The following is a 57671-nucleotide window of genomic DNA, read 5'->3' as shown; positions in this document are numbered from 1 at the left end:
TATGGCCGACACCCGGAATATAGGACGTAACCACGATCCCATTGGTCAGACGCACACGCGCAACCTTACGGAGCGCGGAGTTGGGCTTTTTAGGGGTGGTGGTATAAACCCTCGTGCACACCCCGCGCTTCTGGGGATTACCTTTGAGCGCCGGCGCAGTGGACTTGCGGATCTTCTTTTCGCGTCCCTTGCGAATCAACTGATTGATGGTCGGCATCTACTTAACTCCCGAAATCACAATACCTTAAGTTAAAAAAGAACCACTAGGATTTAGCGGGCGAAAAACCCGCTCACATTATCAATCCGCGTAGACAATGTCAAGCTTTATTTCCGGCGCACACGCCGGCTTGTTTCTGGCATTATTCCTGGTTGTCCGCCTCGCTTTCCAGCAGCAGTTCGTCACCTTCCAGCTCTTCCTCTTCGTCGCCCTCCAAGGGGAACACCTCTTCCGGTTCGACGGGATCCTCGATGAGCAACTTGGCACTGCGATACTTTGAAATGCCGGTACCCGCCGGAATCAGGCGGCCCATGATGACGTTTTCCTTGAGGCCGCGCAGATAGTCGACCTTGCCCTCAATGGCGGCCTGGGTCAGGACCTTGGTGGTTTCCTGGAAAGAAGCCGCCGAAATGAAGGACTCCGTCGACAGCGAGGCCTTGGTGATCCCCAACATCAACGGTTCACCCACGGCAGGCATGCCGCCTTCGGCCAGCACTCGCTGGTTTTCGGTTTCGAACTCCCAGCGTTCCACCTGATCGTCCACCAGGAACCGGGTATTGCCCGGCTCCTTGATGCGCACCCGGCGCAGCATCTGGCGCACGATCACCTCGATATGTTTGTCGTTGATCTTGACGCCCTGCAGACGGTAGACCTCCTGCACTTCGTCGACCAGGTATTTGGCCAGGTCCTTTTCACCCAGTACCCGGAGGATATCATGGGGGTTGCTGGAACCGTCCATCAATGCTTCACCGGCTTTCACATGATCGCCCTCATGGACGCTGATGTGTTTGCCCTTGGGAATCAGGTATTCCTTCGGTTCACCGATATCAGGGGTCACGATGACCTTGCGCTTGCCCTTGGAGTCCTTGCCAAAGGCGACGATCCCGTCGATTTCGGCGATAATGGCATACTCCTTGGGCTTGCGGGCTTCGAAAAGCTCGGCAACGCGCGGCAGACCACCGGTAATGTCCTTGGTTTTGGTGGTCTCGCGGGGAATCTTGGCGAGAATGGCACCGGCACTGGCCATCTCGTCCTCGATGGCGACGATGTTCGCTCCCACCGGCAGCATGTAGCGCGCCGGAGCACCATTGGGAAGTTTGACGGTGCGTCCCTCCTCGTCCTTGAGGGTGATGCGCGGCCGCTTGTCGGCCCCCTTGGACTCGATGATGACCTTCCGGGACAAGCCCGTTACATCATCGAGTTGCTCCTCCATGGTGACGCCTTCGATGATGTCACCATAACGAATCCGGCCGGCGATTTCCGTCAGGATCGGCATGGTGTACGGGTCCCACTCGGCCAGCAGGGCCCCGCTACGGACCGCGCCATCCGGGCCGATGCGCAAACGCGCACCGTACACGACCCCGTAGCGCTCCCGCTCGCGGCCGGTCTCGTCGACCACGGCGATTTCGGCGTTCCGGTTCATGACCACGTGGTGCCCGTCGTTGTCCACAACCCAGTTCAGATTCAGGTACTTGAGTTGGCCGTCGAAGCGGGCTTCAAGGCTGGTCTGTTCGGCTCGCCGCGAAGCGGTACCGCCGATGTGGAAGGTCCGCATGGTCAACTGGGTGCCCGGTTCGCCGATGGATTGGGCGGCGATGACGCCGACCGCCTCGCCGAGGTTGACCAGGTGTCCGCGGGCCAGGTCGCGACCGTAGCAGGTCGCGCAGATGCCCCGCGGACTCTGGCAGGTCAGTACCGATCTGATTTTAAGCTTTTCGATGCCGGCGTCCTCAATCCGCTGCACCAGGTTTTCATCGAGGTCTTGGTTGGCTTCCACCAGGACTTCGCCGGTAACCGGATCCAGCACGTCTTCGAGGGCGGCACGACCGAGAATGCGATCGCCCAGGCGTTCGATGACTTCCCCGCCTTCAGTCAGAGCGGACATGAGAATCCCGTCCAGGGTACCGCAATCCTGCTCCGTAATAATGGCATCCTGCGCCACGTCGACCAGACGCCGGGTCAAGTAACCGGAGTTGGCGGTCTTCAGAGCCGTATCGGCAAGACCCTTGCGGGCACCGTGGGTGGAAATGAAGTACTGCAGAACCGTCAACCCCTCACGGAAGTTGGCCGTAATCGGGGTTTCGATGATTTCCCCCGACGGTTTGGCCATCAGACCGCGCATCCCCGCCAACTGACGGATCTGCTGGGCGCTGCCGCGGGCTCCGGAGTCCGCCATCATATGGATGGAGTTGAAGGAAGGCACCTTCACCGTTTCACCGGAAGGGCTGACGACTTCATCCTTGGAAAGGGTTTCGAGCATGGTCTGGGCGATATCCTCGGTGCACTTGGCCCAGATATCGATGACCTTGTTGTAGCGTTCCCCGTCGGTGATCAGACCTTCAGTGTACTGCCGCTGGATCTCCGTCACCTCGGAAACCGCCTTGGTCATGAAGGTGTCCTTGGTTTCGGGGATGACCATGTCGTCCAGGCAAATGGAGATGCCGGCCAGGGTCGAGAAGCGGTAGCCGGTCTCCTTGAGGCGATCCGCCAGGATGACCGTTTCCTTGTTGCCGGCCAGGCGGAAGCAGACATCGATAAGATTCGCCACCTGTTTTTTCCCCAGCACCTGATTGATATGCTCGAAGGGAATGACCTCGGTCACGATATCGCGCAGCAATACCCGCCCCACGGTCGTTTCAATGAGCTGCGGGGCTTCGCCGAGCACCCGCGACATGCGCACTTTAAGGCGCGCCTGCAAATCGACCTCACCGGCGTCATAGGCCATGCGCACTTCGTCCCGCGAGGCCATGACCTTGCCTTCTCCCCGGGCAAACGAACGTTCGCGGGTCATATAGTACAGACCCAGGATCATGTCCTGAGAGGGCACGATGATCGGCTTGCCGTGGGCCGGCGACAGGATGTTGTTGGTGGACATCATCAACACCCGGGTCTCGATCTGGCTTTCGATGGACAGCGGCAGATGCACCGCCATCTGGTCACCGTCGAAGTCGGCGTTGAAGGCGGTGCAGACCAGGGGATGCAACTGGATGGCCTTGCCTTCGATGAGCACCGGCTCGAAAGCCTGAATGCCCAGGCGATGCAGGGTCGGTGCGCGGTTGAGCATGACCGGATGTTCCTTGATCACCTCTTCAAGCACATCCCAGACCTCGGCCTTCTCCTTTTCCACCATCTTCTTGGCGCTCTTGATGGTGGTGCAGTACCCGCGCTCCTCAAGCTTGTTGTAAATGAACGGCTTGAAGAGTTCCAGAGCCATCTTTTTCGGCAGACCGCATTGATGCAGTTTCAGTTCCGGACCGACGACAATAACCGAACGTCCGGAGTAGTCGACGCGTTTTCCCAGCAGGTTCTGGCGGAAACGGCCACCCTTGCCCTTGAGCATGTCGGACAGGGATTTCAAGGGACGCTTGTTCGGACCGGTGATGGCCCGACCACGCCGCCCGTTGTCGAACAGGGCATCGACCGCTTCCTGCAGCATCCGTTTCTCATTGCGGATGATGACTTCCGGCGCCCTCAGCTCCATGAGACGCTTCAGGCGGTTGTTGCGGTTGATGACCCGGCGATACAAATCGTTCAGATCCGAGGTCGCAAAACGGCCGCCATCCAGCGGCACCAGAGGCCGCAACTCGGGCGGCAGCACCGGGATGGTTTCGAGAATCATCCATTCGGGACGATTACCGCTGTATTTGAAGGCATCCACCACCTTGAGCCGCTTGGCGATCTTCTTGCGCTTAGCTTCGCTGGCGGCTTCGTTCATCTCCTGACGCAGGGACACGGACAGCTCATCGACATCGATGGCGAGGAGGTAATCCCGAATGGCTTCCGCACCCATGCTGGCCACGAACTGGCCGGCATATTCATCCATCATCTCGGCATATTTGTCGTCCGTCAGCAACTGCCCCTTGAACAGCGGCGTATCGCCCGGATCGACGACGATATATGCTTCGAAGTATAGAATCCGCTCCACTTCCTTGAGGGTCATGTCCAGCAAAGTGGAAATGCGCGACGGCAGGGACTTGAGGAACCAGATATGAGCCACCGGGCAGGCCAGATCGATATGCCCGAGCCGCTCGCGGCGCACCTTGCTGGGAATGACCTCGACACCGCATTTTTCGCAGACGATGCCGCGATGCTTCATGCGCTTGTATTTGCCGCAGTTGCACTCGTAATCCTTGGTCGGACCAAAAATCTTGGCGCAGAACAGCCCGTCGCGCTCCGGCTTGAACGTGCGGTAGTTGATGGTCTCGGGTTTTTTCACTTCACCAAAGGACCGTTCCCGGATCTTCTCCGGAGACACCAGGGACAACCGGATGGCGTTGAAACTCAAAGGATCTTTCGGTCGTTCAAAAAGGCTAAAGATATCTTCCAAAACACACCCTCCTAACGGGATGGATGATGCTGTTGAATGCTAATCCTGCTCTTCGAGAAGTTCCACGTCCAGGCAGAGGGACTGGAGTTCCTTGATCAGAACGTTGAAGGATTCCGGCAACCCGGCCTCCAGCGTGTGCTTGCCCTTGACGATGGCTTCGTACATGCGGGTCCGCCCGGTAACGTCGTCGGACTTGACGGTCAGGAATTCCTGCAGGGCATGAGCCGCCCCGTAAGCTTCCATGGCCCACACTTCCATTTCACCGAGGCGCTGGCCGCCGAATTGGGCCTTGCCCCCTAAAGGCTGCTGGGTGACCAGGCTGTAGGGACCGATGCTGCGGGCGTGAATCTTGTCATCGACCAAGTGATGCAGCTTCAGCATGTACATGATGCCGACGGTGACCTTCTCCTTGAAGGGTTCGCCGGTTTTGCCGTTGTAGAGGGTCATCTGGCCGGTGGTCGAGTACCCGGCCCGTTCCAGCTGACGCTTCATCTCGTCTTCGCCGACCCCTTCGAAAACCGGCGAAGCGATGGGAATGCCGAGGGCCAACTGACGCGCCAGGGACACCACTTCGTCATCGGACAGGGCCTTGAGCCAGGACGTGATATGGTCGTCTTCATAGGTTGCGGCGATTCTGTCACGCAGGGCATCGGGGCTGAACTGACGATCGATGACCTCCTGAATCTGCAGACCCAGGCCGCGGGCGGCCAAACCCAGATGGGTCTCCAGAATCTGCCCGACATTCATACGCGACGGCACACCCAGGGGATTAAGAACGATTTCCACCGGCGTACCGTCTGCCATGTAGGGCATGTCCTCTTCGGGCAGGATACGTGACAGGACCCCCTTGTTGCCGTGGCGGCCGGCCATCTTGTCGCCCACGGACAGCTTACGCTTGATGGCAATATACACCTTGACCATCTTGATCACGCCGGGCGGCAAGTCGTCGCCGCGCTTGATCTTCTCGATCTTGTCGGCGAAAACCCCTTTGATCATCTCTTCGCGGTCGCCCAGACGAGCAAACAGAGAAGCCACCTTCTGCTCGGCGTCGGCGGCGTCGGCCAGGCTGATTTCACCCCAGCGGATGAAAGGCACACGGGTCAGGGCTTCAGCCGTAATGGTAGTGCCCTGTGCCAACAGCACATCGCCGGACCCATCGGCCAGAGAAACGGCCGCCACCTGACCAATCAGCAGTCCCTCCAGCTTGCCGCGTGCCGAATCACGGATGATGCGGATTTCGTCGTGCTGGTCCTTAAGCAGTTTTTCAATCTCGGTCTTTTCAATGTACTCGGTCCGGGAATCCTTGTCGGCCCCCTTGCGGGAAAACACCCGGGCGCCGATGACAACCCCTTCGATACCCGGCGGCAGACGCAGGGAGGTGTCCCGAACATCGCCGGCCTTCTCGCCGAAAATGGCACGCAGCAGCTTCTCTTCCGGAGACAACTGCGTTTCGCCCTTGGGCGTAATCTTGCCGACCAGGATATCGCCCGGTTTGACTTCAGCGCCGATGCGGACAATCCCGCTCTCGTCCAGATCCTTCAGGGCATCTTCACCCAGGTTGGGGATGTCGCAGGTAATCTCCTCCTTGCCCAACTTGGTGTCGCGCGCCACGCACTCCATTTCCTCGATGTGGATGGACGTGTACCGGTCTTCCTTGACCAGCTTTTCGGAAATCAGGATCGAGTCCTCGAAGTTATAGCCTTCCCAGGGCATGAACGCCACCAGCACGTTCTGGCCCAAGGCCAGTTCGCCCCATTGGGTGGAGGGCCCGTCGGCGATGATACCACCCCGCTTGACGCGGTCCCCGACCTTGACGATGGGCTTCTGGTTCAGGCAGGTGTTCTGATTGGAGCGGGCGAATTTGGTCAGGGTATAAATATCCACCCCGGTGCCTTCTTCGTCAATCTCCCCTTCGTCAATCTTGACCACAATCCGGCTGGCATCGACGGACTCCACCACGCCGTCATGGCGAGCCACTACCGCCGCCCCCGAATCCTGGGCGACGATGCGTTCCATGCCGGTACCGACCAAAGGCGCATCGGAACGCAGCAGGGGCACCGCCTGACGCTGCATGTTGGACCCCATCAAAGCGCGGTTGGCGTCGTCGTTTTCCAGGAAGGGAATCAACGATGCGGCGACGGACACCAACTGCTTGGGGGAAACGTCCATCAATTCGATTTCTTCCCGCAGCACCAGAATGAATTCGCCATCCTTGCGGGCGTTGACCAATTCATTGACGAAGCGACCATTGTCATCGAGGGGCGCATTGGCCTGGGCAATGGCATGGCCTTCCTCCTCAAGGGCGGAAAAGTAACGGATTTCGTTGGTCACCATGCCATCCCGAACGATACGGTACGGCGTTTCGACAAAGCCGTGCTCATTGATCCGGGCATAGGTCGACAACGAGGCGATGAGGCCGATGTTGGGACCTTCAGGTGTCTCGATGGGGCAGACACGACCGTAATGGGTCGGATGCACGTCGCGCACTTCGAAGCCGGCCCGCTCCCGCGTCAAGCCGCCGGGTCCCAAGGCCGAGAGCCGGCGTTTGTGAGTGATTTCCGACAGCGGATTGGTCTGGTCCATGAACTGCGACAGCTGCGAGGAACCGAAAAATTCCTTGACCACGGCCGAGACCGGCTTGGAATTGATCAGGTCATGGGGCATCAAGCTGTCCACTTCCTGCAGGCTCATGCGCTCCTTGATGGCCCGTTCCATGCGCACCAGGCCCACGCGGTACTGGTTTTCCAGCAGCTCGCCCACGGCCCGGACCCGGCGATTGCCGAGATGATCGATATCGTCGATGGTACCCTGGCCATCCCGCAGGCCGATAAGGTAGCGCACCACCTCGAGGATGTCTTCCCTGGTGAGGGTGGTGCAATCCTCGGGCAGATCGACGCCCAACTTGTAGTTCAGCTTGATGCGGCCGACCACCGACAAGTCATAGCGTTCCGCGTTGAAGAACAGGCTCTCGAACAGCTGGTTGGCGCTTTTGATGGTCGGCGGATCGCCGGGCCGTAAACGCCGGTAGATTTCAATGCGGGCTTCATCGGGGCTGGTCATGCGATCCAGCAGCAACGTCTCGCGCAGGTAGGGCCCGACATGCAACTGGTCGATAAACAAAACCTTGAATTCGTTGATACCGCGGGTCCGCAATTCCTCGAGCTTGCCGGCCGTGATCTCTTCGTTGCACTCGACGACGACCTCACCGGTGGCCGCGTCAACGATATCCGTCGAGGCGACCTTGCCCAGCACCTCGTCCTCTCCGATGGGAATGATCTCGACGTTCTTTTCAGCCATCTTGCGAACCGCAGCCTTGGTAAACTTGCGATGCGCCTTGACCAGCACTTCACCGTCGGCGGCGACAATATCACTGGCGGCCCGCTGGCCGAGCAGAAGTTCAAGATTGACCTTCTTCTGATAACCTTCGGGGGCAATCAGGACCGTTTCGACATCATAATAATAGTTCAGCAGCTCCTCGGTGGACAACCCGAGGGCCTTCAGCAGAACCGTGGCCGGCAGCTTACGCCGACGGTCGATGCGGACATAGAGGATGTCCTTGTGGTCGAAGTCGAAATCAAGCCAGGACCCGCGATACGGAATGATCCGTGCGCTGTAAAGGATCTTGCCGCTGGAGTGGGTTTTGCCCTTGTCATGATCGAAAAAGACGCCGGGAGAGCGATGCAACTGACTGACGATGACCCGCTCGGTGCCATTTATGATAAAGGTACCGTTATCCGTCATCAGCGGAATTTCGCCGAAATAGACTTCCTGCTCCTTGATGTCCCGGATTGCCTGAGCGCCGGATTCCTTGTCGATGTCCCAGGTCACCAGGCGGACCCGGACCTTGACCGGCGCGGCAAAAGTCATGCCGCGCTGATGGCATTCGGCGACGTCGTACTTGGGAGTACCAAGGGAATAGGATACGTATTCCAGGGAGCAGGTGTCGCCAAAGTCGCGAATGGGAAACACCGACCGGAATACCGCTTCGAGCCCGATATTCTGCCGCGCGGAAGGAGGAAGACCAGCCTGAAGGAAACGTTTATAGGAATTTTTCTGTATATCGATCAGGTTTGGTATCTCGATGACACCTTTAACCGGAGTGAAGTGTTTCCTTAATAGCTGGTTATTCGCAATCGAATAAGCCATGTTTTCTCCTTTGGCTGAGATCGCTGACGAAAGCAGAATAGCCAAGGCCGCACAGAGCGGCCTTGGCTAAGGGCATCGCTGTAATTGGGGAACTACTTGAGCTCGACCGTCGCGCCGGCTTCTTCGAGCTGCTTTTTGAGTTCTTCGGCTTCAGCCTTGGCCACCGCTTCCTTGAGGGTCTGCGGAGCGCCATCGACCAGGTCCTTGGCCTCTTTCAGGCCCAGACCGGTAGCAGCACGAACAACCTTGATAACGTTGATTTTCTTTTCGCCGGCGCTGGCCAGGATGACGTCGAATTCATCCTTTTCCTCGACCGGGGCGGCAGCAGCGGCACCGGCCGCCGGCATAGCCATGGCGGCAACCGGAGCGGCGGCGGAAACGCCGAATTTATCTTCGAGTTCCTTGACCAATTCGGACAGTTCCAGAACGGTCATGCTTTCGATAAAGGCAACAACTTGCTCTTTGGTGATATCAGCCATGGGAATAAACCTCCGTAGAGTCATCCGCAGCAAAACGGATGGAAGCTTTTAAGTGAAAATGGATTTTCAGGCGGCCTTTTGGTCCTGAATTGCGGCCAGCACCTGAACCAGGGAACGAGGCACAGCTGCCAGAACGCCGACGAAATTGGTGACCGGCGCATTCATGGAGCCCAGCATCTTGGCGAGCAGCACTTCGCGACTCGGCAGTTCCGCCAGGGCTTGAATGTCCGTCACAGACAATACTTTGCCACCTAAGGCACCCGCCTTGAGTTCGAAGGCCTGGCATTTCTTGGCAAATTCGACCAGAACCTTGGCCGGAGCAACCGGATCGTTGCGGACCAGGGCCACGGCCGTCGGTCCGACCAATTGCCCGGACAGACACTCGATCCCGGTGCCCTTGGCGGCCAGACGCAACAGGGTGTTCTTGATGACGCGGTATTCCACGCCGGCCGCACGCAATTCCGCACGCAACTGTTCAACCTGCTCGACGCTCAAACCGCGGTAATCGGCCAGAAAGGCCGCCTTGCAGTCCGCCAATTTGGCAGCGATATCGGCCACCATTTGGACTTTGCCTTCTTTTTTCATCGTCTCTCCTCCTTTCTTAGAATTTCGGCCACTTGTGGCTCAATGTTCCAGTCACGGGCCCCAGAGGGAGACGAGGGATAGTCCATCGGTTCCATGGGCCTCGGCAGGCGGCGAAAGCCATTAAACGGGAGTGCCTGCTGTCTTTGACCTGGATTTATGATAAGGCGCAATGAGCCGACCTGCTCATTGTTGAGCAGGCCGGCTACGCGATGGTTATTCTCAATGCCATTACTTGACCAGGGCCTGCAGACTGGGAATGTCGACAACCACCCCTGGTCCCATGGTGCTGGTAATGCAAATCTTCTTCAAGTAGGTGCCCTTCGAGGTGGCCGGCTTGGCCTTGATCAGGGCATCCAGCAGAGAAACGACATTCTCCTGCAGTTTTTCCACCTCAAAAGAAGCCTTGCCGACGGGGGCATGCACAATCCCGGCTTTCTCCACCCGGTATTCAACCTTGCCCGACTTCGCTTCGGACACCGCCCGGCCGACTTCGAAAGTGACCGTACCGACCTTGGGGTTGGGCATCAAGCCGCGGGGCCCAAGCAACCGGCCGATCTTGCCGACGGTACCCATCATGTCCGGAGTGGCGATGGCGGTATCGAAATCGAACCACCCGCCCTGGATTTTTTCGACCAGATCATCCGCACCAACATAGTCGGCACCGGCATCGCGAGCTTCAAGAGCCTTCTCGCCCTTGGCGAAAACCAGAACGCGAACGGTTTTACCCAGACCGTTGGGAAGGACTACCGCGCCGCGAACCATCTGATCGGCTTTACGCGGATCGACCCCGAGGCGAATGGACACTTCAACGGTTTCATCGAATTTGGCGTAGGCCGCGTCCTTCACCAGCGCAACCGCCTCCTCGATGGGATAGGCGCGCGACCGGTCAATCTTGGCCTTTGCTTCTTTATGCTGCTTTCCTATGGACATTGGCGTTCTCCAGATCCTGCCAGAAAGTTAGACGATTTCAAGCCCCATGCTTCGAGCAGTACCTTCAACGGTACGCACCGCGGCTTCGATATCGAAGGCATTGAGGTCGGGCATTTTCAATTCGGCAATTTCCCGAACCTGGGCCTTGGTGACCTTGCCGACCTTGTTCTTGTTGGGAATCGCGGACCCTTTGTCGATCTTGGCCGCCTTCAACAACAGCACCGCAGCGGGCGGAGTTTTGGTGATAAAAGAAAATGACCGGTCCGCGTAGACGGTGATCACTACCGGCGTAATCATCCCTTCCTGATTCTGGGTCTTGGCATTGAACGCCTTGCAGAATTCCATGATGTTGACCCCGTGCTGTCCCAGCGCGGGGCCGACCGGCGGCGAAGGGTTGGCCTTGCCGGCAGGAATCTGCAATTTTATCATTCCAACAACCTTTTTGGCCATGAGCAGCTCCTTGACACAATTGCGTTATAAGCCAGCGTCAGCTGGTTTTTTCGACCTGTATAAACTCGAGTTCGACGGGAGTTACACGGCCGAAAATACTGACCATGACCTTCAACTTTCCCTTGTCGGGCTTCACATCTTCCACCACACCGGTGAAATTCAGAAAGGGCCCGTCGACCACGCGTACGGTTTCACCGACCTCGAAGGCAACCTTGGGTTTGGGACGTTCGACATCCTCTTCCATCCGAGCGGTGATTTTCGCCACATCTTCGTCGGGAATGGAGGGCGGCGTCACTCCGCCACCAACGAAACCGGTAACCTTCGGAGTATCTTTGACGACATGCCAGGTTTCGTTGTTCAATTCCATCTGTACGAGGATGTAGCCGGGGAAAAATTTCCGGGTGGAGGTTTTCTTCTCCCCCTTCTTCATCTCCACGACCGTCTCGGAGGGGATGAGGATTTCGCCGAACAACTCCTCTAGCCCCATCGCCCGGATGCGCTCTTCGAGATTCAGTTTGACCTTGTTCTCAAATCCCGAATAGGTATGTACCCCGTACCACTTCATTCCCATGCTCTGCTTTCTTTCACCGCTAGCCGCCAAGCAGCGTCTTGATCCCCGTCGACAACAGCAAATCGACAGCCCATAAAAAGACCGCCATGATCAGTACCAGCACAATGACCGCGCAGGTCGATCCGTAGGCGTCTTTCCGTGTCGGCCAGGTCACCTTGCCGAGCTCGGTTCTGACATGGCGGAGAAAATCAATGCATTTGCCGATCACGGGCACTCCAATGCGATATGAAAATGGCAGGCCAGGAGGGACTCGAACCCCCAACACCCGGTTTTGGAGACCGGTGCTCTAGCCATTAGAGCTACTGGCCTGCACGTCGAAACTGACTTGGCGCGCGAGCGCCCCCGTGTCAGTCGTATTGATGACTACTTCGTTTCCCGATGCGCAGTGTGCTTCTTGCAGAAACGGCAGTACTTGCTGAACTCGAGACGCTCAGGCTTGGTTTTTTTGTTTTTTGTCGTCGTGTAGTTACGCTGCTTGCACTCGGTGCATGCCAGAGTGATGATGTCCCGCATAGATCCGTTCCTTAACCGCTTCGCCCGCCGGCGGCGGGCGAAGCAAGTCCGTCCAGGCTATTACTCGATAATTTCGCTGACAACGCCGGCGCCGACGGTGCGACCGCCTTCGCGAATCGCGAAACGCAGTTCCTTGTCCATCGCGATGGGCGTAATCAGGGCCACGGTCATGCTGGCGTTGTCACCAGGCATTACCATCTCCGTCCCTTCGGCCAGTTCCACCACGCCGGTCACGTCCGTCGTCCGGAAGTAGAACTGCGGCCGGTAACCGTTGAAAAACGGCGTGTGGCGACCGCCTTCTTCCTTGGTCAGGATGTACGCTTCGGCCTTGAACTTGGTGTGCGGGGTGATGCTGCCCGGCTTCGAAAGAACCTGACCGCGCTCGATGTCCTCGCGCTTCACGCCGCGCAGCAGCACGCCGACGTTGTCGCCGGCCTGACCCTGATCCAGCAGCTTGCGGAACATCTCGACACCGGTCACGACCGTCTTCTGGGTCGCACGCATGCCGACGATCTCGACCTCTTCCTGCACCTTGATGACACCGCGCTCGATGCGACCGGTAGCCACGGTACCGCGGCCGGAAATGGAGAACACGTCTTCCACCGGCATCAGGAACGGCTTGTCGATGTCGCGCTCCGGCTGCGGAATGTAGGAGTCGACGGCTTCCATCAGCTTGAAAATGGCCTGCTCGCCCAACTCGCCGGGATCCCCCTCAAGGGCCTTCAGGGCGCTGCCGGAAATGATGGGAATCTCATCCCCGGGAAAGTCGTAGGTGCTCAGCAGTTCGCGCACTTCCAACTCCACCAGCTCCATCAACTCGGCGTCATCCACCATGTCGGCCTTGTTCAGAAACACCACCATGGCCGGCACGCCCACCTGACGGGCCAGCAGAATGTGCTCGCGGGTCTGGGGCATGGGGCCGTCGGCGGCCGACACCACCAGAATGGCGCCGTCCATCTGCGCCGCACCGGTGATCATGTTCTTGACGTAGTCGGCATGGCCGGGGCAGTCGACGTGGGCATAGTGACGATTCTCCGTCTCGTATTCCACGTGCGCGGTGGCGATGGTGATGCCGCGCTCCCGCTCTTCCGGCGCATTGTCGATCTGGTCGAAGGCCTTGAACTCGGCAAACCCCTTGCTCGCCATGACCTTGGTGATGGCTGCCGTCAGCGTGGTCTTACCATGGTCAACGTGACCGATCGTCCCGATATTGACGTGCGGCTTCTTTCTCTCGAATTTGGCTTTCGACATCTTGATCAACCTCCCTTTATGCGATTAAGTGCTTTTTCGTTGGCCGCCGCACAAGGTCGACGGTACCGGGGAATGTAAACGCAAAAATCGCCGTTGCCGTAAATGGAGCCCACAACCGGATTTGAACCGGTGACCTCATCCTTACCAAGGATGCGCTCTACCATCTGAGCTATGTGGGCTTAATTCACCTGCAACCGCGCGGAATCGGCCTATAATCTGGAGCGGGAAACGGGATTCGAACCCGCGACCCTCAGCTTGGAAGGCTGATGCTCTAGCCAACTGAGCTACTCCCGCCCTGACAGCACATTCCGTTCTGAAACATCTTTTGGACTCATCCGCGCCACAGGTCCAGTCCGTCTGGCTTTTGCCTCCTGGCATCCTGCAACCGCGACATCATCCGGCAAGTATTTAAATGGTGGAGGGGGGAGGATTCGAACCTCCGAAGTCTACGACGTCAGATTTACAGTCTGATCCCTTTGGCCGCTCGGGAACCCCTCCAGGAGATGCGCTTTTTATTGTCAAAGAGGATTGCTCCCCTTGCTTCTGGAGCTGGCGACAGGAATTGAACCCGCAACCTGCTGATTACAAGTCAGCTGCTCTACCTGTTGAGCTACGCCAGCCCAAGCACAGATGGGCTTTATAAACCCATCGACCGTAAAATGCAAGCACAAAATGCATGGCCCGGCGGCGTGACTTGCGCATGTATAGATCCGGAGGCCGGTGCTTGTCAACCTGTTTCTGCAACCACCTCCGGTCACGATGCGTTCGATGCAACGTGTCAGCCGGCGGCCATGGAACTTTGCTGCCGCACGCACTCGAACAGGGCGATTCCCGCAGCTACCGAGGCGTTGAGGGACGCCACGGACCCGCGCATGGGAATGGCGAGCAGGGCATCGCAGTGGCTGCGTACGTTGGGCCGCAACCCGCTGCCTTCACTGCCGACCACCAAGGCAACGTGCCCGGTCAGATCGGCGGCATGAAGGGGTTGCGCCCCCACTTCCCCGGCCAGGCCGTACACCCAGACCCCGGCCTGCTTGAGCTGGTCCAGACAGCGGGCCAGATTGGTCACCTGGCAAAGTCGGATATGGGCCAGCGCCCCGGCGGAGGTCTTGTCCACCACGGCCGTGACCGGGCAGGCCCGGTCCTTCGGCACGATGACACCGTGGCAGCCCGCCGCCTCGGCCGTACGCAACAGCGCTCCCAGGTTGTGCGGATCGGTAATGCCGTCCAGCACCAGGAACAGAGCCGGTCCACCCGAGTCGCGCCAGGCCTGCAGAGCGTCTTCGAGGTCCTGGTAGGCAAAGGGCTCAACCTTAAGCGCCACGCCCTGATGACGGCCGTGACCGGCGCAACGATCCAACTCGCGACGCTCCACGCGCCGCACCGTCACCCCGCCAACCTCGGCCGCTCGCAGCAACTCCTGCAGGCGCGGCGAAGGACCTTCCGCGACCAGCAGTTCCACGGGGCGGCGATGCCGCCCGGCGAGGGCTTCAACCACCGGATTGATGCCGTAGATGAGCTCCAGGGTGGCCATCAGCGCCCTTCAAGGGCGGCAGCCATTTCCGCCACGATGCGCTCCGCGGCTTCCAGCGGATCCGGGGCTTGGGAGATGGGTCGCCCCACCACCAGGTAATCGGCGCCGGCGGCGATGGCCCCGGCCGGCGTCATGGTGCGGCACTGATCGTTCCGGGCCGCAAAATCGGGGCGCACCCCGGGCGTTACGATGGCGAAATCCGGACCGCACAATTGCCGGATCAGCCCGACTTCAAGGGGCGAGGCCACCACCCCGTCGAGACCGGAGCGGCAGGCCAGGGAGGCCAGCAGCGGCACCATTTCGGAAACGGGTCGCTCGATGCCGACTTCGCGCAAAGTCATATCGCTGGAGGAAGTGAGAATCGTGACGCCAAGCAGCAGCGCCTTGGCCGAACCGCCGGCAGCCTGTTCCTTCACCGCAGCGGCCGCCTGTTCCATCATGGCGGCTCCGCCCAAGGCGTGAACATTGAACATCCTTACCCCCAACCGGCCGGCCTCCACCGCCGCGCAGGCCACGGTATTGGGGATATCGTGGAATTTGAGATCCAGAAAAACCTCACCGCCCTGCTCCCGGATCATGCGCACCACGTCCGGGCCGCAGCGGGTGAACAGTTGCTTGCCGACCTTGAAGATGCCGACCTGGTCGCGCAGCAAACGTACCCAGCGACCGGCTTCGTCAAGGCTGTCCACGTCCAGGGCAAAGATCAGACGTTCTCGAGCATCTTGAATCATTATTCTAGCCTTCGGAAAACTGTTTTTTAACCAGCAGTTTTTTCACCCGCCGGGGAACTTCCTGCACTTTCTGAATCAGCTTGGCCGCTTCCGCGCTATCCAGATCGCGCTGGGCCGCCATGCACTCCATATAGATCAACTCGCTCAAGGCTTCCGCGAGCAACCGTCGCTTATCCTGGTCCTGCATCCCGGCCAGGTTGCTCAGCACCCGGCGGCCGTCCACCGCCCCGTCCTCACGCAACTCCGCATCCTGGAAAACCAGGGAAAAGGGCGCCGGCATGGCCAGCAGGAAGTGGTTGACCTCCTCGTTGAAACGAGGATTCTTAACGATGATGCGACGATAGAGAGCCGTCAGGGCGCCATTGAAAACCAATAAAATTTCGCCCAAATCGCCGGCTACCGCCATGTTCGGCGGCGGTTCCATGCGCACCGCACCTCGGTTAAGCAACTCATAGAGCAGGCGCAACCCCTCGAACTCCGTCATGCCGCAGCGTCGCAGCACATTGCGCACATTGAGGTTGCCCGGTTCGATAATGGCCAGCAAACGGGCTTCCTCCTCCGTGGCGGCGCCTACGGCATTTTCCACCAGCCTGGGGATGGCATCGAAGGAGCGGATCAGACGCATGAAAAGGGCCCGTTCATCGACCCGTCGCAGGCCTTCCATGATCAGATTCTGGGCATTCATGGACAGGCGCACCATTTTTTCCTTTTCCGGTTCCTTCTCCAGGAAAAAGAAGGTGCCCTGATTCTGACCGAACAGGTTAAAAACGATGGTCTCCACTTGCAACCGGGTGGCCAGCCACAAATCCTTGGCGGCAATCAGGCCCTTTTCCACCAAAATCCGGCCGCAACCGCCCTGGTTCGCCACCAATTGCCGCAGCTTGGGCAACCGCTCCAACTCCAGCTTGCCTTGCTCAACGAGGATGGCGCAGATATCCTCGTCCGGAAAGGTGCTGTCGGCGCTGACGATCTCCCCCTGCTGGAAACCGACAATCTTACGGCCGCCCTGCAGGTTGAATACCAGTTGCCCGGTCTTTCGGAACATGTTCAGGAAGGAGAGAATATCGACTACGGCGATTTCCCCCAAAACCCCGGCCAGTTGAAAGCCGCTGTCGACATTGGAAAACAGCAGGTGGGCATTGGAGTGACACACCAGCTCCAGAGGCGTATTACCCAACTCTTTGAAAACGTAAAGGGGCAGTTCCAGGCGCCCGCTGCCGTCGATATTGATTTTATTCATAGCCTGTCCCGTATTCTGCCCAGCCCCAGGTTCCGGCCACCCATCCTGTCGCCGGCCCCCCCTCAGCCGAGGACGGCGCGCACCTGCTCGGCCAGCAACCGCGCCGCATCGGCCATCGGCAGCATGGTCCGCTGTCCGGAGGCCCGCTCCTGCAGTTCCACCGCGCCCTCCGCCAACCCCCGACTGCCGACGGTTACTCGCAGGGGAATGCCAATCAGGTCGGCATCCTTGAATTTGCTGCCCGGCCGTTCATCCCGATCGTCCAGGAGCACTTCGATTCCCGCCGCCTCGAGTTGCCGATACAGATCGTTGGCCGCCGCCAGCACCTCTTCCTCGCGGGGATTGACCACGGTGATCAACACCTGGAAAGGGGCGATGGGCAGCGGAAACACGATGCCGTTCCGGTCGTGGTTCTGTTCGATGGCCGCGGCGACGGTCCGGCCGACGCCGATGCCGTAACAGCCCATGAACAGTTCCCGCTCCTGGCCCTGATCGTCCAGCACCGTCGCCCCGAGGGCGGCGGAATACTTGGTACCGAGCTTGAAAACATGCCCTACCTCGATGCCACGCCACAACTCCAGGGACGCACCGCAACGCGGACAGGCATCGCCGGCCTTGGCCAATCGCAAATCGGCGAAGGTCGGCGCGGCACAATCACGACCCCAACTGACCCCGGTAAAATGCATGTCGTCCTGGTTGGCGCCGGTGATGAAATCGACCATTCCGGCCACCGCATGGTCCGCCAGCACCCGCAGTTTGAGGCCGATGGGCCCGGCAAATCCAACCGGCGCACCGGTGGTCCGGGATACGGTTTCGTCATCGGCCAACTGCACTTCATTGCATCCCAGCAGACGGCAAAGTTTGATGTCGTTCAACTCGTGATCGCCGCGCAACAGCACCGCCAGGATTTCGCCGCCATCGGTCTGGACGATGAGCGTTTTAACCAACCGGTCGACCCCGACCCGCAGAAAGGCCGCCACCTCTTCGATGGTGCGACGCCCCGGAGTGGGAACCTTGACCAATTCGGTCTGCGGTTCCGAAAAGGATGGTGTTCCGGCCGCCAATTCGGCTTTCTCCACATTGGCCGCGTATTCGCAACCGCTGCATGAAACAATAGCATCTTCCCCGGACTCCGCCAGCACCATGAACTCGTGGGAAGAACTGCCGCCGATATTGCCGGTGTCGGCCTCGACCGCCCTGAATTTCAGACCGCAGCGTTCGAAGATGCGCCGATAGGCCTGATACATCTTTTCATAGGCCAGATCGGCGCCGGCCTCGTCCAAGTCGAAGGAATAGGCATCCTTCATGATAAACTCGCGGCCGCGCATGAGACCGAACCGCGGCCGGATTTCATCCCGGAACTTGCTCTGTATCTGGTACAGATTGAGGGGCAGTTGGCGGTAGGAACGCACCGTGCCCCGCACCAGATCGGTAATCACTTCCTCATGGGTCGGGCCGAGACAGAAATCGGATTCCTTGCGATCGGTAAAACGCAACAACTCCTTGCCATACTGCTCCCAGCGCCCCGACTCCTGCCACAGCTCCGCCGGCACGACCATGGGCATCAGCAGTTCGATGGCCCCGGCACGGTTCATCTCCTCGCGAACGATCTGTTCGACCTTGCGGACGGCCCGCAAACCCATGGGCAGATAATTATAGATGCCTGCCGCCAGTTTGCGAATCATTCCCGCCCGCAGCATGAGCTGATGACTGATGACCTCGGCATCGGCCGGAGTTTCCTTGAGGGTGGGCAACAGATAGTCCGAATAGCGCATGGAATCCTCGAGTGGTGACAAGTGTGTGCAATGGGCAATGCCTCATGACCGAACCGCCTGCTGTCGACAGGGACCGATCCCGCCAACACCCCCGGCATGGGCGCCGGGCCTTGGTTGGCCGCCTGACAGGCGGATTCGGAACCGTGGGAGAAACCAATCGGATCGGCAAACAGCCCTTTTCGGGGCGAGACACGGAGGCCCCCGACCGGCCACCGCCAAACCGGGCTGCAGCACGGCACGACAGGCCTTTTCCGCACGGAAACTAGCGTATTTCAGCCGATAATGCAAGAAAACTCAGCAGCTCCGGCCAGCGGCTTAGCGGGGCTCGCATGGACATTTGCCGACCATTAGGTTATGGTGCGTTTTCCCACGCTTCCTCTCGCCTCTTGCCAGGAGAAAGTCCATGCAGGAACCCATCGATGCCGCCACCCTGGCGCGACAGATCGCCGCCGGCGCTCCGTTGCTTTTTCTGCGCACCGCCAACGAAGCCCGCAGCGAAGAACTGATTGCCCGCTGCATGCGCCAGGGGCTGCCGTCCCTGCCCGAGCCCGTGACCTGGACCTGCACCCGTGGTTTTCCCGAAGTGGCCGAAACCAAAGAGCCTCTGGCGGCTTTGAACTGGGCCTTGGCGCAAACCGGGCGGCGGGTGTTCGTCTTTAAGGACATGCACTGGTTCTGGCACGACCAGCCCTATCTGCAGCGTCTCCTCCTCGAGGCCGCCGACCAGCCCGGCGATGCCCCCAAAACCTTCATTTTCCTGGGCCACGAGGCCAACCTGCCCGGCGCTCTGGAGAAGTCTTTTCTGCTCTTCGAACATGCCCTGCCGGATCGGGCCGAACTCCGGAGTTTTTTTCAGGAACGCCGCGACAAGGATCCGCTGCTGCAGAAAATCGTGCAGAGCAGTGCGGATATCGATCGCCTGGTGCTGGCAACCCAGGGGCTGGATCTGTCCGATCTGCGCCATGCCATGCGCCTGACCCGCCTGCAGCGCGAAGCCCAATTGGACCAACTGGTCGCTTCCCTGTTCCGGACCAAAAAGCAGATCCTGCAGAAGACCGGCATCATGGAATTCGTCGACAACGATCCCGCCGCGGCGCAGGTGGGGGGCATGGAAAATCTCAAGGAGTGGTTGGCCAAACGGGAGCGGGCCTTCGGCGCCGATGATCTGGCCGCCGGTCGCAACCTGCCCAAAGGGGTCCTGATCATGGGCATCAGCGGCTGCGGCAAAAGCCTGTTCGTCAAGGCCATCGCCGCCCGCTGGCGCCTGCCGCTGGTAAGATTGGACATGGCGACCGTCTACGAGGGCACCTACGGATCGCCGGAAAGCAGCCTGCGGCAGGCGCTGCGAACCGCGGAGTCCCTGGCGCCCTGCGTATTGTGGATCGATGAGATTGAAGCCGGCATTTCCAATCAGGGGTTCAAGGCCGAAGGTGGAGCCGCATCGCGCGTCCTCGGCTATTTCCTCACCTGGATGCAGGAAAAGCGGGCCGCGGTGTTTGTCGCCGCCACCGCCAACGCCATCGAAATGCTGCCGGCGGAAATCCTCCGCAAAGGTCGGTTCGACGAGATCTTCTACGTGGCCCTGCCGGAGGTACCGGAGCGTGAGGCCATTTTCCGCATCCACCTGCAACGGCGCGGCTTTGCCGCCGACGACTTTTCCCTCTCCATGCTGGCGCACTCGGCCAAGGGCTTTTCCGGCGCGGAAATCGAACAGGCCGTAGCCAGCGCCGTCTTCGAGTGCCTGGCCCAAAACCGAACCCTGACCCAGCAGGATGTCATGGAGGCTATCGGCCGTACCGTGCCCCTGTCCATCACCATGGCGGAGCAGATCAAAAAGATCGAAGCCTGGGCCTTCAAACGGGCGGTATCGGCCAGCAGGACGGGGAACCGCTGAATACCTGATGCGATTAATTGTTTGGGGTCAGTCAAACAAACCATAGGCACCGATGGAATAGGCCCGGGCCCCGCGGGTGGCGGTCGGCACCGTCACCTCCAACAGGCGCCCGGCCTTCAGATTCGCGTTACCGACATCCACGGCGATGGTGCCGCCCGTTCCCTCGTCATAGGGAACCCCGACCGGGGTACTGAAGGCATAGGCCAGTACGTCGCCCGCTTCGACGGGTAACGGAACCTCGAGGTCGACCTGCCGCGAGCCGATTTGTCGCACCTCCAACTGCGGTGACTCCCCGGCCACGCGCCACTGGGAGCCCGTCCCCCGCAGTATCAGCAACCGAAACCGGCAGGGCGTGATGAAAAATCCCCTCACCCCCAGCAAGGTTCCCCGCGCCGGCAGACGGTGCGCCCCATCGATGAGCACCAACGCGTCCTTGCCGCTGAACTCACGATTGACGAGTTCCGCCCCCAGATAGTCGAAAAAATCCTCGTTCTGAGAAAAGATCCGCAGCACATCCAGCTGTTCCTTGACAAACGTCCGCATGGTGCGGCGCAACTTGCCGGTTTCTTCGACGCGGATGGACTTTTCCCGTTCCAGGGTGCTCGACAGGCGGGTCAAGGAGGCCACCTTGTCCTGCAAAGCGGATCTTTCCTGGTGCAGTTCCTGAATATTGCCGCGGGCCAAAGCGAGCTCGGTCTGCAGTCGCTCATTCTCGGTACTCAAGCGGCGCATCTGGTCGCCGGAGCCCGCACACCCCCCCAACAGCATCAATCCCACCAACACGCCACACCATCTCAACATCCATCCAATCCTTTCCATCCGGACTCAGACCGGTCCCGCATTGTTTGGGCACCCCCAGAGTCATCCCCTGCCGGGTACTCTAACAGAATCCGCGCCAGGACGAAAGCCACAGCGCATGATTTCCCCTCGGACAGCCGCTGGCGGATCCACCAGCCGCCCGTTTTGCGCCCCGGCCCGGCGAAGCTGCGGCGGATTTGCTACACTAAAAAGAAGGTCCGCGGCAGGAGCACCCCATCACCTTTTCGGACAAGCCCGATCACAGGTCCACACCATGGCCCAGGTCCATCTGCCTTTTGAGATTTCCCCGCAACCGGACGACACCACCTGCGGCCCCACCTGCCTGCAGGCTGTTTATCGCTTTTTCGGAGATGATCTGCCCCTGGACCGGGTGATCCGGGAAGTGCCGATGCTGGCCAGCGGCGGGACCCTGGCGGTATTGCTGGCCTGCCACGCCCTGCAGCGCGGCTATCGGGCGCGGATTTACACCTATAAACTGCAGCTGTTCGATCCCACTTGGCTGCGCCCCGGCGGACCTGACCTCAAGGAGCGATTGCAGGCCCAACTGGAGTTCAAACAGGATCCCCGCCTGCAGGCCGCCACGGCCGGCTATCTAAAATTTCTCGACTTGGGCGGCGAGCTGCGCATGGAGGATCTGACCCTGAGCCTGATCCGCCGCTACGTCAAACAGGGTGTGCCCATCATCACCGGTTTGAGCGCCACCTACCTGTATCGAACCCCACGTGAGCACGGACCGCACTGCGACTACGACGACCTGCGCGGAGAACCATCCGGACACTTCGTGGTGCTGTGCGGCTATCATCAGGACCAGCGCCTCATGTCCGTGGCGGATCCCCTGCTGCCCAATCCGGTTGCTCCCGGGCAGATCTACCAGGTTCCCATCGAGAGGGTACTGTGTTCCATTCTGCTTGGGGTCCTGACTTATGACGCCAACCTCCTCGTCCTCCAACCACGCCGCAAACAGGTCGGTCATGAACACTGATGCGATAATTGTGGTGGACAACCCGCGCGCCTGGCCTTTGCAGATAGAGGGCGTGGAACTGGTGGCGGCCCGCCGCTACCTGAACGAGTCGCGGTTTATTGAGCGACGTGGCCTGCGGGTTTTCAACCTGTGTCGCTCCTACCGCTACCAAAGCCTCGGCTACTACGTCTCCCTGCTGGCTGAAGCCCGCGGCCACAAACCCCTGCCGAAGGTGGCCGCCATCCAGGATCTCAAATCCTCCAGCATCCTCCGCATCGCCGCCGACGACCTGGACGATCTGATCCAAAGCAGCCTCAAGCCCATCCGCTCCACCGAATTCGACCTCAGCATCTACCTGGGACGCAACCTTGCCAAACGCTATGACCGCCTCAGCCAGCAGTTGTTCCGCCTGTTTCCGGCGCCCTTCCTGCGCGCCTCCTTCGGCTGGAGCGTCCGACACGGCAAGTGGCGGTTGCTGCATCTCGCCCCCATCGCCGCCAGCGAGATTCCCGAAGAGCATCGCGACTTCGTCATCGCCCGGGCCCGGGAATACTTCCAGGGGCTGGAACCCCGTGCCCCACGCCGCAGCAGCGCACGGTTCGATCTCGCCATCCTGGTGGATGCCGACGCCAGCGAACCTCCATCCAACAGCAAAGCTCTGCGACAATTCCTGCATGCCGCCGAAGAGGTCGGTTTCGCCGCCGAATGCATCGGTCGGGAAGATTTCGGCCGGCTGGCGGAATTCGATGCCCTGTTCATCCGCGAAACCACCAGCGTCAATCATTACACCTACCGTTTCGCCCGTCGGGCGGCCGCCGAAGGACTGGTGGTGATCGACGATCCCGATTCCATTCTCAAATGCACCAACAAGGTGTTTCTGGCGGAACTTCTGCAGCGGCATCACATCGCCACGCCGCAGACCCTGATTGTGCAGCGCCCCCTGCTGCAGCCGGTACTGGATGCCCTGGGCCTGCCCTGCGTTCTCAAACAGCCGGACAGCGCCTTTTCCCGCGGGGTCGTCCGGGTCGACAGCCCCGAGGACTTGGGCTGCCAGATGCGACGCCTGCTTCACCATTCGGACCTGATCCTCGCACAACAATATCTGCCCACCGCCTTCGATTGGCGCATCGGCATCTTCGACCGCAAGCCCCTGTTTGCCTGTCGCTACCACATGGCGGAGGGGCACTGGCAAATTCTGCGGCGTTCCGCCGACGGCCGCAAGCAGGACGAGGGTCCGGCGGACACCGTGTCTCTCACCCAGGTGCCGGCGACCGTGATCGGCACCGCCCTGCGGGCGGCCAACCTGGTCGGCAACGGACTCTACGGGGTGGACCTGAAACAGATCGGCGCGCGCGTGCTGGTGATGGAGATCAACGACAATCCCAACATCGATGCCGGCATCGAGGATGCGGTGTTGCAGGAGGAACTCTACTTGCGCATCATGCAGGGCCTGATGCGGCGCGTGGAAAAGCAAAAGGGGATACCGAGACGATGAACCGTTCCCGGCCGCTACATCTTTTTCAGGGCTTCGGCGTTGAACTGGAATATATGATCGTGCGCCGCGACACCCTGGCGATCCTGCCGCTGGCCGACCACCTGCTCACGGATCGCCGCGGCCGACCCACCAGGGAACGGATCTGCGGCCCCCTGCGCTGGTCCAACGAACTGGCATTGCATGTCCTGGAGTTGAAAACCAACGGCCCGGTCGCCACCCTGGACGGACTGGCCGGCCGGTTCGGGGCCGCGGTCACCGAGGTCAACCGGGAACTGGCCGGCCTGGATGCCTGCCTGATGCCGACGGCCATGCATCCCTGGATGGCCCCTCACACCGAAGCCCGCCTTTGGCCCCATGGCGACAAGGCAATTTATCAGGCCTACCATCGGATTTTCGATTGTCGCGGTCACGGCTGGACCAATCTGCAGAGCTGCCATCTCAATCTACCCTTTTCGGGGGATGAAGAATTCGGCCGTCTGCATGCCGCCGTGCGCTTGTTGTTACCCATCCTGCCGGCCCTGGCGGCCAGTTCGCCCTTTGTCGAAGGGCGTTTCAGCACCGCCCTGGATACGCGCCTGCTGGTCTACCAGCAGAACCAGAAACGTCTGCCGCTCATCGCCGGCGCGATCATTCCCGAAGCGGTTTTCACCCGGCGGGACTATCGCCGCCGGATCTTGCAACCCATGTACCGCGCCATCGCGCCCTTCGACGGGGAAAGGCTCCTGCGCCATGAATGGCTCAACTCCCGCGGCGCCATTGCCCGATTCCAGCGCAGCACCATCGAAATCCGGCTGCTCGACGTGCAGGAATGTCCCCTCGCCGACCAGGCCGTCCTGACGGCCGTTGCGGCCGTGCTGCGCGCCCTGGTCGAAGAACGCTGGCAACCCCTGGCCGTCCAAAAAGCCTGGCCCGTCGCCCCCCTCGCGACCCTGCTGGCGCGCACCATTCACCAGGGTGAGCAGGCCCGCCTGGACGATCCGGCCTACCTGGCGGCCTTCGGCTTTCCCGCCTCTGCCGGCACCGCCGGCGAACTCTGGTCGCATCTGGTCGCCACCCTGGACGGGGAGCATCCCGAGGACTTCCAGGAAGTCCGGGAACCGTTGCGGGTCATGCTGGAACAGGGGCCCCTCGCCCGCCGACTGCTGAACGCCGTCGGCGAACATCCCGATCCGGCCGGCTTACGGTCCGTTTATGGGGAATTGTGCGCCTGTCTGGCGACCAACCGCCTGTTTCCAGCGCCGTCCGAAAGCTTCCGACAACCGGCCGGCCCGGCGCAAAACAACCATCAACCACCAACAAGGATCGAACCATGACCGATCACTGGGCAGTGTTTGTCAGCTGCGAACACGCCGGCAACCAGATACCGGCTCCCTATCAGGCCCTGTTCGCCGACGCGCAGACCCTGCTGGCCAGCCATCGCGGGTACGATATCGGCATCCTGCCTCTGGCCCGGAAACTGGCGCAAGAATTGGCTGCACCGTTGCTGGCCACCACCATCACCCGCCTGCTCCTCGACGCCAATCGCTCTCCCCGCAGCCGCACCCTGTGGTCCGCACTGACCCGCAACCTGCCGGCAGGGGAGCGGGCCGAATTGCTGCAGCGCTACCACACCCCCTATTGGGACGAGGCGCGGGCCACCGTCGCCCGTCTCGGTGCCGCCGGCCACCGGGTGCTGCATCTGTCGGTGCACTCCTTCACCCCGGTTTGGCACGGGGTGGCCCGCAATGCCGATCTCGGCCTGCTGTACGATCCGGCCCGGCCGGTCGAGCGCGCCTTCTGCACGCTTCTGCAGGCGACCCTGGGACGCCTCGCCCCCGGGTTGCGGGTGCGCCGAAACTACCCCTATCGCGGCAACGCCGATGCCCTGGTCACCGCCCTGCGCAGGGAATTCGACCCGGATGCCTACCTCGGCATCGAACTGGAAGTCAACCAGAACTATCCTTTGTCCGACCCGCAGAGCTGGCAGACCTTTCAGGACACGCTGCTGGAAGCCCTCCGGCACAGCCTGAAAGAATCGGGCGGCTGAGGTTGCAATCCGTCGTACTTTGATAAACTTGGTACGGGCAAGGGATGAAAAACGGCCAAAATTGATTCCCGTCAAGAAGCCACCCGCCAATCCAGGGTAAGGTCGTACCAGATCCCGACGCAACATACCATCCACCAACCTTCAAGGAGGAAAATCATGCTTTGTCGTCAATGTGAACAGGCTGCCAAGGGAACCGGATGCACCGTAAGCGGCGTTTGCGGCAAACTGCCGGATGTCGCAGCCCTGCAGGACAACCTGCTTTACGGACTGCGCGGCCTCGCCTGCTATGCCAGCGAAGCTCGTAAAATGGGCGCCAAGAATGCCGAACTCGACAAATTTCTGTACGAGGCGCTGTTCGCCACCGTCACCAACGTCGACTTCGATCCGGCACGGCTGGAGAAACTCATCGGCCAGTGCTACCAGATGAAGGAAAAGGCTCGCGAAATGTATCGCCAGGCCGGCGGCAAGGAGCCGAGCACCTCCATCTTCGGCAAGCTGAAAGCTCTGTTCGGCTGTTGCGGCGAAAGTGCCGCCGCCGGACCCACCGCCTGGAAACCGGCCGGGGACCTGGTCAAGCAGGGCCAGGAACACGGCATCGAAACACTGCATGACGACGCCGACGTGCGCTCCGCCGTCGAGATCCTCATCTACGGCCTCAAGGGCATGGCGGCCTATTCCGAGCACGCCCAGATCCTCGGCAAGACCGACGACGAGGTCACCGATTTCTACTACCGCGCCCTGGCCGCCACCTGCGACCCGTCCCTGGGCCTGATGGATTTCGTCAACCTGGCCCTGGAATGCGGCAAGCACAACCTCACCGTCATGGGCCTGCTGAACGCCGGCCATGTCGAACACTACGGCCATCCGGTGCCCACCAAGGTCCAGCTCGGCACCCGCGCCGGCAAGGGCATCCTGGTTTCCGGCCACGACCTGAAGATGCTCGAGGAACTCCTCAAGCAGACCGAGGGCAAGGGCATCAACATCTATACCCACGGTGAAATGCTGCCGGCCCACGGCTACCCCGGCCTCAAGAAGTATGCCCACCTGGTCGGCAACTTCGGCGGTGCCTGGCAGGACCAGGCCAAGGAACTGCCTCAGTTCCCCGGCGCCATCATCTTCAACACCAACTGCATCCAGAAGCCGGCCGAGGCCTACAAGGACCGCCTGTTCACCTGGGGCTGCACCGCCTGGCCGGACGTCCGGCACATCGACGGCTGGGATTTCTCGGAAGTCATCGAGCGCGCCCTGGCCTGTCCCGACCTGCCGGAAGCACCGGGCCAGGAGATCCTGGTCGGCTTCGGCCACAATGCCGTGCTGGGCGTGGCCGACAAGGTCATCGAGGCGGTCAAGGCCGGCGCGGTCAAGCACTTCTTCCTCATCGGCGGCTGCGACGGTGCCAAACCGGGCCGCAACTACTACACCGAGTTCGCCGAGCAGGTGCCCAAGGACTGCGTCATCCTGACATTGGCCTGCGGCAAATACCGCTTCAACAAGCTGGACTTCGGCGATATCGGCGGCATCCCGCGGCTGCTGGACGTGGGCCAATGCAACGACGCCTACAGCGCCATCCAGATCGCCGTGGCCCTGGCGGGCGCCTTCGAGTGCGGCGTCAACGACCTGCCGCTGTCCATGATCCTGTCCTGGTACGAGCAGAAGGCGGTGGTCATCCTGCTGACCCTGCTGCACCTGGGCATCAAAAACATCAAACTGGGTCCGAGCCTGCCGGCCTTCGTGACCCCCAACGTGCTCAACTTCCTGGTGGAGAACTACCAGATCGCCCCCATCTCCACTCCGGCCGAAGACCTCAAGGCCATCCTCGGCTAAGGGGACAGACTCCAACATCCAACACCGCCGGCGGCAGGTCACCCTGCCGCCGGCTTTTTTTGCCCATGTCATCCGGCCCATAGCGGCTTCGTGCCGGCACGCCACGGCCAAAAAGGAACGGCCCGCCCCGAATAAGGGGCGGGCCGTTCCTTTGCGTTGAAAACTCCTTGCCGGGGGTCAGCTTCAGGCCAGGGACCCTTCAAAAACCATTTCCACCACGCCGCCCAGAACATCGCCGACATAGAAGGGCACATTGACGATGGTCAGGGTCCCTTCCGGGCCGTCCATGGTCAGGTAGTTGATCTTGATTTTCTTGTCCGCGAAATCCTGGTAGATGCCTTTCATCTTGACCATGGTTTCCGGCTTGTGACAGGCGGCCATGTTTTTACCCACTTCCAACCCGGCAATTTTCAACTCGTCGAACAGCGTGTACGCGCGTTGATTGGCGTACGTCACTTTGAAATCAGGGTCCGATACGATCACGGCGGTGTTCAGGTTGTCCCATACGGTGTTGACATCGCTCATACTGTTCCTCCCAGGTTCAAGATTAATTAGCCGGCAAACGGCGTTTTACTATCCGTTGACAAGAACCTTCCTGTCAACTAATTTTTCCGACAGATCAAAACTCCAGCATGTTCAGGCAAAACAGGTGCAGGTCGCCTCCGGGTCGCAAGCATGAAGCCGGTCGAGGTTTGCCTGAGAGGGCAGCTTGACGAGCAGGTCCTCGCCTTCCACCTTCACCTCGAAGGTTTGGATGGCGTAGATTTCGTCGTTGATGCTGTTTCCATCCTGCAACGAGAAGGACTTCTTGTGCATCGGGCAGGTTATCTGCGGAATGCCGGCAGTATCGCCGAGCAGGCCGCGGGAGAGGACCATCTCCTGTTTGTGAGGGCACAGATTCTGGCAGGCATACCACTGGCCCCGCTGGGCGAAATGGAACACGGCGATCTGATGGTGGCCATACCGGAAGGTGGCGCCGCCGTTCTCGGGCACCGCCGAGGCCCGACCGAGCCTGACCCACTCCCGGGGACCTGCCAGCACTTCCGGCTCCAGGTCGGGCACGGGGTATTCCTTCAACCACATTTCCGGCCGAATCTGGCCGCGCACGGTGACCAGTTGCACCGGATCCTTGCCGTCGGCGTTGGCGAAGTGGCGGAATGACTTTAACTGTTCCGGCCTGCCGAGGGTGACGGCCCACTCGTCGTGCTGCTTGGCCAGGTGCCGCTGCAGGTCCGCTTCCAGCTCGGCGCAAATGCCGAGGGAGTCTTCGATGATGACCTTTTTCAGCTTCTCCACTCCGCCATCGAGGTTTTCCAGCCAGGTCGAGGTACGCTCCAGCTTGTCGGCGGTGCGGGTGTAGTACATCAGGTAGCGGTCGATGGTGCGGATGGCCGTTGCACGGTCCAGGTCGGTGGCCAGCAGATCGGCATGGCGCGGGAAGGCGCCGCCGTTGCCGCCGACATAGAGATTCCAGCCGTTTTCCGTGGCGATCAGGCCAAAGTCCTTGCAGATCGCCTCGGCGCACTCGCGGGTGCAACCGGAGACCGCCGCCTTGAGCTTGTGCGGCGAGCGCAGACCCTTGTAGCGGTTCTCCAGTTCGATGGCGAAATCGACGGAGGGGCCCATGCCCATGCGGCACCAGGAGTCGCCGACGCAGCTTTTCACCATGCGCAGTCCCTTGGCGTAGGCATGGCCGGATTCCAGTCCCACTTCGCCCAGTTTGGCCCAGACCCTGGGCAGATCCTCCAGATGGACACCGAACAGGGCCACCCGCTGGCTGCCGGTGAGCTTGGTGTACAGGTTGAACTCCCTGGCCACCTCGCCCATGGCGATCAACTGCTCGGGGGTGAGCTCGCCGCCGGGGGAGCGGGGGATCACCGAATAGGTACCGTTGCGTTGAATGTTGCCCAGGTAGCGATCGTTGGTGTCCTGCAGATGGGCGTGGTCGAGGATGTACTCGTGCCAGAGGGAGGCGAAAATGGAGGCCGCCGTGGTCTTGCACACCGCACAGCCGGCGCCCTGGCCGTACTGCCTCAGCAGATCTTCGAAGCTGCGGATCTTTTTGACCTTGACGATGTGCAGCAGATCCTGGCGGGAATAGCGGAAATGCTCGCAGATCGCATTGTCCATCTCGATGCCGGCCTTGGCCAGTTGGTGTTTGAGCACCGCCTTGACCATGGGCAGGCAGCCGCCGCAGCCGGTGCCGGCCTTGGTGGCTTTGGAAATCTGGTCCACGGTGCGCAGCTCCTGCACCTCGATGGCGTTGCAGAGGGTGCCGAAGGTGACGTTGTTGCAGGAGCAGATGATGTCCTCTTCCTCCAGGGAGTCGATGGCCGGCCCGGCGCCGGCACCACCCTTGACGATCAGGGACTGGGGCTGCTCCGGCAGATCCTTGTTGCCCTTGACGTAGAGGGACAGCATGCCGTAGGGCTCGGCGTCGCCCACCAGGATGGCGCCGAGCAGCTTCTTGCCACCGGGATCGATGACCATGCGCTTGTAGATGCCGGTGACGGTGTCGTGCACCTCCACCACCCGGTTGTCCGGGTTGTCGTCGAAGGGGTTGCCCAAAGAGGCCACGTCGAGGCCGAGCAGCTTGAGCTTGGTGGACATGTCGAAGCCGGTGAATTCCTTTTCCTCGCCGTCGAAACGGGCGGCGACCACCCGGGCCATCTCGTAGCCGGGAGCCACCAGGCCGTAGATCATACCTTCGAACAGGGCGCATTCGCCAATGGCGTAGATTCGTGGGTCGCTGGTCTGCAGGTTGCCGTTGACCACGATGCCGGCACGCCGGCCGACCTCCAGGCCGCAGTGGCGGGCCAGCTTGTCGTTGGGCACGATGCCGGCGGACACCACCACCATCTCCACCGGGATGGCTTCGCGATCACGGCAGCCGATGCCGGTAACCGTTGCGTCGCCCTCGATGCCGGTGGTGGCCACGCCGGTAAGGACCTCGATGCCGAGCCGTTCAATCGCTTCGCACAACACCGCCGCGCCCCGGTCGTCGAGCTGGCGGGGCATGAGGCGGGGCGCCATCTCCACGACGCTGGTCTTAAGTCCGAGATCGATGCAGGCTTTGGCCGCTTCCAGACCCAGCAGCCCGCCGCCGATGACGGCGACCCTGGATACCTGTCGGCTGTAGGCGGCAATCGCCTCCAGATCCTCGATGGTGCGGTAGGCGAACACCCCGGTGCGATCCATCCCCGGCATGGGCGGCATGAAGGCCGAGGAGCCGGTGGCGAGCACCAGCTTATCGTAAGCCTGGCTGCGTCCCGAGGCGGTGGTGACGGTGCGCTTTTCGCGGTCGATGGCGACCACCGGGTCGCCGAGGTTGAGTTCGATGCCGTGGTCGCGATACCAGGCGGCATCCTGCAGGGTAAGATCCACGTTCTCCGCGGCGAACCAGGTGGAAAGCTGCACCCGGTCGTAGGCAGGGCGGGGTTCGCCGCCAAAGACGATCACCCGGTTTTTTGCCGCCAGGCCCCGCTCGATCAGTTCTTCGCAGAAACGGTGCCCCACCATGCCATTGCCGACAATAATTATATTTTCCGCCATAGGAATTCCTTTCCCTTTGCTGCGGCCCACCGCTTTCCGGGCCTTGAGAGTCATTCGTCAACGTCCATCCGAGCGGGCCGGATGCAAACAGATGGAGGGATGGCGGCACGGACGACCATCCTGGTGCCGGAAACCTCCTTTTTCTCAGGGTAAAGGCTATGAACCCTTCAGTTTTTGATACGGATCAATTTTCGGCGGAAAACCGGACAGAAAAACAAAACAAAGGTTGATTTCCAGTCCTTAAGCACCGCTGGACTGATGGCGGCGCCGGCGGGGAACTCGGTAAGGACGTCTGGCAGGCCTCTCCACCAAGCCGCCTGGATGTCTTTCCTAAAAAAAATCGGCGATTGCAAGGTCGGCACTCACCAGCGGTGCGGTAGGGAGGAAGGCAATGCCTTGAGCAGGTCTTGACAACAGACCAAAGCTTGATAGTAATTATTCCTATAAAATTTTTACTCGAGGTAGAACATTCCGCTGGACAAAACAGGCCGTGCCCATTGAAAAATGTTCCATATCATTTAAATTGCATTAAACATCTTTTCACTCCGCACAACCGCAACCCCTGCAGAAAGGGAGCAGTCATGAGCCTCAAAGGAAGCAAGACCGAAAAAAATATCCTGACCGCCTTTGCCGGAGAATCCCAGGCCCGCAACCGCTACTCCTATTTTTCCAGTCAGGCCAAAAAAGAGGGGTTCGTCCAGATTGCCGACATTTTCGAGGAAACCGCCAACCAGGAGAAGGAACATGCCAAGCGTCTGTTCAAACTCCTGGAAGGCGGTGAAGTGGAAATCTGCGCGGCCTTTCCCGCCGGCATCATCGGCGATACCGCCACCAACCTGGAGGAGGCCGCGGGGGGTGAGAACTACGAACATACCCAGATGTATCCCGGCTTCGCCAAAATCGCCAGGGAGGAGGGCTACAAGGATATCGCCGATATTTTCATGGCCATCGCCGTGGCCGAAAAGCAGCATGAAAAGCGCTATCGGGCCCTGCTGGGCAATATCCGTGAAGGCCGGGTCTTCAAGCGGGATGAAGCGGTTGTCTGGCGCTGCCGCAATTGCGGCTATCTGCACCAGGGCCAGGAAGCCCCGGTGGAATGTCCGGCCTGCGCCCATCCCCAGGCCCATTTCGAACTGCTGGGTGAAAATTACTGATCCTTCGCGGCCGGCACCTGAGGCAACCGCGTCTTTTCACCCCTAGCCACCCCTAACCATCCAAGCCCCGCAAGGGGGAAAGGAGTTCTCATGCTCTCCATTCTGGAAACCATCGAGGCCAACAGCTCGATGAAAATCCTGGCCGCCGCCATCAAGGCCGCGGGCCTGACCGAAACCCTGAAGAAACCGGGCGCCTTCACCTTTTTCGCCCCCACGGATGAGGCCTTCAACAGGGTTAACGTCGATGCCATCCTGGCCGACAAGGACAAGTTGGTTTCGATCCTGCAGTACCACCTGGTCGGCGAAAAACGCGCCGCCGCCGAACTTGATGCAACCAATGTATTTACCCTGATCACCGAAATGGGCAAATCCCTGTCGGTCTATCTGGACGAAAATGAAATCATGATCGACAACGCGCACATCGTCGAACCGGACATCGAATGCAGCAACGGCGTCATTCACATTATTGACAATGTGTTCCTGCCGCAACACTCCGGTTGGTACGAAACCACGGCCTGACACCAACATCTCCCCCCTCATCAAGGGTACGAGACCCCGCAACGGGGCACGTCGATCTTCTGTAAGCGGGCGCCGCCGGTGGCTTTTTTGCCGGCGACGCCCTGAATATTGCCTGCCGCCCTTCCCCATTGTTCCAGCTATGTCCTTGCCCCTTGGTTTTATCCCAAAGATAATTTTTAATTTTAAAAAATATGACATTATTTTTGCATTTAGCTAAACTTCAATCTTGGCCGCCTGCCATTTTTGATTGATTGCAAAAGGAGGACTCCTTGGAGAAGCTGCTGCGCAAAACCGAAAATCTTACCCCGGTTGCGCCTGAAGCTCTGGCCGCATACCTGCGCCATGGCGAGGCTCTCCTCGAGCAGGTGAACCAAACCCTTCTCGACCGGACCGATCTGCCGCAGCTATTGGGTGGCAACCCGCAGCAGATGATGTTCGACAACCACCGCTACCATTTTGATTTCATGGCCAACGTATTCGAATTTCAGGCCTACGACATGTTGGTACGCATGGTCCCCTGGGTATACCGCGCCTACATGAGTCACGGTTTCAGTGCCGATTATTTTCTGGTGGAGCTCGAGGCCTGGGTCGACGCCCTGCGTGGTTGCCTCGCGGAAGAAGCCGGCAGCGTGGTGAACATATACGAATTTTTACTTCAAAATCATGATCTGTTCCTCGAACTGGCCAAGCCTTATCCGGAGTCGGGGGCACAGAGCCGAGATGACGACTCCGATGAAGCAGTTTTTTACCGCCACCTGCTGGACGGCGACTTCAAGGAGTGCTTTCGCCTGAGCCGCAACCTGCTGGAACGATCCGGCAGCCTGGACCGGCTCTACCTGGAAATCATCCAGCCCGCCATGTACCGCATCGGCCGGGACTGGGAAACCGGTCGGATTTCCGTCGCCAAGGAGCATCTGGCCTCCGCCATCGTCATGCGACTGCTGGCTTCCATCTACCCCCTGCTGAACCCTCCGCCGACGCTTAAAGGCAAGGTGGTGATCACCGCTGCACCCAATGAATTTCATGAAATCGGAGCCTGGATGGTCGCCAACGCCCTGGAACTCGATGGCTGGAAAACCGTCTTTCTGGGCGCCAACACGCCGCGAACAGACTTGTTGAACCTGGTGCAATCGGAACAGCCTAAGGTGCTGGCCCTGTCCATCGCCATGCCCTTCAACCTCCGCCACGTCAAAAAAATCCTCCACGGCGTCAAAAACCTGCCTTGCGACCAGCGTCCCCGCACCCTGGTCGGAGGCCAGGTGTTTCGCTTGAGCGACCGATTGCAGCAAACCCTGGGCGCGGATGGCTATGCCGACAACTGTGCGGCGGCCCGCAACCTGCTGCAACAATGGTGGGATGGAGCATGACATTCAATCTCGGTTCATGGATCGATTCCGACTCCGAAGTCCTGGAACCGCTGTTCCGAGCCCTGCAATACACTTTCCTGGTCTGTCTGGATGACGCCGGGGTGCTGCAAGCCTGGAACCAGGCCTTCGCCGACCTCTTCCCTCACGCCATCGATCTGGACAACCGACGGTTCAATGATCTGCTGACCGTGCCCGGAGACAGCCTGCTGGCCCTTCCCGGCAACCGGCCTTCAGCCCTGCCGACCCAGGTATTGCGACTGAAACACGCCAATCATTATTTCCGCTGCGTGACCCTGCCCGTAGAGAAGGGCGTTCTGGTGTGCGGTGAGAGGTTGAATATTTCAGAAGACCAGGCTTTAAACACCCTTTCGCAACTGACCAACGAAATGGCCGGCATGAACATGCAGTTGGCCCAAAAACATCGGGAGTTGCAGTCGGCTTACAGCGAAATCCAACATATTTCCCGCACAGACCCGCTGACCGACCTGCCCAATCGCCGCTATTTCATGGAACGTCTGCAGGATACCCTGGAGGAAGCCACCCACGGTAACCCATCCTTTGCCCTGGTTTTGTTCGACCTGGATCATTTCAAACACATCAATGATCGCTTCGGCCATGATGCCGGCGACCGGGTGCTGCAGTACTTTGCCGAACTGTTAAAAAAACACGGCCGCAAATCGGATCTTTCGGCGCGGTTCGGCGGGGAGGAATTCATCGCCCTGTTACCGAACACGACGGTCGCGGAGGCGCGCCGGTTTGCCGAACGAATCCGCTCGGAACTGGCCGACCGAAACCTGCTGGGCAATGACTATCGGATTACGGTCAGCGCCGGCGTCGGCGGATATGCCCCCCAGCTTTCCCGGGAAGAACTGATCAAACAAGCCGACCTGGCGCTCTATGTCGCGAAGAACCAGGGTCGCGATCGGGTCGAGGTTTTTTCTTCCACAATCTGACACACAATACCTTTCGCTTGGGCCGGAGCCTGCTGGAATGACGATAAAAACGAAAAAATCCATCGCGATCGCCCAAGCCACTCTTATCCTGCTTGGGGCGGTGTGCACCTGGTGGCTGACCATGCGAGCGGACCATGAACTGCGCACCGCCCTGCTCCAGCAGACCGAAATTGTCGCCAAGTCCGTCACCCTCAACCAAATCATGGCTCTTGACGGCGACAGTTCCGACCTGGAAAAACCGGAATATCTGGAACTCAAGGCCAGGTTTGCGACGCTCAGACAGTCCAACCCCCGCTATCGGTTTCTCTATCTCATGGGTGCCAAACCCGATGGCGCGCTGTTCATACTGGTCGATGACAGCCCCGTCGGGCATGCGGAAGAAGCCCCCGCGGGCACACCCTATGCGGAAGCCCCGGTAGAGTTCCGCCAAGCATGGCATGCCGGCCGACCCGCCGTGGCGGGACCCTTTTCGGATCGATGGGGCACCTTCGTCAGCGCCTGTGTTCCCTTGCGGGATCCCCGAACCGGCCGCATCCTTGCCCTCCTGGCCATCGATACGGAAGCCCGTACCTGGAAATGGGAGGTCGCCGGCAAAGCCGCCGTGCCCGTGGGGCTGACCCAGATGCTGCTCATCGGCATGTTGCTGGCGCTGGCGGCCTTGCGCCGTGCTGAGACAAAGCCGAAACCCGTCCTGCGGCGGATGCTGCCGCCCCTGACCACCATGGTGGTGCTGCTCGTGGCAGGCGCCGGCGGGTTGCTGTGGGTCCAATACCAGGCGGCCACCAGCCGTAGATTGGATTCCCTGCAGGCTGCGATTGCCGGCGAACTGCAGGTGGATCTGAAAAACCACTCCACCGCCCTTGCCACGGCACTCCAATCCATGGCGACGGACCCGCGGGTGGTGCAAGCCTTCCACCATGCGGACGGCCGCCGCCTGCGCGCCGAATTGCAGGACGTGTTCGACACCATGCGCCAGACCAACAGCCTGACGCATTTCACCTTCATCAATCCGGATCGCACGGCGCTGTTGCGTCTCCACCAGCCCGATCTCAAGGATGACCGGATAGACCGCTTTACCCTGCAGGAAGCCGAACGCACCGGCAAGGCTGTCTCCGGCATCGAAATCGGCCAGATCGGCGACCTGACATTGCGGGTCGTCCAGCCCGTGGTGGTGCAAAACAGGTTGCTGGGTTTTGTGGAACTCGGTAAAGATCTGGCGGAAATCCTCCATGAACGGCACATCCAGTCCGGCAGCCACCTGGCCGTGGTCCTGCATAAAAAATTCCTGAAGCAGCGGCAATGGGAGGCCTCCATGACGCATGGCGGCCGGCACGCCGATTGGGCGCGGCTGCCCCACGGCGCCATCGCCTATGCTTCCCAAGGTCGTTTGCCCGATGTCTTTCTGCCCTTCGCCGATCACCCTTCCGTCGTCGGCCACGACTTTTCCAGGACCCATGGCGAGGTGACTCAGGGCAGCGGCACCTGGCGCGTTGCCGCCAGCCCCTTGATGGATGCCGGCGGCAAGGAGGTCGGCCGGCTTTTGGTCATGACCGACATCACGCCCGACAAGCGGGCTTTTCATCAACTGGCGACCCTGGGAGGCTCTGCCGCCGCGGTCATCCTGGCAGCATCGCTGGGCCTGATGATCCTTTGGCTGCGTCGCACCGACGCAGGCCTACGCACTCAACAGACCGCCTTGCGGCAAAGCGAGCAGCGCCTGGCGGCGACCCTGGCTTCCATCGGCGACGGGGTCATCAGCACCGATGCCGCCGGACGGGTCGTCAGCCTCAACCGGGTGGCTTCCGAACTGACGGGCTGGAACGAAACCGAAGCCGCGGGCCGCCCCATCGAAGAGATCTTCCACATCGTCCATGCCGAAACCCGAGCCGTGGCGGACAATCCGGCTACCCTGTCCCTGCGTGACGGGGTGTCCGTCGATCTGGCCAACCACACGGTGCTCATCCGTCGCGACGGCGCGGAATACCACATCGCCGACAGCTGCGCGCCCATCCGCGATCTGTCAGGCGCCGTCATCGGCGCCGTCCTGGTGTTTCGCGATGTGACGGAGGCCTATCGACAGCGGCAGGAATTGCGGGACCGGGAGGAAAAATATCGTCTGTTGGTGGAACATGCCGTGTCCGCCGTGGCCCTCCACGAGATCCTGCTGGATGAAGACGGTCGCCCGGTGGATTACATTTTTCTGGAAGCCAACCCGGCTTTCGAAACCCACACCGGATTGCGGACGGCCAACATTCTCGGGCGCCGGGTCACCGAGGTATTGCCCGGCACCGAGTCCGTATTCATCGAAACCTTCGGAAAAATCGCCGTGCAGGGCGGTTCCGTCAGCTTCGAGCAGTTCTCCAGCCAGTTGGGCCGGTATTTCCTGATTCATGCCTATCAACCCAGCCCCGGTCGCTTTGCCACGGTTTTTACCGATATCACCCACCGCAAACAGGCCGAGCAAGCCTTGCGGCAAAGCGAGCAGCGCCTGGCGGCGACCCTGGCCTCCATCGGCGACGGGGTCATCAGCACCGATTCCGCCGGACGGGTCGTCAGCCTCAACCGGGTGGCTGCCGAACTGACGGGCTGGGATGAAACCGATGCCGCGGGCCGTCCCATGGAGGAGATCTTCCACATCGTCCATGCCGAAACCCGAGCCGTGGTGGACAACCCGGCCACCCTGTCCCTGCGTGACGGGGTGTCCGTCGATCTGGCCAACCACACGGTGCTCATCCGTCGCGACGGCACGGAATACCACATCGCCGACAGCTGTGCCCCCATTCGCGACTTGTCGGGGGTCGTCATCGGCGCCGTCCTGGTGTTTCGCGATGTGACGGAGGCCTATCGGCAACGGCAGCAGTTGCAGGAAGAACGCCAACGCCTGGCCCAGGTCCTGTGGGGCACGGGGGTAGGCACCTGGGAATGGAACGTGCAAACCGGCGAGACCCGGTTCAACGAGCGCTGGGCCGAAATGATCGGTTACTCCTTGGCGGAACTGGCACCGATCAGCATTGCAACCTGGGAGAACCTGCTCCATCCTGATGACCGCCAACGGACTGGTGACGCCCTGGAACGCCATTTCGGCGGCGAAACCGAATACTACGAATGCGAAGTCCGCATGCGGCACCGGCAGGGCCACTGGATTTGGATCCTGGATCGCGGCAAGGTGGCGAAGTGGACCGAGGATGGCCAACCCCTCTGGATGGCCGGCACCCATCTGGATATCACCGACCGCAAGCAGGCGGAGATCGAACTCCGCGCCGGCGAAGAACGCCTGCAGAGCGTGTTCCGCGTGGCCCCGACGGGGATCGGCGTGGTCAAGGACCGGGTTTTCCAGGAAGTGAACCGGCGCATCTGCGAAATGACCGGCTATGGGGAGGAGGAACTCGTCGGCCGAAGCGCACGCATGCTTTACCCGTCAACGGAAGAATACGATCGCGTCGGCAGGGAAAAGTATGAACAGATCAGCGAACTGGGCACAGGGGTCGTCGAAACCCGCTGGCGACGCAGGGACGGCGCCATCATCCATATCCTGTTGGCCTCCACGCCCCTGGATCCGACGGACTGGTCCAAGGGTGTGACTTTCACCGCCCTGGATATCTCCGCCCGCAAGCAGGCGGAACAAGCCCTGCGGGAAAACGAAAGGCAACTCTCCAACTGGATGGGCAACCTGCCCGGCATGGCCTACCGCTGCCGCAACGATGCCAACTGGACCATGGAGTTCATCAGCGAGGGCTGCCGCGCCCTGACCGGCTATTCACCGGAAGAACTCCAGGGGTTCTACATCGACATCATCCATCCGGACGACCGTCGGCAAGTCTGGCAATCGGTGCAGGCGGCCCTGCAGGCAAGGCAACACTTTCAGATCGAATTCCGCATTCGTACCGCCGGCGGCGCCGAACGCTGGGTTTGGGAGCAGGGCATCGGGGTTTTTGCCGAGGACGACGTCGCGGAGGCCATCGAAGGCATCATCATCGACATCACGGAACGCAAGCAGATGGAAAAACAGCTGGCCGAAAGCGAAGCCCGCTATCGCAACCTGTTCGAGAACAACCATGCCGTGATGCTGGTCATCGATCCCGCCGCCGGTGCCGTGGTCGATGCCAACCCGGCGGCGTTCGCCTGGTACGGCTGGCGCCGGGAAGAACTCATCCATAAAAATATGGCCGACATCAATACCCTGACTCCCGGCGAAATTCGGGCCGAAATGGCCCGTGCCCAGCGCCAGGAAAAGGGCTCCTTCACGTTTCGCCATCGCCGGGCCGACGGTTCGGTGCGTGACGTGGAAGTCTTCAGCGGTCCGGTACAGGTGGCCGACCGCTCCCTGCTCTATTCCATTGTCCATGACGTCACGGACAAGAAACGGGCCGAGGAAGCCCTGGAAAAACGCATCCTGGCCCTGACCCGTCCCCTCGAAGAGAGCGCCGCGACCATCACTTTCGAGGAGCTTTTCAACCTGCAGGACATCCAGCGCCTGCAGGACGATTTCGCACAGGCCACCGGTGTCGGCGCGATGATTGTCGCGCCGGACGGCACCCCCATCACCGCGCCGAGCAATTTCTGCCGCCTTTGCAAGGACTTCGTGCGCCGAACCGAAACGGGGCGCGCCAATTGCCGACGCTCCGATGCTGAACTTGGTAAACCCTCCGAACGGGGGCCGACCATTGCGCGCTGCCTCAGCGCCGGTCTCTGGGACGCCGGCGCCGCCATTCTCGTCGACGGCCGCCATCTTGCCAACTGGCTGGTCGGCCAGGTTCGCGACCCCAGCCACACCGAGGACCAGATTAGGTCCTACGCCCGGAAAATCGGCGGGGATGAGGAGCGGATGGCCGAAGCATTTCGGGAACTTCCCGTCATGTCCCGGGACCAGTTCACGAAGGTGGCCCAGGCTCTGTACACCCTGGCCAGACAACTGTCCCTTTCGGCCTACCAGAATGTGCAACAGGCCCGTTTCATCGCCGAGCAGAAGCAGTACCAGGAAAAAATCGCCGCCCTGGCCCACCACGACCAGTTGACCGGCCTGGCCAACCGCACCCTGTTTGCCGAACGCTTCGAGCAAGCCAGCCATCACGCCCTGCGCACCCACACCCGGCTGGCCCTGTGCGTCCTGGATCTGGACAGCTTCAAAGCCATCAACGATACCCACGGACACCGACTGGGGGATCAGCTGTTATGCGAAGTGGCCGGTCGGCTCAAGGGCGCCGTCCGTGCCGGCGACACGGTATGTCGCATCGGCGGCGATGAATTCATCATCCTGTTCACCGACCTGCAGGAAAACGGCGCCGTCAGCGCCTTGATTCAAAAGGTTCTGCTCTGTTTCGAACCCCGCTTCAAACTTGACGACACGTTCCATGCCATCAGTGCCAGCATGGGCATCGCCATGTTCCCGGAGGATGGCCGCGACTTCGCCACCCTGTTCGAACATGCCGACGCCGCCATGTATTTCGCCAAGGAATCCGGCCGTAACAACGTGCAGTTTTTCCACCAGGAGATCAACCGGCGGATCCAGCACCGACTGACCGTCGAAAAGGAATTGCGCCAGGCCCTGTTAAACGATGAACTGGAAGTGCACTATCAGCCCATCATCCGCCTGCCGGAAACACGCATGGCCGGCATGGAGGCGTTGGTGCGCTGGCGCCACCCGGAGAGAGGCCTGATCCCACCCGGCGAGTTCATTGCCGTGGCCGAGGAATCCAACCTCATCGTATCCCTCGGCCAGCGCGTGCTGCAGCATGCCTGCCGGGATATGAGGACCTGGCATCAACTCGGCCTGCCGCCCCTGCCGGTTTCGGTCAACGTCTCTCCAAGGCAGCTGTTTCAGACCGATTTTCCGGATTTTGTCGCCCGCATGCTCAGATACTATGCCCTGCCGCCGCAGCAACTGGAGTTGGAAGTGACGGAAAGCATCTTCCTGGAGAGCTCGACATCCGTGGAAAGAGTCATGAATGCCCTCAAGGACATCGGTGTCGGCCTGATCCTCGATGACTTCGGCACCGGCTATTCCAGCCTCAGCTACCTGAAACGGTTCCGCATCGACAAGCTGAAAATCGATCGCGCCTTCCTGGAACAGGTCTGTCACAGCCAGCAGGATGCGATCCTGGTCACCACCATCATTCGCATGGCCCAGAGCCTGGGCATAAAGGTGGTGGCGGAAGGGGTGGAAACCGCCGAACAAGCGGCTTTTCTCATCAATCAGAACTGCGAGTTGGCCCAGGGGTATTACTTCGGCCGTCCCCAACCCCTTGCCGTCATTCAAGAATTGCTCGGCCGTCTGCAACGGCAGGATGGACTGACGAGCGAAGAGCAGGGCGAATCGTCTTGGCCCGTGTGAAGGACGGCTGCAGGGTCCTGCTTTCCCGTAGCCGCTGGTCGCAGCTGAATATTTTCTGCGTCGGCAAACCGGTGGTCCTTCTTTCTCATCCCCCCGCCGGGGGTATTATCCGTTTTTGCAGCGGCCAATCGGTGGCAACCGGCCTCCCCCCCTCGAGCCATTCCAAGGCAAACGGTTCGCAGATCGGGCACACGCCATGGGAGATGCCCGACACACCACGACCAGGTTTGTGGGCATAGGTTGACTGGCAAAACATGCAAACAACGATCAACATAATATTTCCCCCGTAGCCTTCGGCCCGCTGCCTGACCAAGACTGCGGCACCGAAAAGTTCGGCACCTCTTCATCCACTGTTTGGCCTGAAACAGGCAAGCCACCCGATGCTCCTCACAGGCCTTTGGCCAGGGGCGGGGTCATTTCCAGGCCCCGAACCAGCAAGCCCTCCGCTTCCAACCGTTTAAGAATCCGTGCCGCATTGCTGTCCCTGCGAATTCTGCCCCGCTTGCCGCGCAAAGCGAGGTAAAAAGTATCGGGATGCACGGCGACCTGCCGACAGAACTCCCGTACCGACCCGTAGCGGCGTCGAACCGCTGCAGCGGTGGCAGGCGAATCAACCTGTACGGCGGGAGTGAATTTCATTGCGGAAACCCCTAGTTGTTGTTAATGTCAGTGCTGACATTTTTGGAAATGATGCGAATTTAGAAAAATGTGTGGCATCATTGGTCGTGTTGCATTAATTATTTTTTTCAACAATAACTATCTTTTGTTAGCTTGTCAATAGAAATACCTTGAACATGACAACTGTTGATCAGATAATTTCCAGGATGATCCAAGCCCTCGGCGCCAGAAACATGGCGGAAATGTTGAGAATATCTGGTTTTTCCACTGCAGCCGGCAGCACCTGGCGCAAACGGGGTTGCGTGCCGGATGGCAGCATCGCCAGAATCGCCGCACTCGCGAACGTAAGTTTCGAGTGGCTCAAGCTCGGAACAGGAGAAATGCGACCCCCAAGGGGTAATCCCGAGGCGGCTCCACCGGGCTCGGAATTGGAGGGAATGGTTATCGCCGACGCGCCGATGCGAACCGGCAGGGGCCCCTTTCAGCTCACTGCCGAGGAGGCGGCCATCATGGAAATGTTGCGCGACCTGCCTGAAGATGAACGTAAGCGTGTCGAAGCTGAAATCATGACGGCCTGGCTCACCTGCCGCCAAAAGAAAAAGCCAATGGGATCGCAAGGCCGGGCATAGCCGCCCCCCTCACGGAACCCACAAGTTATTCCGTGGAGAAGGGACCTGCCGCCGGGCAAGCTTGCTTGATTGCAATCGTACCTTTTTCACTTTTCCTGATTCCAAGCCACCTCCCTTCCGATATGTCTCAGACATAACACCATTTCGTTGCGGAATCTTGCCGTCATCTCGGCCGTCTGGCCTTCAGTAAAAAAACTCCAAAACCCGCATAAAATTGCCGAGGGTCGGAATTGTTGGCCAGGGTAATCCCCGGTGAGGGATATGGACCCGGAACGGCCGTAAGTGCCTTCGGCTTTTCTTATAGTTACCTCTAACATGGCCATCGGGGCAGCCACGCCATCCGCACTCCGCTGCACGTGGGTCCTGCGTGCCGGCTCCGAACCAAGATGACCAAAGGGTAATCTCGCCGTCATCTTGAGGTCACTTTGCTTTGCTATCCTCCTGCGTTGGTCGCCCCTTCCGGATCGGGTGCGTTTATGGTTCCCGCAAAGCATTCCATCGGTGTTCGCTCGTTTCCTTGTGAGGAAAGATCATCATGTCGCCACTGTCACTGTTCGATTATTCTCCCAAGCTGTTCGCTCGTTTTTCTTCTGTAGTGGCCAAAACAGCCGGCCCGTTGCTCCCCCTTGTGAAATTTCTGGGGGTGGCCCTTTGGCTCCTTAGCCTGGCACGCTTCGGTCTGGTTATCTGGCAATGGCCGCGGGTTGCGACCGTCGACGGAGTCTGGAAGGTGCTCGGCTACGGCATTCGCATGGACCTGATTCTGATCTGCTACCTGCTGATGCCCATCGCCTTGGGGCTCTTGCTGTTTCCCACACTTCTGAACAGAAGCTCCCTTGGTCAGAAAATTTCCGCGGCCTGGCTGTCCTTCTGGCTCGTCTTCATGGTCTTCATGGAGGCGGCCACCCCGCCCTTTATCCTGCAATACGATGTTCGTCCCAACCGGATCTTTGTCGAATACCTCAACCATCCCAAGGAGGTCGCCCTGACCATCTGGGGCGGTTTCAGAATCCAGCTTCTGTTCGCCCTGCTGTTGACAACCGCAGTGCTCTTCGGCGTTCGCAGGCTCTTTCGGGTGCCCGTCGTACCGGTGGCGCGGTGGGGCCTCGGCAAACGTCTGGTGGTTTTTCCCCTGGTGCTTTGCCTGCTGCTCATCGGCGGGCGCAACAGTTTCGACCATCGCCCCGCCAACCCCAGTACGGCGGCATTTTCCAGCGATCACCTGGTCAACGAACTGTGTCTCAATTCCGCCTACTCGGTCCTATATGCCATCTACCGCCTGAAGGACGAGAATGGCAAAAACAGGATCTATCCGCAGATGGAGGATGAAGAAATCGTCCAGCGCATACGGCGCGGGATGCAACTGCCCCCGAGCGCTTTCGTCTCCGACGAGATTCCGACCCTGCATCGGCAAACAGCCGTGGCCCTACGCCGGCGGCCCATGAACCTGGTTATCATCCTGGAGGAAAGCCTGGGGGCGCAGTATGTAGGCGCTCTCGGCGGCAAGTCCTATACCCCCCAACTTGACCAACTGGCCGGGCAGGGTCTGTGGTTCAAGCAGCTTTACGCGACGGGCACCCGCTCCATTCGGGGAATAGAAGCCGTCACGACCGGCTTCTTTCCCAGCCCGGCGCGCAGCGTGGTCAAACTGGGACTGGCCCAAAGCAACTTTTTCACCATCGCCCGCATATTTAAGGAAGCTGGTTACCAAAATGATTTCATCTATGGAGGGGAGAGTCATTTCGATAACATGCGCGGATTTCTGCTGGCCAACGGCTTTGACAGAGTCATTGACGAAAACGATTATCCGGCCCCGAATTTTCGCGGCACCTGGGGCGTTTCGGATGGCGATCTGTTCCGGCGGGCCGACGAGGAATTCACCCGCCACGGCGATACACCATTTTTTGCCCTGGTCTTTACCTCATCCAACCATTCCCCCTACGACATTCCGGACAACCCGGCAACGAATCCGACGACGGAACGGGGCACGGTTGCCAACGCGATCCGTTATGCCGACTATGCCCTGGGTGAATTTTTCCGCAAAGCCCGGGCGTCGGACTATTGGGACAACACCCTGTTCCTGGTGGTCGCCGATCACGACGATGTCGTCAAGGGGCCCAGCCTGATCCCCATAGAACACTTTCATATCCCGGGGCTGATTCTCGGCGGTTCCGTCGACCCCGCCGAGTACCCCAAGATCGCCAGCCAGGCGGATCTGGCGCCAACCCTGTTGTCCATGATGGGCCTGAGTTCCGAGCATCCCATGCCCGGTCATGATCTGCTGCGACTCCCCAAAGAATTTCCCGGCCGGGCCATCATGCAATACGGATCGACCCATGCCTATATGCGCGGCAATCAGGTGGTGGTGCATGCGGCCGATAAACCGGCGCAGCAGTTCAGCTTCAGTTCCGGGAAGCTCATGCCAGTCCGCGAAATGGACCAGGAGCTGATCAAAGATGCCCTCGCCACCGCGCTCTGGCCCAGCCTGGCTTACCGAAAACAACAGTATGCCCTCGGCGACCATTCTCTGGCGGAGGTCCGTCTGAACGGCGTCCATAGCCTGGCCGGCAAGGTTGGAGGCGCAGTGAAGTGAACCGCGGCCCGGCGTGCCAGAGCCCGTCGTCATTCCCTCTTTGCAATCTTTGGCAGGAGGAAATACAATCAGGTGCCGTGGGGGCGGAGCGTTTTCGGGTTGTTCTCGTCCCTTTGGCCGTCGACAGAATCTGGATGACGAGGGGATGGGATGCGAATTCTGCTGGTGGAAGACGATGCGCGAACGGCACAGTTCATCAAGAAAGGGTTTACCCAGGCGGGGTTTAGGGTAGACAGTGCCGCCGACGGCATGGAAGGGCTGTTTATGGCCCAGGAAGGCCGTTATGACGTTGCCGTAGTCGATATCATGCTGCCCAAACTCGACGGGTTGACCCTGATCGAGCGACTGCGCCGGCAACGCATCAATACGCCGATTCTGGTGTTAAGCGCCAAAACGACCGTTGATGACCGGGTGCGCGGCTTGCAGACCGGCGGTGACGATTACCTGGTCAAGCCCTTCGCCTTTACCGAACTGTTGACCCGTGTCCAGGCGCTATTCAGGCGAAGCCAGGCCCGTGAGCAACCAGCCACCCTGACCGTCGCCGACCTGACCCTGGATCTGGTCCGGCGCAAGGTTTTCCGCGGGGACCTGGAAATCGAACTGCAGCAGCGGGAGTTTTCCCTGCTGGCCTACCTCATGCGCAACGAGGGCCGAGTCGTTTCCAAGACCATGCTCATGGAACATGTTTGGGACTATAATTTCGACCCGGAAAGCAATGTCGTCGAATCCCGCATCTGCCGCCTGCGCGACAAGATCGATTTGCCGCAATTCCGCAAGCTGATTCATACGGTACGCGGTGCCGGGTATCTCCTTGAAGATAAGAAGTAGCATGTTTCGCACCCTTTCAGCTCGCCTGACCTTTTTCTATACGCTGCTCTTTGCAATCCTGTCGCTGGCTGTTTTCGAGATGATCGACAACAACCTGGAGGCCAGTCTGCTCCAGCGGATCGATACGGAATTCCGTGGTGATGGCAGTGAATGCGTGGATATCTATCGGGAAAGCGGGCTCGAGGGACTTAGGCGAGAAATATTTCTCGAGACGCAAGGCGAGGGAGACGAAAACGTTTTCATCCGCGTCTATTCACCGGCATTCGAGGTGGTTGCCGCATCCGATCTCAGTCGCTGGGACGGTCTCCCGGAGCATACCCGGCAGTTGGAGACAGAGCGCCGTGAACGATTCAAGACGATCTACCTGCCCGGGAATCCCCACAGGGTGCGCATTTTTTTCCAGGAACTGGGAGACGGCCACCTCATTCAGTTCGGCAAGATGCTCAGTGATGACGAACACCTCCTGAAAGACTTTCGCCGGGTGTTTTACCTCTCTTTTGCAGTCATGCTGCTGGCCGGCATCCTTATCGGATTTTATGCCGCCAAAAATGCCCTGAGCGGCATTCAACGGGTCCGCCGTGGTGCCGACCAGATGAGTCGGGGCGATCTGTCGCAACGCATCGTCCTGCGTGGCGGCAGTGAGGAGATAAGGAATCTGACCCATTCCTTCAACCGCATGCAGGATCGAATTCAATCCCTGTTCGGCGAGCTGCAGAACGTCACCAACAATGTAGCCCACGATCTGCGCAGCCCCGTAACCCGCATGCGCGGTCTGGCGGAGACCTCCCTCACCGGAGATCAAAACATTGAGGAATATCGCGATATGGCAGGAGCGGTTGTTGAAGAGTGCGACCGACTGGTCGGCACCATCAACATCATGCTGGAAATCGCCGCGACCGACGCCGGGCTGCGACCCCTGGCCCACGATCCTGTCGATATGAAGGAAATGGTTCTGGATGTGGCGGAATTGTATTCCTCCGTCGCCCAGGACAAGGAGATCACGTTGACCACCAGGGTTCCCGAAGCGCCCCTGATAGTGCGTGGCGATCGGAGTTGCTTGCAGCGTGCGCTGGCCAATTTGCTGGACAACGCCATCAAATTTACCCAACAGGGCGGAGCCGTGGAGGTTTTAAGCTTCGTTGAGAATGGGAGCCTGGTTGTAGCGATAGCCGATAACGGCCCGGGTATCCCGGCAGAGGATTTGCCCCGCATCTACGATCGGTTTTTCAGGGGAGACCAAAGCCGTTCCACACCAGGAAACGGCCTTGGTCTGAGCCTGGTTCAATCGATTGTTCACGCACATGGCGGGGAGATTTCCGTCTCCAGCGTGGTCAACGGAGGGACACAGGCGAAGCTTTCGCTTCCCATGCATGGCATGGAAACGGCAAACAAGTTCTGAATCTCGACCTGCTCCCAATAAATTCCCAAGCCCTGCCAGCTTGATCTACAGGGCCCTTTTTGGGCCTCGCGGGACGCGAAACGGGGCAGTGCTGGCCAACAACCAAACTACGAATATGGGCGACGCTAGCGGCAATGGAGGCGATTTGATCCTCGTCATGGCCGGCGCCGCAATCCTGTCCGGAAATGGTCGGGACCTTCCAGCCGAGACCGCCTTTTGCGCGACAGGCGCGGCCGGCTGCCATAAATATATTCCATGGATTTTTTGACGCGAATGCTGTATGGATCCGCTATGCAGAAACTTTCCGTATGGCGCGGTTGTCTTCAAAAAAGGGTGCGGTGTCGTAACCAAATATGAAACGCGTCGATCCGCACAAAAGCCGGCTTCGAAGGTTCCTCTGGTTCTGGCTTTTGTTGGCACTTTTCTGCACTGGCTGCCCGACCGGAGACCTCTGGAACGGATCGTTCCAAACCACCGATTCCCTGTCCGCTCCCGATATCGTCCCGGAAATCGTCGCTACCACGGGACAGCCGTCCCCGCCAAATAACCAGCCGCTCACCCCGCCTCAGCCGGTTCTTCCCAACTTCATCCGTTGTTTCCCCTCACCCTGCTGTTCCCGGGTCCGTCGCGAAAACCAGGACCGCCCTGCGCTTCCTGCCGTCGTCCATTTCTCGCCTGTTCTGCCCCGACCACCCCCTTGCGTCTGAGCCCGCCAAACACAACCTCCCATTGGCAATAACCTGAATGCAGCCAGGAGTTTGGCTCGGTTGCAGAGGTTGTTTTTACGGCTTTTCACGCCATGGTTACGGCCTCTCGGCGTACCGGGCGCGCATGGCAGGTCCGGGTGCGCCGAGGTGCAGGCCTATCGTTTTGCCACAGGAAAGGCAGGTACGCATCATGCAAATAGTCAAACCTGAAACGAATATTGACTTCGTCGGCCGAAACCGGTTGGCGATTTGCGTCTCTCTGATCATCATCCTGGCCGGACTTGTCTCCCTGGTCGCCAAGGGCGGATTCAAGTACGGCATCGACTTCGCCGGCGGAACCCTGATCCAGGTCCAGTTCAGCCAAAAAACGGAAGCTGCCGAGATTCGACAGGCTTTGCAGGGATTGCCGCTGGGCTCTTTTACCGTGCAGCAAATCGGCAATGATGCCAACGAGTTTTTGATCAGGGCGCAGCAAACCGATGGGGAACTGCAACCCATGGCCCAAGCGGTGGATTTGGCCCTGCAATCTGCCTTCGGCAAGGGCAAAGTGGAACTCCGCCGCACCGAGATGGTGGGTTCTCAAGTCGGTCGAGATCTGAAGAAAAATGGGCTGTTAGCCCTTGTTTATGCCATCGGCGGCACCCTGCTCTATATTTCCTGGCGCTTTGAATTCCGCTTTGCCGTTGGTGCGGTCGTGGCCTTGATGCATGACGTACTCATAACCCTTGGATTCTTTTCTCTTTTCAACAGGGAGCTCGATCTGACCAGCATTGCAGCCTTTTTGACCATCATCGGCTATTCTTTGAACGACACCATCGTCATCTATGATCGTATCCGTGAGAACCGCAGCCACAATCCGGCAGAGGGTTTTGCCGGGCTGGTGAACCGGAGCCTCAATGAAACCCTTTCCCGGACCATTCTCACTTCAGGAACGACCCTTCTGGTGGTTGCAGCTCTGTTTTTTTTCGGCGGAACCGTTATCAACAACTTTGCTTTCGCCATGCTGATCGGAATTATTGCCGGTACTTACTCCTCGGTTTTCGTGGCGAGCGCCTTGGTTTTGTGGTGGGAAAAACATGTTCCGCAGAAACCGGAATAAAAATATGCAATCCTTTCCTCCCCATCACCCAATGACAAGGAATGCCCCCATGAATAACGGCCCCGAAACAAGAGTGTGGCATGCCCTTTCCGCGACGGAGGCCCTATCCGCTCTGGCTTCCGATGCCGTCCTGGGTCTGTCCTCGGAAGAAGCCGGCGCACGACTGGCCCGCCTTGGCGAAAATCGGCTGCGAGAGGCGGTTCCGCGCCCCCTTTGGCGCAAATTTCTGGATCAATTCAAAAGTTTGCTGGTCATGGTTCTGCTGCTTGCTGCCGTGCTGTCCCTGGGTATCGGAGCGGCCAAGGACGCGGTCGTCATCCTCATCGTCGTAGTGCTGAACGCAACCCTCGGTTTTTACCAGGAACACCGGGCCGAGCAGACCCTGACGGCATTGAAAGGCATGTTGGCGACACGCGCCCGGGTCCGGCGAGATGGCCGAATGCACGAATTGGACGCGACACTGCTGGTGCCGGGCGATATCGTCCTGCTCGAAGCGGGGGAACGGGTGCCGGCCGACGGTCGATTGGTTGAGGGACACAGCCTGGAGGTCCAAGAATCGGCTCTAACCGGAGAATCCCATGCCGTAGGGAAGTCGAACGCGGCCCTGCATCAGGAAACACTGGCCCTGGGTGACCGCAACAACATGTTGTTCATGAATACGGTGGTGACCCGCGGCCGGGGCACGATGCTGGTCACCGACACCGGCATGCATACGGCCATGGGCGGTCTGGCCGACATGATCGCCCAGGCGCCGGAATCACCAACCCCGCTTCAGAAGCAGCTCGACGTCCTCGGCAAACGCCTGGCCGCCATTGCCGGGGCCGTGGTCCTGGTCATTTTCACCCTCGTCATGGCGCGCGGGGCGAATTGGATGGATGCGGCCATGACTTCGGTAGCCCTTGCCGTCGCGGCGGTGCCCGAAGGACTGCCGGCGGTGGTGACTGTGACTCTGGCCGTCGGCATGTGGCGCATGGGCCGCAAACGGGCCATCCTGAAAAAACTGGCGGCCGTGGAGACGCTGGGCTCGACCACGGTCATCTGCACCGACAAGACGGGAACCCTCACCCTCAACCAGATGACGGCGCGCGCGGGCTGGTGCGCCGGGCATCGCTTTGCGGTCACCGGCCAGGGTTACGGACTCGAAGGCAGTATATCGGGTTGCGACCGCCAACTCCTGACGCCATTGCTGCTGGCGGCGGCCTTGTGCAACGAATCGCGGGTGCGCGATGGCCGGCTCATCGGCGATCCGACGGAAGGGGCCCTCTACGTTCTGGCCGAGAAAGGCGGCCTCGATCCTCTGGTCGAACAGCACCGCCACCCTCGAATCGCCGAGATCCCCTTTGATTCGGAACACAAGTTCATGGCCACCTTTCATCATCGGGGTGACATGGTGGACATGTATGTCAAAGGGGCGCCCGATGTACTTTTAAACCATGTCGGGCACTTTCTCACCCATAAAGGTCCGATGCCCCTGGGGGAAGAAGTGCGGACCTCGGTCCGCACCGAGAATGAGGCTTTGGCCCAGCAGGCCCTGCGGGTCCTGGCCGTGGCCTGGCGAGAGATCCCCGGGCGGGACTTCGATCCAGCCGACGATCTTTGGCAATGGACCAGGGACTGGACTTTTTTGGGATTGGTCGGCCTCATGGATCCGCCGCGACGGGAAGCGGCACAAGCCATTACCCGGTGCCGTGAGGCGGGCATACAGGTCAAGATGATCACCGGCGATCACAAAGTCACTGCAGCGGCCATCGCCCGCGAACTCGGGCTCCATGGCGAGGTGACGACGGGTGCCGACCTGGACCTCATGACCGATGCGGAACTGCGCCGGGCCCTGCCCCATATTGCGGTTTTCGCACGGGTCGCACCGCAGCACAAGGTGAAGATCGTCAAGGCCCTCAAGGCCGACGGCCACATCACGGCCATGACCGGCGACGGGGTCAACGATGCGCCGGCCCTCAAGGCGGCAGACATTGGCATCGCCATGGGCATCACCGGCAGCGCGGTGGCCAAGGAGGCAGCGACGCTGGTCCTGACGGATGACAATTTCGCCACGATTGTCCATGCCGTGGAGGAGGGGCGACTGATCTATGACAACATCCTCAAGTTCGTACGCTTTCAGCTGTCCACCAACATTGCCGCCATTCTCACGGTCCTCAGTGCCACCTTGCTGGGCCTGCCGGTCCCTTTCAACGCCATTCAACTGCTTTGGATCAACATTATCATGGACGGACCGCCGGCCATGACCCTGGGGGTCGAACCCGCCCGCCCCGGATTGATGGGGGAACCGCCCCGCACACCGGGCACCCAGATCCTTCCCGCCGGACGCCTCCTGAGGTTGATGTTTTATGGCCTCATCATGATGGCCGGCACCCTGGCGGTGTTTGTGCGCAGTCTGCACCGGGGCGATTCGGCCTACGCCGTCACCATGGCTTTCACGACCTTTGTGTTGTTCCAGTTTTTTAACGTCTTTAACGCTCGGGCAGAACATCAAACCACTTTCAACGCCAACTTTCTGCGCAACCGCAAGCTCTGGCTCGCCCTGGGTGGTGTTGTCCTGCTGCAGGGTGTGGTCGTCCACTGGCCCATGGCCCAGCTGATATTCGGAACCACAGCCTTGTCTGCTGCCGATTGGCTGGTAGCGACCACGGCGGCATCCAGCGTTTTGCTGCTGGACGAGATGCGAAAGCTGATCTGCCGAGTCCTTGGCCAAGGCAAGCCAAACGACCGGACCGAATCGCCAGGGGATTGAATCGCTCGGCGGGCCGCCTGCGCCATTGCCCACGGGACACCACCTCTGGCGAGAAGGTCCCTGGACCATTTTGGGAATGGCTGGAAAAATGGCGCAATTTTTATTTGACTCTCAAGCTATACCATGGTTAGATTGCTTGAAAATCAAACCAAATCTTCAAAAAGGCGCGCCATGGCAGATCAGAGACAGGTTGAGCTTTCGCAAATCCTCATTGAGCTGTATGACAAAATCTCCTCCTGGGAGCAGGAAGTGGTCCGGAAAAGCGGCCTGTCGACGGCCCAGATGCATGCGGTGGAAATTATCGGCCACCACGAACGGCTGCGCATGAAAGAGCTGGCCGAAAAGATGGGCATTACCACCGGCACCCTGACCGTCATGGTTGACCGGCTGGAAAGAGACGGCCTGGTCGCCCGTCAGCCTCATCCCACGGACCGCCGTTCCTATGTCATTGTTCTTACCGAACTTGGGCGCGAACAGTTCGAAGAGCACCACCAGATGCATTGTCTGCTTACCGCCGAGATCACGGCGTCCTTCGGCGACGATGAACTGGACAGCCTGAAAGGGTATCTGGAACGTCTGGTTCAACAGTTCTAAACCAACTTCCTACGATGAGAAGGCGGGGAGAAAAGTTTCCTGATATCGTCATGCTCCGCGCCTAGATTGAAAATGACAACCATTAACATTTTCCGGCGCCGCAATCTGGCCGGCCGTTCGGGACAGGAGCCTCTTATGAGTTTTCTCAAGGCAGTAAGGGCAGACGAGGAAAAACGGACCATGATTCTGACCGCGATTTCCGGCCTTTTCCTCTTGTTGAGCATCGCCACCGACCTTACCCTGATGGGGCTGGATCCCGCCTGGGGCGCCATTCTCATCTCAGGTGCACCGGTCATCGTAAACAGCTTTCGCAAACTTGTCTTTCACGGAAATGTCCGGGCCGGTCTGCTTATTTCCATTGCCGTCATCGCCTGCGTGGCGGTCGGGGAGCTGTTTGCGGCCGGGGAAGTCGTGTTCATCATGGCCATCGGGGAACTCCTCGAAGATTACACCGTAAGGCGCTCCAAGGCCGGTCTGAAATCCCTGATGGACATGAAGCCTGCCACGGCCCGCGTGCAACGGGGAGGCGAATATGCCCTTATCGATGCCAGGGAAGTCGTGGCAGGCGACATGGTCCGCATCAACGCAGGCGAAAGCATTCCTGTCGATGGTGTGGTCGTCGAAGGGGCAACCAGCGTCGATCAGGCACTCATGACCGGAGAATCCGTTCCGGTGGACAAGGCCGCGGGCGATGAGGTGTACAGCGCCACCACCAACATGCACGGCAGTATCCTGGTGAGGGCCACCAAGGTGGGGGAAGATTCGTCCATTGCCCGCATGATCGCCATGATCAGCGAAGCCGAGAACAACAAGGCTCCCATCGTCGGCATCATGGACCGTTGGGCCAGCTGCCTGGTTGTTGTGGCGCTGCTGCTCTCCGTCGTCGTCGGCTTCGCCACCGGCGACGTCATCCGCGCCATTACCGTGCTGGTGGTTTTCTGCCCTTGCGCCCTGGTTCTGGCCACCCCGACCGCCATTGCGGCGGGCATCGGCAATGCCACCAAACATGGGGTGATCATCAAGTCGGGGGCGGCTCTGGAGCAGTTGACCCACGTCCGGCGCATCGTTTTCGACAAAACCGGCACCTTGACCCACGGCGAACCGAAGGTCAAGGAGATGTTCCTGGCCGAGGGTTCATCCCTGACGGAAGAGGACTTCCTTCACTTGTGCGCCTCCGTCGAAATGCACTCCGAGCACCCGCTGGGCGTGGCTATCGTCAAAGCCGCCAAGGCTCGGAACATGGATTTGCGCGAGCCGGACAAGTTTGCCGTCCTTCCCGGTCGGGGCGTCGCCGCCATGGTAGGGGGGCAGGAAGTCATCCTGGGAAACAAGTCCATCCTGAACGCCCATGGCTTGTCCCTGGATCCCTGTTTTGCGGACCTGGTTGCCCGGCAGAATGCCTCCGGCCGCAGCGTTGTGCTGATGGCCATGAACCAAAAGGTCGTCGGGGCCCTGACCCTGGCGGACACCTTGCGGCCCGACTCCCAAAGAATTGTCCAACGCCTGGCGGAGTTTGGCAAGCGGATCACCCTGCTGACCGGGGATGCTCAGGCGATTGCCGGGAAGATTTCCCAGGAAGTGGGCATCGACGAATTCCGCGCCGAGCTGCTGCCGGAAGGCAAGCTGCAAGCGATTGAAGAGTATGAGGGCACGGGCGAAAGGGTCTGCATGGTAGGGGACGGGATCAATGATGCGCCGGCCCTGAAGGCCGCGAGTATCGGTATCGCCATGGCGGGTATCGGCAGCGACATTGCGGCCGATTCCGCGGACATCATTCTGGTCAAGGATGAACTTGCCAAGCTGCCTTACCTCATGGCACTGGCGACCTCGGTTTCACAAAAGATAAAGCAGAACATCGTCCTTTCGCTGAGTCTTAATTTCGGCGCCATTGCGCTTGCCGCGATCGGCATCCTCGGGCCGGTAAGCGGCGCCCTGATGCATAATGTCAGCTCCGTGCTGGTGGTATTGAATGCCGCCCTGCTGTTGAAGGGCGTCAAGGAAGGCAAGGAAACCAGAGTTGTCGGCCTGGAGCCGTGCCCAGAATGACAAAGAGGCCGCAATTAACCGTTTTTTATTTTGGAAAACGCAGGGCAATGATTGACAAGGCTTTGTTTGCGGCACTCAGGCTTGCCCTCCTCATTCCTGAACCACCGGTTTTCGCAGTCCAATGACCCGTCCCGAAAGAGATTGACATCCCGCCAGTTTTGGGCTAAATAGATGAACTTCAAACGCTTTCGCCACCCTAGCTCAGCTGGTAGAGCAACTGATTCGTAATCAGTAGGTCGAGGGTTCGAGTCCCTTGGGTGGCTCCACAAAATCAAGGGGTTACGGAAATTGCATCCGTAACCCCTTGGTCGTTTCTGGCTCCATGTCGTTTCAAAGCCGCCGCTCCCGTCAATGCCCGGGCTACCGGTCCTCCCACTCCACAGCGCTGTCAGACCGCCTCGAAAAGACACCTCGGATTAGAAAAATTGACAGGACCTTAGACAGGACATACCATCAGGGTCGGCGTTGGCTTTGACCCCAACACCTTCGGCTGAATGGAATGAACGGCAGTTCAGCGAGCGGCGGCTTAGCAGCGCCCCCTACCCCGTTTTGGCAAGGAGAGAAAGTCATGAAAACATGGATCGTGACCCTTTGCCTGGCCCTGTTTGCCACCGTCGCCCAAGCCAACAGCATGCGCTGCGGCAACCGACTGGTGACCCCGGGCGATACCAAGAGCAGCGTCCTGAGCAAATGCGGCGAGCCGAGCTTCCGCGATGTGGTGGGTGTTGAGCGTACCCGCGACCGCTCCACCAGCACGTCGGTCATCGTGGAGGAATGGTCCTATTCCCAAGGCCAGGGTCGATTGCAAAAGACCGTCGTGTTTCACGGCAACCGGGTGGTGCGGATTCGCTCCGGAAGCCGGGAATAATTCCTCATCTCCCCGGCCCCACCATCCTCATCCCTTCCTTTGACCCGAAGGAGACTTACCCTCCTTCCGAAAACAGGCGTTTGCCACTGCTGCCGCTGCGCAGCATGACGGCAAACTCCTCGGCCGGTACCGGCGGGCTGAACAGATACCCCTGGAAGCCGCCGCAGCCGCAATTGATGAGGAAATCGAGCTGCTCCCGGGTTTCCACCCCCTCGGCGATGGAGGTCAGGCCGAGGCTGTTGGCGATGGCAACGATACTGGCGGCGACGGCGGCGGCACTCTGATCGCCGGGCACGTCGTGAATGAAGGAACCGTCGATTTTCAGGCAGTCGACGGGAAACCGCCGCAGGTAGTTGAGGGAGGAATAACCGGTACCGAAATCATCCAGGGCCAGGCGGATCCCCAAAGTTTTGAGCTGCTGCATGATGGCAGCGGCAATGGGCGGATCGTGCATGATCATGCTCTCCGTCAACTCCAGTTCCAGCAGGTCAGGCTCAACCCCCGCCTCGCCAAGGACACGGCGCACCGCAGCGGCCAGGTCCGCCTTGCGAAACTGCCGGGCCGAAAGATTGACGGCCACCGGCAGGGCTTCCAAGCCTTCCCTCTGCCATGCGGCGATCTGCCGACAGACTTCCGTCAACACCCAGTCGCCGATGGGCAGAATCATGCCGGTTTCCTCGGCCAGCGGTATGAATCGGCCGGGCGCGATCATGCCCCGGGTGGGGTGCAGCCAGCGCAGCAGCGCCTCGGAGCCGACGATGCGGCCGGTGGCCAATTCAACCTTCGGCTGATAGTAGAGCAGCAACTCCCGACGTTCCAGGGCGCGTCGCAGATCGGCCTCCAGCTCCATGGTTTCGCGACTGCGCAATCCCATCGCCGGGGAATAGAAGCGGCAGCAGTTGCCCTCCTCCTTGGCCCGGTACATGGCGATATCCGCATGGCGGATGAGGTTTTCGCTGTCGGTTCCGTCTCGAGGATAGACCCCGATGCCAAGACTGCCGGTGATGGTGATTTCCCGGCCGCCCAGATCGCAGGGCTGGGCCAGACGGCTCAGAATCTTTTCCGCCACCGGCTGCACATCCTTCTCCTCGGCGACCTCGGCCAGCAAAATGACGAATTCGTCGCCGCCGAGGCGGGCCACGGTATCGGCTTCACGCACCGATTCACACAGCCGCCTGGCCACCTGTTTCAGCAACTCATCCCCCATGTTGTGGCCGAGGCTGTCGTTGATGAGCTTGAAGCGGTCCAGGTCGATGAGCAGCACCGCGACAATACGTTGGGAGCGATGGGCAAAGTGGATGGACTGTTCGAGGCGGTCACGCAGCAGAACCCGATTCGCCAAACCGGTCAGCACGTCGTGGGTGGCCAGGTATTCAAGGCGGGCGGCATTCTTTTTCTGCTCGCTGATATCCTTGTGGATGCCCAGCATGCGCAGGGGTTGCCCCAGGGAATCCCGTTCCAGCAACTCCCCGGCCGAATGAATCCATTTCCACTGTCCGCTGCGGGTGCGCATGCGGAATTCCTGCGAATAGTCCTGACGTTGTCCGCGGATATATTCGCCGTAGACGGCCAGGGCCTGGTCACGGTCGTCGGGATGCAACTGGGTCACCCAGTCGTCAAAGTTGGTCCGGTACTCGCCGGGTTCATACTCCAGCATCCGGGCATATTCGTCGCTGACGGTAATGGCTCCGGTGCTGATGTTGAAATCGTAGATACCGGTGTGGGCGGCGGCCAAGGCCAGGCGCAGACGTTCTTCGCTTTCCTTCAGCTCCCTGGAGGTCTGCTCGCGGCGTTGACGGATATTGATGAGCAGGCCGAGAACGGTGGTCGCCAGAGGATAAATGGCGAGTACCGGCAGGGTGATGACGCGAAGAACCTGGAAAGCGGTCTCCCGCGG

General features: G+C 60.0%; 40 protein-coding genes and 6 tRNA genes (2 of these 46 cut by a window edge). 21 read left to right on the top strand and 25 right to left on the bottom strand.

Annotated features, from left to right (window positions below; genetic code table 11):
* From rpsL to JQN68_RS05570, 20 genes are all read right to left on the bottom strand, one after another.
* Positions 1-217 carry the 5' portion of a 30S ribosomal protein S12 gene (gene rpsL / locus JQN68_RS05665; RefSeq protein ID WP_225071555.1) on the bottom strand. The gene continues 155 nt to the left of window position 1, outside the view, so 217 of the gene's 372 nt are visible here — the first part of the coding sequence; its start codon is at positions 215-217; its stop codon lies beyond the left edge, outside the window.
* A 142-nt stretch (positions 218-359) separates the two neighbouring features.
* Positions 360-4544: a DNA-directed RNA polymerase subunit beta' gene (rpoC, locus tag JQN68_RS05660; protein WP_225071556.1), complete on the bottom strand. Its 4185-nt coding sequence runs from the start codon at positions 4542-4544 to the stop codon at positions 360-362.
* A gap of 39 nt (positions 4545-4583) precedes the next feature.
* On the bottom strand, positions 4584-8690 hold the full coding sequence (rpoB, locus tag JQN68_RS05655) for a DNA-directed RNA polymerase subunit beta (protein ID WP_225071557.1): 4107 nt from the start codon (positions 8688-8690) through the stop codon (positions 4584-4586).
* Positions 8691-8782: 92 nt separating this feature from the next.
* Positions 8783-9169 (bottom strand): 50S ribosomal protein L7/L12, encoded by a 387-nt coding sequence (rplL, locus tag JQN68_RS05650; RefSeq protein WP_225071558.1) that lies wholly within the window; start codon positions 9167-9169, stop codon positions 8783-8785.
* A gap of 66 nt (positions 9170-9235) precedes the next feature.
* Positions 9236-9754 (bottom strand): 50S ribosomal protein L10, encoded by a 519-nt coding sequence (gene rplJ / locus JQN68_RS05645; protein WP_225071559.1) that lies wholly within the window; start codon positions 9752-9754, stop codon positions 9236-9238.
* A 228-nt stretch (positions 9755-9982) separates the two neighbouring features.
* Positions 9983-10684 carry a 50S ribosomal protein L1 gene (rplA, locus tag JQN68_RS05640; RefSeq protein ID WP_225071560.1) on the bottom strand — a complete coding sequence of 234 codons (702 nt, stop codon included), beginning with the start codon at positions 10682-10684 and terminating at the stop codon, positions 9983-9985.
* A gap of 27 nt (positions 10685-10711) precedes the next feature.
* Positions 10712-11134 carry a 50S ribosomal protein L11 gene (gene rplK / locus JQN68_RS05635; protein ID WP_225071561.1) on the bottom strand — a complete coding sequence of 141 codons (423 nt, stop codon included), beginning with the start codon at positions 11132-11134 and terminating at the stop codon, positions 10712-10714.
* A gap of 37 nt (positions 11135-11171) precedes the next feature.
* On the bottom strand, positions 11172-11705 hold the full coding sequence (nusG, locus tag JQN68_RS05630) for a transcription termination/antitermination protein NusG (RefSeq protein WP_225071562.1): 534 nt from the start codon (positions 11703-11705) through the stop codon (positions 11172-11174).
* Between the two features lie 19 nt (positions 11706-11724).
* Entirely contained in the window at positions 11725-11913 is a 189-nt protein-coding gene (gene secE, locus JQN68_RS05625; protein WP_225071563.1) for a preprotein translocase subunit SecE, read from the bottom strand.
* 24 nt (positions 11914-11937) lie between these two features.
* Positions 11938-12014: transfer RNA gene (locus JQN68_RS05620), tRNA-Trp, on the bottom strand.
* Between the two features lie 54 nt (positions 12015-12068).
* Positions 12069-12218, bottom strand: coding sequence for a 50S ribosomal protein L33 (rpmG, locus tag JQN68_RS05615; protein WP_225071564.1), 150 nt, complete (start codon positions 12216-12218; stop codon positions 12069-12071).
* A 60-nt stretch (positions 12219-12278) separates the two neighbouring features.
* Positions 12279-13469, bottom strand: coding sequence for an elongation factor Tu (gene tuf, locus JQN68_RS05610; RefSeq protein WP_225071552.1), 1191 nt, complete (start codon positions 13467-13469; stop codon positions 12279-12281).
* Between the two features lie 103 nt (positions 13470-13572).
* A tRNA-Thr gene (locus tag JQN68_RS05605) sits at positions 13573-13648 on the bottom strand.
* Positions 13649-13686: 38 nt separating this feature from the next.
* Positions 13687-13763 (bottom strand) — tRNA-Gly (locus JQN68_RS05600).
* A 119-nt stretch (positions 13764-13882) separates the two neighbouring features.
* Positions 13883-13967: transfer RNA gene (locus JQN68_RS05595), tRNA-Tyr, on the bottom strand.
* 46 nt (positions 13968-14013) lie between these two features.
* Positions 14014-14089 (bottom strand) — tRNA-Thr (locus JQN68_RS05590).
* A 158-nt stretch (positions 14090-14247) separates the two neighbouring features.
* Positions 14248-15003 carry a 23S rRNA (guanosine(2251)-2'-O)-methyltransferase RlmB gene (gene rlmB, locus JQN68_RS05585; RefSeq protein WP_225071565.1) on the bottom strand — a complete coding sequence of 252 codons (756 nt, stop codon included), beginning with the start codon at positions 15001-15003 and terminating at the stop codon, positions 14248-14250.
* Positions 15003-15734 carry an orotidine-5'-phosphate decarboxylase gene (gene pyrF / locus JQN68_RS05580; RefSeq protein ID WP_225071566.1) on the bottom strand — a complete coding sequence of 244 codons (732 nt, stop codon included), beginning with the start codon at positions 15732-15734 and terminating at the stop codon, positions 15003-15005. The genes rlmB and pyrF overlap by 1 nt, the downstream gene beginning before the upstream one ends.
* A gap of 4 nt (positions 15735-15738) precedes the next feature.
* A complete protein-coding gene (locus JQN68_RS05575; RefSeq protein ID WP_225071567.1) occupies positions 15739-16974 on the bottom strand; it encodes a DUF4388 domain-containing protein in 1236 nt (411 codons plus the stop codon).
* A 62-nt stretch (positions 16975-17036) separates the two neighbouring features.
* On the bottom strand, positions 17037-18749 hold the full coding sequence (locus tag JQN68_RS05570) for a proline--tRNA ligase (RefSeq protein ID WP_225071568.1): 1713 nt from the start codon (positions 18747-18749) through the stop codon (positions 17037-17039).
* A 403-nt stretch (positions 18750-19152) separates the two neighbouring features.
* On the opposite strand from JQN68_RS05570, the gene JQN68_RS05565 reads away from it, so the two are divergent.
* On the top strand, positions 19153-20643 hold the full coding sequence (locus JQN68_RS05565) for an AAA family ATPase (protein ID WP_225071569.1): 1491 nt from the start codon (positions 19153-19155) through the stop codon (positions 20641-20643).
* A 27-nt stretch (positions 20644-20670) separates the two neighbouring features.
* On the opposite strand, the gene JQN68_RS05560 is transcribed toward JQN68_RS05565, so the two are convergent.
* Positions 20671-21444, bottom strand: coding sequence for a hypothetical protein (locus JQN68_RS05560; RefSeq protein ID WP_225071570.1), 774 nt, complete (start codon positions 21442-21444; stop codon positions 20671-20673).
* A gap of 271 nt (positions 21445-21715) precedes the next feature.
* Between JQN68_RS05560 and JQN68_RS05555 the strand changes: the two genes are divergently transcribed.
* The 5 genes from JQN68_RS05555 (at position 21716) to hcp (ending at position 27768) form a co-directional block, all read left to right on the top strand.
* Positions 21716-22444 carry a C39 family peptidase gene (locus JQN68_RS05555; protein ID WP_225071571.1) on the top strand — a complete coding sequence of 243 codons (729 nt, stop codon included), beginning with the start codon at positions 21716-21718 and terminating at the stop codon, positions 22442-22444.
* Positions 22434-23918 carry a RimK family ATP-grasp domain-containing protein gene (locus JQN68_RS05550; RefSeq protein ID WP_225071572.1) on the top strand — a complete coding sequence of 495 codons (1485 nt, stop codon included), beginning with the start codon at positions 22434-22436 and terminating at the stop codon, positions 23916-23918. The genes JQN68_RS05555 and JQN68_RS05550 overlap by 11 nt, the downstream gene beginning before the upstream one ends.
* A complete protein-coding gene (locus JQN68_RS05545) occupies positions 23915-25231 on the top strand; it encodes a carboxylate-amine ligase (protein WP_225071573.1) in 1317 nt (438 codons plus the stop codon). The genes JQN68_RS05550 and JQN68_RS05545 overlap by 4 nt, the downstream gene beginning before the upstream one ends.
* Positions 25228-25944, top strand: a complete 717-nt coding sequence (locus JQN68_RS05540) for an N-formylglutamate amidohydrolase (protein WP_225071574.1) — start codon at positions 25228-25230, stop codon at positions 25942-25944. Before JQN68_RS05545 ends, JQN68_RS05540 begins: the two co-directional genes overlap by 4 nt.
* A 156-nt stretch (positions 25945-26100) precedes the next feature.
* Positions 26101-27768, top strand: a complete 1668-nt coding sequence (gene hcp / locus JQN68_RS05535) for a hydroxylamine reductase (RefSeq protein WP_225071575.1) — start codon at positions 26101-26103, stop codon at positions 27766-27768.
* A gap of 183 nt (positions 27769-27951) precedes the next feature.
* Here hcp and JQN68_RS05530 read toward each other — a convergent pair whose 3' ends face one another.
* Positions 27952-28293 (bottom strand): transcriptional regulator, encoded by a 342-nt coding sequence (locus tag JQN68_RS05530; protein ID WP_225071576.1) that lies wholly within the window; start codon positions 28291-28293, stop codon positions 27952-27954.
* Positions 28294-28404: 111 nt separating this feature from the next.
* Complete coding sequence (nirB, locus tag JQN68_RS05525; RefSeq protein WP_225071577.1) at positions 28405-31320, bottom strand: nitrite reductase large subunit NirB; 2916 nt, start codon at positions 31318-31320, stop codon at positions 28405-28407.
* Between the two features lie 581 nt (positions 31321-31901).
* On the opposite strand from nirB, the gene rbr reads away from it, so the two are divergent.
* From rbr to JQN68_RS05500, 5 genes are all read left to right on the top strand, one after another.
* Positions 31902-32474, top strand: coding sequence for a rubrerythrin (gene rbr / locus JQN68_RS05520; protein WP_225071578.1), 573 nt, complete (start codon positions 31902-31904; stop codon positions 32472-32474).
* 90 nt (positions 32475-32564) lie between these two features.
* Positions 32565-32993: a fasciclin domain-containing protein gene (locus JQN68_RS05515; RefSeq protein WP_225071579.1), complete on the top strand. Its 429-nt coding sequence runs from the start codon at positions 32565-32567 to the stop codon at positions 32991-32993.
* A gap of 269 nt (positions 32994-33262) precedes the next feature.
* Positions 33263-34360, top strand: coding sequence for a cobalamin B12-binding domain-containing protein (locus tag JQN68_RS05510; RefSeq protein WP_225071580.1), 1098 nt, complete (start codon positions 33263-33265; stop codon positions 34358-34360).
* Entirely contained in the window at positions 34357-35313 is a 957-nt protein-coding gene (locus JQN68_RS05505; RefSeq protein ID WP_225071581.1) for a GGDEF domain-containing protein, read from the top strand. The genes JQN68_RS05510 and JQN68_RS05505 overlap by 4 nt, the downstream gene beginning before the upstream one ends.
* A gap of 37 nt (positions 35314-35350) precedes the next feature.
* Complete coding sequence (locus tag JQN68_RS05500; RefSeq protein WP_249621053.1) at positions 35351-41644, top strand: PAS domain S-box protein; 6294 nt, start codon at positions 35351-35353, stop codon at positions 41642-41644.
* Between the two features lie 387 nt (positions 41645-42031).
* Here JQN68_RS05500 and JQN68_RS05495 read toward each other — a convergent pair whose 3' ends face one another.
* A complete protein-coding gene (locus JQN68_RS05495; protein WP_225071583.1) occupies positions 42032-42283 on the bottom strand; it encodes a hypothetical protein in 252 nt (83 codons plus the stop codon).
* A gap of 155 nt (positions 42284-42438) precedes the next feature.
* Here JQN68_RS05495 and JQN68_RS05490 point away from each other — a divergent pair, with 155 nt between their 5' ends.
* From JQN68_RS05490 to JQN68_RS05445, 10 genes are all read left to right on the top strand, one after another.
* Positions 42439-42891, top strand: a complete 453-nt coding sequence (locus JQN68_RS05490) for a helix-turn-helix domain-containing protein (protein WP_225071584.1) — start codon at positions 42439-42441, stop codon at positions 42889-42891.
* A 535-nt stretch (positions 42892-43426) separates the two neighbouring features.
* A complete protein-coding gene (locus tag JQN68_RS05485; RefSeq protein WP_225071585.1) occupies positions 43427-45484 on the top strand; it encodes an LTA synthase family protein in 2058 nt (685 codons plus the stop codon).
* A 150-nt stretch (positions 45485-45634) separates the two neighbouring features.
* Entirely contained in the window at positions 45635-46312 is a 678-nt protein-coding gene (locus JQN68_RS05480) for a response regulator (protein WP_225071586.1), read from the top strand.
* 1 nt (position 46313) lies between these two features.
* Complete coding sequence (locus tag JQN68_RS05475) at positions 46314-47711, top strand: sensor histidine kinase (protein ID WP_225071587.1); 1398 nt, start codon at positions 46314-46316, stop codon at positions 47709-47711.
* A 744-nt stretch (positions 47712-48455) separates the two neighbouring features.
* Positions 48456-49517 (top strand): protein translocase subunit SecF, encoded by a 1062-nt coding sequence (gene secF / locus JQN68_RS05470; RefSeq protein ID WP_349632301.1) that lies wholly within the window; start codon positions 48456-48458, stop codon positions 49515-49517.
* 49 nt (positions 49518-49566) lie between these two features.
* Positions 49567-52266, top strand: coding sequence for a cation-translocating P-type ATPase (locus tag JQN68_RS05465; protein WP_225071589.1), 2700 nt, complete (start codon positions 49567-49569; stop codon positions 52264-52266).
* 171 nt (positions 52267-52437) lie between these two features.
* Positions 52438-52860, top strand: a complete 423-nt coding sequence (locus tag JQN68_RS05460; RefSeq protein WP_225071590.1) for a MarR family winged helix-turn-helix transcriptional regulator — start codon at positions 52438-52440, stop codon at positions 52858-52860.
* A gap of 135 nt (positions 52861-52995) precedes the next feature.
* Positions 52996-54906 (top strand): heavy metal translocating P-type ATPase, encoded by a 1911-nt coding sequence (locus JQN68_RS05455; RefSeq protein ID WP_249621052.1) that lies wholly within the window; start codon positions 52996-52998, stop codon positions 54904-54906.
* A 190-nt stretch (positions 54907-55096) separates the two neighbouring features.
* Positions 55097-55172: transfer RNA gene (locus JQN68_RS05450), tRNA-Thr, on the top strand.
* Positions 55173-55474: 302 nt separating this feature from the next.
* Positions 55475-55774, top strand: a complete 300-nt coding sequence (locus JQN68_RS05445; RefSeq protein WP_225072747.1) for a DUF2845 domain-containing protein — start codon at positions 55475-55477, stop codon at positions 55772-55774.
* A gap of 55 nt (positions 55775-55829) precedes the next feature.
* Here the strand turns inward: JQN68_RS05445 and JQN68_RS05440 are convergent, their stop codons facing one another.
* Positions 55830-57671: the 3' portion of a putative bifunctional diguanylate cyclase/phosphodiesterase gene (locus JQN68_RS05440; RefSeq protein WP_249621051.1), read on the bottom strand. It continues 465 nt past the right edge of the window; 1842 of the gene's 2307 nt are visible here — the last part of the coding sequence; its start codon lies beyond the right edge, outside the window; its stop codon occupies positions 55830-55832.

This window comes from Desulfuromonas sp. CSMB_57, assembly GCF_020194955.2.
GTDB lineage: Bacteria > Desulfobacterota > Desulfuromonadia > Desulfuromonadales > Syntrophotaleaceae > JAFCIY02.
Note: the sequence above shows the minus strand (reverse complement) of the source record. Positions and strands in the feature narration are given on the sequence as shown.

Excerpts from the sequence above, each read along its gene's own strand:
- JQN68_RS05545 (WP_225071573.1), top strand. The coding sequence starts at position 23,915 with ATGAACCGTTCCCGGCCGCTACATCTTTTTCAGGGCTTCGGCGTTGAA.
- rbr (WP_225071578.1), top strand. The coding sequence starts at position 31,902 with ATGAGCCTCAAAGGAAGCAAGACCGAAAAAAATATCCTGACCGCCTTT.
- JQN68_RS05550 (WP_225071572.1), top strand. The coding sequence starts at position 22,434 with ATGAACACTGATGCGATAATTGTGGTGGACAACCCGCGCGCCTGGCCT.
- JQN68_RS05500 (WP_249621053.1), top strand. The coding sequence starts at position 35,351 with ATGACGATAAAAACGAAAAAATCCATCGCGATCGCCCAAGCCACTCTT.
- JQN68_RS05560 (WP_225071570.1), bottom strand. The coding sequence starts at position 21,444 with ATGTTGAGATGGTGTGGCGTGTTGGTGGGATTGATGCTGTTGGGGGGG.
- nirB (WP_225071577.1), bottom strand. The coding sequence starts at position 31,320 with ATGGCGGAAAATATAATTATTGTCGGCAATGGCATGGTGGGGCACCGT.
- rpmG (WP_225071564.1), bottom strand. The coding sequence starts at position 12,218 with ATGCGGGACATCATCACTCTGGCATGCACCGAGTGCAAGCAGCGTAAC.
- hcp (WP_225071575.1), top strand. The coding sequence starts at position 26,101 with ATGCTTTGTCGTCAATGTGAACAGGCTGCCAAGGGAACCGGATGCACC.
- tuf (WP_225071552.1), bottom strand. The coding sequence starts at position 13,469 with ATGTCGAAAGCCAAATTCGAGAGAAAGAAGCCGCACGTCAATATCGGG.
- JQN68_RS05480 (WP_225071586.1), top strand. The coding sequence starts at position 45,635 with ATGCGAATTCTGCTGGTGGAAGACGATGCGCGAACGGCACAGTTCATC.
- JQN68_RS05485 (WP_225071585.1), top strand. The coding sequence starts at position 43,427 with ATGTCGCCACTGTCACTGTTCGATTATTCTCCCAAGCTGTTCGCTCGT.
- nusG (WP_225071562.1), bottom strand. The coding sequence starts at position 11,705 with ATGGGAATGAAGTGGTACGGGGTACATACCTATTCGGGATTTGAGAAC.
- JQN68_RS05490 (WP_225071584.1), top strand. The coding sequence starts at position 42,439 with ATGACAACTGTTGATCAGATAATTTCCAGGATGATCCAAGCCCTCGGC.
- JQN68_RS05575 (WP_225071567.1), bottom strand. The coding sequence starts at position 16,974 with ATGAATAAAATCAATATCGACGGCAGCGGGCGCCTGGAACTGCCCCTT.
- JQN68_RS05475 (WP_225071587.1), top strand. The coding sequence starts at position 46,314 with ATGTTTCGCACCCTTTCAGCTCGCCTGACCTTTTTCTATACGCTGCTC.
- JQN68_RS05530 (WP_225071576.1), bottom strand. The coding sequence starts at position 28,293 with ATGAGCGATGTCAACACCGTATGGGACAACCTGAACACCGCCGTGATC.
- JQN68_RS05465 (WP_225071589.1), top strand. The coding sequence starts at position 49,567 with ATGAATAACGGCCCCGAAACAAGAGTGTGGCATGCCCTTTCCGCGACG.
- JQN68_RS05540 (WP_225071574.1), top strand. The coding sequence starts at position 25,228 with ATGACCGATCACTGGGCAGTGTTTGTCAGCTGCGAACACGCCGGCAAC.
- rplJ (WP_225071559.1), bottom strand. The coding sequence starts at position 9,754 with ATGAAAAAAGAAGGCAAAGTCCAAATGGTGGCCGATATCGCTGCCAAA.
- rplA (WP_225071560.1), bottom strand. The coding sequence starts at position 10,684 with ATGTCCATAGGAAAGCAGCATAAAGAAGCAAAGGCCAAGATTGACCGG.
- JQN68_RS05495 (WP_225071583.1), bottom strand. The coding sequence starts at position 42,283 with ATGAAATTCACTCCCGCCGTACAGGTTGATTCGCCTGCCACCGCTGCA.
- rplL (WP_225071558.1), bottom strand. The coding sequence starts at position 9,169 with ATGGCTGATATCACCAAAGAGCAAGTTGTTGCCTTTATCGAAAGCATG.
- JQN68_RS05555 (WP_225071571.1), top strand. The coding sequence starts at position 21,716 with ATGGCCCAGGTCCATCTGCCTTTTGAGATTTCCCCGCAACCGGACGAC.
- JQN68_RS05565 (WP_225071569.1), top strand. The coding sequence starts at position 19,153 with ATGCAGGAACCCATCGATGCCGCCACCCTGGCGCGACAGATCGCCGCC.
- JQN68_RS05570 (WP_225071568.1), bottom strand. The coding sequence starts at position 18,749 with ATGCGCTATTCGGACTATCTGTTGCCCACCCTCAAGGAAACTCCGGCC.
- JQN68_RS05460 (WP_225071590.1), top strand. The coding sequence starts at position 52,438 with ATGGCAGATCAGAGACAGGTTGAGCTTTCGCAAATCCTCATTGAGCTG.
- rplK (WP_225071561.1), bottom strand. The coding sequence starts at position 11,134 with ATGGCCAAAAAGGTTGTTGGAATGATAAAATTGCAGATTCCTGCCGGC.
- rpoB (WP_225071557.1), bottom strand. The coding sequence starts at position 8,690 with ATGGCTTATTCGATTGCGAATAACCAGCTATTAAGGAAACACTTCACT.
- JQN68_RS05445 (WP_225072747.1), top strand. The coding sequence starts at position 55,475 with ATGAAAACATGGATCGTGACCCTTTGCCTGGCCCTGTTTGCCACCGTC.
- rlmB (WP_225071565.1), bottom strand. The coding sequence starts at position 15,003 with ATGGCCACCCTGGAGCTCATCTACGGCATCAATCCGGTGGTTGAAGCC.
- JQN68_RS05515 (WP_225071579.1), top strand. The coding sequence starts at position 32,565 with ATGCTCTCCATTCTGGAAACCATCGAGGCCAACAGCTCGATGAAAATC.
- JQN68_RS05455 (WP_249621052.1), top strand. The coding sequence starts at position 52,996 with ATGAGTTTTCTCAAGGCAGTAAGGGCAGACGAGGAAAAACGGACCATG.
- pyrF (WP_225071566.1), bottom strand. The coding sequence starts at position 15,734 with ATGATTCAAGATGCTCGAGAACGTCTGATCTTTGCCCTGGACGTGGAC.
- secF (WP_349632301.1), top strand. The coding sequence starts at position 48,456 with ATGCAGCCAGGAGTTTGGCTCGGTTGCAGAGGTTGTTTTTACGGCTTT.
- JQN68_RS05505 (WP_225071581.1), top strand. The coding sequence starts at position 34,357 with ATGACATTCAATCTCGGTTCATGGATCGATTCCGACTCCGAAGTCCTG.